The organism is Micromonospora globbae, from assembly GCF_003610785.1.
GTDB classification, from domain to species: Bacteria; Actinomycetota; Actinomycetes; order Mycobacteriales; family Micromonosporaceae; genus Micromonospora; species Micromonospora globbae.
The window spans coordinates 55,956-112,974 of record NZ_RAQQ01000013.1 but is presented as its reverse complement, the minus strand read 5'-3'; the positions used below and the strand labels follow the sequence as shown (position 1 = coordinate 112,974).

50 protein-coding genes and 1 tRNA gene (2 of these 51 only partly in view) are annotated in these 57,019 nt (G+C 74.6%); 23 read left to right on the top strand and 28 right to left on the bottom strand.

Annotated features, from left to right (window positions below; translation table 11 throughout):
- The 4 genes from folE to D7I43_RS33075 form a co-directional block, all read right to left on the bottom strand.
- Window positions 1-101, bottom strand: partial view of a GTP cyclohydrolase I FolE gene (gene folE / locus D7I43_RS18845; protein WP_120329936.1) — the 5' end (the start) only. It extends 565 nt beyond the left edge of the window; only the first 101 of its 666 coding nucleotides appear in the window; its start codon is at window positions 99-101; its stop codon lies off the left edge, out of view.
- Between the two features lie 35 nt (window positions 102-136).
- The gene (gene ftsH, locus D7I43_RS18840) at window positions 137-2,152 is read right to left on the bottom strand and encodes an ATP-dependent zinc metalloprotease FtsH (protein WP_120329847.1); all 2,016 of its coding nucleotides are present in this window, start codon (window positions 2,150-2,152) and stop codon (window positions 137-139) included.
- 439 nt (window positions 2,153-2,591) lie between these two features.
- Window positions 2,592-3,167 (bottom strand): hypoxanthine phosphoribosyltransferase, encoded by a 576-nt coding sequence (hpt, locus tag D7I43_RS18835; RefSeq protein ID WP_120329846.1) that lies wholly within the window; start codon window positions 3,165-3,167, stop codon window positions 2,592-2,594.
- Between the two features lie 100 nt (window positions 3,168-3,267).
- Window positions 3,268-3,405, bottom strand: coding sequence for a hypothetical protein (locus D7I43_RS33075; protein ID WP_192902196.1), 138 nt, complete (start codon window positions 3,403-3,405; stop codon window positions 3,268-3,270).
- Window positions 3,406-3,558: 153 nt separating this feature from the next.
- Between D7I43_RS33075 and D7I43_RS18830 the strand changes: the two genes are divergently transcribed.
- Window positions 3,559-4,521, top strand: a complete 963-nt coding sequence (locus D7I43_RS18830; RefSeq protein WP_120329845.1) for a GlxA family transcriptional regulator — start codon at window positions 3,559-3,561, stop codon at window positions 4,519-4,521.
- A gap of 106 nt (window positions 4,522-4,627) precedes the next feature.
- On the opposite strand, the gene tilS is transcribed toward D7I43_RS18830, so the two are convergent.
- The 3 genes from tilS to dacB form a co-directional block, all read right to left on the bottom strand.
- Entirely contained in the window at window positions 4,628-5,623 is a 996-nt protein-coding gene (tilS, locus tag D7I43_RS18825) for a tRNA lysidine(34) synthetase TilS (RefSeq protein WP_120329844.1), read from the bottom strand.
- A gap of 10 nt (window positions 5,624-5,633) precedes the next feature.
- A complete protein-coding gene (locus D7I43_RS18820) occupies window positions 5,634-6,701 on the bottom strand; it encodes a zinc-dependent metalloprotease (protein WP_120329843.1) in 1,068 nt (355 codons plus the stop codon).
- A 65-nt stretch (window positions 6,702-6,766) separates the two neighbouring features.
- The gene (dacB, locus tag D7I43_RS18815) at window positions 6,767-8,446 is read right to left on the bottom strand and encodes a D-alanyl-D-alanine carboxypeptidase/D-alanyl-D-alanine endopeptidase (protein WP_192902195.1); all 1,680 of its coding nucleotides are present in this window, start codon (window positions 8,444-8,446) and stop codon (window positions 6,767-6,769) included.
- A 357-nt stretch (window positions 8,447-8,803) separates the two neighbouring features.
- Here dacB and D7I43_RS18810 point away from each other — a divergent pair, with 357 nt between their 5' ends.
- Window positions 8,804-9,310, top strand: coding sequence for an inorganic diphosphatase (locus D7I43_RS18810; RefSeq protein ID WP_120329841.1), 507 nt, complete (start codon window positions 8,804-8,806; stop codon window positions 9,308-9,310).
- Between the two features lie 28 nt (window positions 9,311-9,338).
- Here D7I43_RS18810 and eccD read toward each other — a convergent pair whose 3' ends face one another.
- Window positions 9,339-10,736 carry a type VII secretion integral membrane protein EccD gene (gene eccD, locus D7I43_RS18805; RefSeq protein WP_120329840.1) on the bottom strand — a complete coding sequence of 466 codons (1,398 nt, stop codon included), beginning with the start codon at window positions 10,734-10,736 and terminating at the stop codon, window positions 9,339-9,341.
- A gap of 101 nt (window positions 10,737-10,837) precedes the next feature.
- On the opposite strand from eccD, the gene eccCa reads away from it, so the two are divergent.
- The 3 genes from eccCa to D7I43_RS18790 all read left to right on the top strand — a co-directional run bounded on the left by eccCa (window position 10,838) and on the right by D7I43_RS18790 (window position 17,011).
- The gene (eccCa, locus tag D7I43_RS18800; protein WP_120329839.1) at window positions 10,838-14,821 is read left to right on the top strand and encodes a type VII secretion protein EccCa; all 3,984 of its coding nucleotides are present in this window, start codon (window positions 10,838-10,840) and stop codon (window positions 14,819-14,821) included.
- A 68-nt stretch (window positions 14,822-14,889) separates the two neighbouring features.
- Entirely contained in the window at window positions 14,890-16,221 is a 1,332-nt protein-coding gene (gene mycP / locus D7I43_RS18795; protein ID WP_120329838.1) for a type VII secretion-associated serine protease mycosin, read from the top strand.
- A 40-nt stretch (window positions 16,222-16,261) separates the two neighbouring features.
- The gene (locus D7I43_RS18790) at window positions 16,262-17,011 is read left to right on the top strand and encodes a phosphatase PAP2 family protein (protein WP_120329837.1); all 750 of its coding nucleotides are present in this window, start codon (window positions 16,262-16,264) and stop codon (window positions 17,009-17,011) included.
- 104 nt (window positions 17,012-17,115) lie between these two features.
- Here the strand turns inward: D7I43_RS18790 and D7I43_RS18785 are convergent, their stop codons facing one another.
- The 6 genes from D7I43_RS18785 to D7I43_RS18760 all read right to left on the bottom strand — a co-directional run bounded on the left by D7I43_RS18785 (window position 17,116) and on the right by D7I43_RS18760 (window position 22,535).
- Window positions 17,116-18,294 (bottom strand): MarP family serine protease, encoded by a 1,179-nt coding sequence (locus D7I43_RS18785; RefSeq protein ID WP_120329836.1) that lies wholly within the window; start codon window positions 18,292-18,294, stop codon window positions 17,116-17,118.
- Window positions 18,295-18,440: 146 nt separating this feature from the next.
- Window positions 18,441-19,109, bottom strand: coding sequence for an NUDIX hydrolase (locus D7I43_RS18780; RefSeq protein ID WP_120329835.1), 669 nt, complete (start codon window positions 19,107-19,109; stop codon window positions 18,441-18,443).
- A 20-nt stretch (window positions 19,110-19,129) separates the two neighbouring features.
- Window positions 19,130-19,780 carry a TlpA family protein disulfide reductase gene (locus D7I43_RS18775; RefSeq protein ID WP_120329834.1) on the bottom strand — a complete coding sequence of 217 codons (651 nt, stop codon included), beginning with the start codon at window positions 19,778-19,780 and terminating at the stop codon, window positions 19,130-19,132.
- Complete coding sequence (nth, locus tag D7I43_RS18770; RefSeq protein WP_120329833.1) at window positions 19,777-20,565, bottom strand: endonuclease III; 789 nt, start codon at window positions 20,563-20,565, stop codon at window positions 19,777-19,779. The genes D7I43_RS18775 and nth overlap by 4 nt, the downstream gene beginning before the upstream one ends.
- 96 nt (window positions 20,566-20,661) lie before the next feature.
- A complete protein-coding gene (locus tag D7I43_RS18765; protein WP_120329832.1) occupies window positions 20,662-21,816 on the bottom strand; it encodes a CapA family protein in 1,155 nt (384 codons plus the stop codon).
- Between the two features lie 56 nt (window positions 21,817-21,872).
- Window positions 21,873-22,535, bottom strand: coding sequence for an adenosylcobinamide amidohydrolase (locus D7I43_RS18760; RefSeq protein WP_120329831.1), 663 nt, complete (start codon window positions 22,533-22,535; stop codon window positions 21,873-21,875).
- Window positions 22,536-22,755: 220 nt separating this feature from the next.
- Between D7I43_RS18760 and D7I43_RS18755 the strand changes: the two genes are divergently transcribed.
- The 9 genes from D7I43_RS18755 (at window position 22,756) to D7I43_RS18715 (ending at window position 34,591) form a co-directional block, all read left to right on the top strand.
- Window positions 22,756-23,433, top strand: a complete 678-nt coding sequence (locus D7I43_RS18755; RefSeq protein ID WP_088981720.1) for a Crp/Fnr family transcriptional regulator — start codon at window positions 22,756-22,758, stop codon at window positions 23,431-23,433.
- 200 nt (window positions 23,434-23,633) lie between these two features.
- On the top strand, window positions 23,634-24,377 hold the full coding sequence (locus D7I43_RS18750; protein ID WP_120329830.1) for a metallophosphoesterase family protein: 744 nt from the start codon (window positions 23,634-23,636) through the stop codon (window positions 24,375-24,377).
- Window positions 24,378-25,458: 1,081 nt separating this feature from the next.
- Window positions 25,459-26,064, top strand: a complete 606-nt coding sequence (locus D7I43_RS18745) for a TetR/AcrR family transcriptional regulator (RefSeq protein ID WP_120329829.1) — start codon at window positions 25,459-25,461, stop codon at window positions 26,062-26,064.
- Between the two features lie 35 nt (window positions 26,065-26,099).
- A complete protein-coding gene (locus tag D7I43_RS18740; RefSeq protein WP_120329828.1) occupies window positions 26,100-26,921 on the top strand; it encodes a TIGR03084 family metal-binding protein in 822 nt (273 codons plus the stop codon).
- A 56-nt stretch (window positions 26,922-26,977) separates the two neighbouring features.
- Window positions 26,978-28,597: an acyclic terpene utilization AtuA family protein gene (locus D7I43_RS18735; protein WP_240033042.1), complete on the top strand. Its 1,620-nt coding sequence runs from the start codon at window positions 26,978-26,980 to the stop codon at window positions 28,595-28,597.
- Window positions 28,594-29,733, top strand: a complete 1,140-nt coding sequence (locus D7I43_RS18730) for an acyl-CoA dehydrogenase family protein (RefSeq protein ID WP_120329826.1) — start codon at window positions 28,594-28,596, stop codon at window positions 29,731-29,733. Before D7I43_RS18735 ends, D7I43_RS18730 begins: the two co-directional genes overlap by 4 nt.
- A gap of 55 nt (window positions 29,734-29,788) precedes the next feature.
- The gene (locus D7I43_RS18725) at window positions 29,789-31,390 is read left to right on the top strand and encodes an acyl-CoA carboxylase subunit beta (protein ID WP_120329825.1); all 1,602 of its coding nucleotides are present in this window, start codon (window positions 29,789-29,791) and stop codon (window positions 31,388-31,390) included.
- Window positions 31,391-31,457: 67 nt separating this feature from the next.
- Window positions 31,458-33,431 carry an ATP-binding protein gene (locus D7I43_RS18720; RefSeq protein ID WP_120329935.1) on the top strand — a complete coding sequence of 658 codons (1,974 nt, stop codon included), beginning with the start codon at window positions 31,458-31,460 and terminating at the stop codon, window positions 33,429-33,431.
- Complete coding sequence (locus tag D7I43_RS18715) at window positions 33,428-34,591, top strand: acyl-CoA dehydrogenase family protein (RefSeq protein WP_120329824.1); 1,164 nt, start codon at window positions 33,428-33,430, stop codon at window positions 34,589-34,591. Before D7I43_RS18720 ends, D7I43_RS18715 begins: the two co-directional genes overlap by 4 nt.
- A 71-nt stretch (window positions 34,592-34,662) precedes the next feature.
- Here the strand turns inward: D7I43_RS18715 and D7I43_RS18710 are convergent, their stop codons facing one another.
- Window positions 34,663-36,462: an alpha/beta hydrolase gene (locus D7I43_RS18710; protein ID WP_120329823.1), complete on the bottom strand. Its 1,800-nt coding sequence runs from the start codon at window positions 36,460-36,462 to the stop codon at window positions 34,663-34,665.
- A 214-nt stretch (window positions 36,463-36,676) separates the two neighbouring features.
- On the opposite strand from D7I43_RS18710, the gene D7I43_RS18705 reads away from it, so the two are divergent.
- Entirely contained in the window at window positions 36,677-36,988 is a 312-nt protein-coding gene (locus tag D7I43_RS18705; RefSeq protein ID WP_147427261.1) for a hypothetical protein, read from the top strand.
- On the opposite strand, the gene D7I43_RS18700 is transcribed toward D7I43_RS18705, so the two are convergent.
- From D7I43_RS18700 to D7I43_RS18675, 7 genes are all read right to left on the bottom strand, one after another.
- On the bottom strand, window positions 36,975-38,516 hold the full coding sequence (locus D7I43_RS18700) for a serine/threonine-protein kinase (RefSeq protein WP_120329821.1): 1,542 nt from the start codon (window positions 38,514-38,516) through the stop codon (window positions 36,975-36,977). The two genes, D7I43_RS18705 and D7I43_RS18700, sit on opposite strands and share 14 nt — an antisense overlap.
- 30 nt (window positions 38,517-38,546) lie before the next feature.
- Complete coding sequence (locus D7I43_RS18695; protein WP_120329820.1) at window positions 38,547-39,041, bottom strand: hypothetical protein; 495 nt, start codon at window positions 39,039-39,041, stop codon at window positions 38,547-38,549.
- A 135-nt stretch (window positions 39,042-39,176) separates the two neighbouring features.
- Window positions 39,177-42,782, bottom strand: coding sequence for an adenylate/guanylate cyclase domain-containing protein (locus tag D7I43_RS18690; protein WP_120329819.1), 3,606 nt, complete (start codon window positions 42,780-42,782; stop codon window positions 39,177-39,179).
- On the bottom strand, window positions 42,779-43,612 hold the full coding sequence (locus D7I43_RS18685) for an MBL fold metallo-hydrolase (protein WP_120329818.1): 834 nt from the start codon (window positions 43,610-43,612) through the stop codon (window positions 42,779-42,781). Before D7I43_RS18685 ends, D7I43_RS18690 begins: the two co-directional genes overlap by 4 nt.
- 127 nt (window positions 43,613-43,739) lie before the next feature.
- Window positions 43,740-44,201, bottom strand: coding sequence for a RidA family protein (locus D7I43_RS18680; RefSeq protein ID WP_120329817.1), 462 nt, complete (start codon window positions 44,199-44,201; stop codon window positions 43,740-43,742).
- A gap of 40 nt (window positions 44,202-44,241) precedes the next feature.
- On the bottom strand, window positions 44,242-44,397 hold the full coding sequence (locus D7I43_RS33070; protein ID WP_174242689.1) for a Sp36 family protein: 156 nt from the start codon (window positions 44,395-44,397) through the stop codon (window positions 44,242-44,244).
- A 43-nt stretch (window positions 44,398-44,440) separates the two neighbouring features.
- Complete coding sequence (locus tag D7I43_RS18675; protein WP_120329816.1) at window positions 44,441-44,929, bottom strand: hypothetical protein; 489 nt, start codon at window positions 44,927-44,929, stop codon at window positions 44,441-44,443.
- Window positions 44,930-45,603: 674 nt separating this feature from the next.
- Between D7I43_RS18675 and D7I43_RS18670 the strand changes: the two genes are divergently transcribed.
- From D7I43_RS18670 to bagB, 3 genes are read left to right on the top strand one after another with little or no spacing between them, the layout of a single operon-like run.
- Window positions 45,604-46,119, top strand: a complete 516-nt coding sequence (locus tag D7I43_RS18670) for an Rv0361 family membrane protein (protein WP_420870221.1) — start codon at window positions 45,604-45,606, stop codon at window positions 46,117-46,119.
- A 26-nt stretch (window positions 46,120-46,145) separates the two neighbouring features.
- Window positions 46,146-47,123, top strand: coding sequence for an ATPase BagA (gene bagA / locus D7I43_RS18665; RefSeq protein WP_120329815.1), 978 nt, complete (start codon window positions 46,146-46,148; stop codon window positions 47,121-47,123).
- Between the two features lie 54 nt (window positions 47,124-47,177).
- Entirely contained in the window at window positions 47,178-48,329 is a 1,152-nt protein-coding gene (bagB, locus tag D7I43_RS18660) for an ArsA family ATPase (RefSeq protein ID WP_192902194.1), read from the top strand.
- Here the strand turns inward: bagB and D7I43_RS18655 are convergent.
- Window positions 48,316-48,633, bottom strand: a complete 318-nt coding sequence (locus D7I43_RS18655; protein WP_120329813.1) for a WhiB family transcriptional regulator — start codon at window positions 48,631-48,633, stop codon at window positions 48,316-48,318. The two genes, bagB and D7I43_RS18655, sit on opposite strands and share 14 nt — an antisense overlap.
- 405 nt (window positions 48,634-49,038) lie before the next feature.
- Between D7I43_RS18655 and D7I43_RS18650 the strand changes: the two genes are divergently transcribed.
- A complete protein-coding gene (locus D7I43_RS18650; protein WP_120329812.1) occupies window positions 49,039-51,492 on the top strand; it encodes a penicillin-binding protein in 2,454 nt (817 codons plus the stop codon).
- A gap of 115 nt (window positions 51,493-51,607) precedes the next feature.
- Here the strand turns inward: D7I43_RS18650 and D7I43_RS18645 are convergent, their stop codons facing one another.
- Window positions 51,608-52,063, bottom strand: coding sequence for a GatB/YqeY domain-containing protein (locus D7I43_RS18645; RefSeq protein ID WP_120329811.1), 456 nt, complete (start codon window positions 52,061-52,063; stop codon window positions 51,608-51,610).
- Between the two features lie 25 nt (window positions 52,064-52,088).
- Between D7I43_RS18645 and D7I43_RS18640 the strand changes: the two genes are divergently transcribed.
- Together D7I43_RS18640 and D7I43_RS18635 are read left to right on the top strand one after the other, a co-directional pair.
- A complete protein-coding gene (locus D7I43_RS18640; protein WP_120329810.1) occupies window positions 52,089-52,982 on the top strand; it encodes a metallophosphoesterase in 894 nt (297 codons plus the stop codon).
- Between the two features lie 184 nt (window positions 52,983-53,166).
- A tRNA-Pro gene (locus tag D7I43_RS18635) sits at window positions 53,167-53,243 on the top strand.
- A 257-nt stretch (window positions 53,244-53,500) separates the two neighbouring features.
- Here D7I43_RS18635 and D7I43_RS18630 read toward each other — a convergent pair.
- Together D7I43_RS18630 and D7I43_RS18625 are read right to left on the bottom strand one after the other, a co-directional pair.
- Window positions 53,501-53,995 (bottom strand): pyridoxamine 5'-phosphate oxidase family protein, encoded by a 495-nt coding sequence (locus D7I43_RS18630; protein WP_120329809.1) that lies wholly within the window; start codon window positions 53,993-53,995, stop codon window positions 53,501-53,503.
- Between the two features lie 102 nt (window positions 53,996-54,097).
- Window positions 54,098-54,508 (bottom strand): VOC family protein, encoded by a 411-nt coding sequence (locus D7I43_RS18625; protein ID WP_120329808.1) that lies wholly within the window; start codon window positions 54,506-54,508, stop codon window positions 54,098-54,100.
- Between the two features lie 89 nt (window positions 54,509-54,597).
- Between D7I43_RS18625 and D7I43_RS18620 the strand changes: the two genes are divergently transcribed.
- Entirely contained in the window at window positions 54,598-55,020 is a 423-nt protein-coding gene (locus tag D7I43_RS18620; protein ID WP_120329807.1) for a glutaredoxin domain-containing protein, read from the top strand.
- A 52-nt stretch (window positions 55,021-55,072) separates the two neighbouring features.
- Here the strand turns inward: D7I43_RS18620 and D7I43_RS18615 are convergent, their stop codons facing one another.
- Both D7I43_RS18615 and D7I43_RS18610 read right to left on the bottom strand, forming a co-directional pair.
- Entirely contained in the window at window positions 55,073-56,275 is a 1,203-nt protein-coding gene (locus D7I43_RS18615; RefSeq protein WP_158610113.1) for a low temperature requirement protein A, read from the bottom strand.
- 59 nt (window positions 56,276-56,334) lie between these two features.
- Entirely contained in the window at window positions 56,335-56,808 is a 474-nt protein-coding gene (locus D7I43_RS18610) for a hypothetical protein (protein WP_120329805.1), read from the bottom strand.
- A 128-nt stretch (window positions 56,809-56,936) separates the two neighbouring features.
- Between D7I43_RS18610 and D7I43_RS18605 the strand changes: the two genes are divergently transcribed.
- A protein-coding gene (locus D7I43_RS18605) for an MFS transporter (protein WP_120329804.1) crosses the window boundary here: on the top strand, window positions 56,937-57,019 show its 5' portion. It continues 1,198 nt past the right edge of the window; only the first 83 of its 1,281 coding nucleotides appear in the window; it begins with the start codon at window positions 56,937-56,939; the stop codon falls past the right edge of the window.

The following is a 57,019-nucleotide window of genomic DNA, read 5'->3' as shown; positions in this document are numbered from 1 at the left end:
GTCTCCTCGACGGGGCCGCCGGTGAGCTTGCCGTTGATCAGGCGCGCCGCGATGTAGTCCAGCCCGTCGTCGCCGTCGGGCTCGGTCGCGGAGGCGGCCAGCCCCCTGTCGGGGCTGGCCGCCGGATCCATCGTGCTCAGTGGGTACCGTCCGAGTTGTTCGGCGAGCTGCCGCCCACCCCCGCCTGCGCGCCGTCGGCCTGGGCCTGCGCCTTCAGCGCCTCCTTCTCGGCCGGCGTGAGCACCGGCGGCTCGGTGGAGGGCTGGCGCTTGCCGAAGCCGTTGTACGGCGCCATCGGCGGGCGCTTGACGACCCGCGCGCAGATCCGCGCCATGTCGGCCGTGGAGAGGGTCTCCTTCTCCATGAGCTCCAGCACAATGTTGTCCAGGACGTCCCGGTACTCGACCAGGATCTCCCAGGCCTCGTCGTGCGCCAGCTCGATCAGCGCCCGCATCTCGGCGTCGATCTCGGCGGCGACCGCGTCGGAGTAGTCCCGCTCGTGGCCCATGTTGCGGCCGAGGAACGGCTCGTCCCCGCTGGTGCCGTACTTGATCGCGCCGAGCTTGGAGCTCATGCCGTACTGGGTGATCATCGCGCGGGCCAGCTGGGTGGCCTTCTCGATGTCGTTGCCGGCGCCCGTGGTGGGCTCGTGGAAGACGAGCTCCTCCGCGGCCCGGCCGCCCAGCGCGTACGCCAGGGTGTCGATCATCTCGGCCCGCGTCTGGGTGTACTTGTCCTCGGTCGGCAGCACCAGCGTGTGGCCCAGCGACCGACCGCGGGACAGGATCGTCACCTTGTGCACCGGCGCGGCGTGCGGCAGCGCCCAGGCGACCAGCGCGTGCCCACCCTCGTGGTACGCGGTGATCTTCTTCTCCTGGTCGCTCATCACCCGGGTCCGGCGCTGCGGACCGGCGATCACCCGGTCGATCGACTCCTCCAGGGAGTCGTTGGAGATCGCCCGCTGGTCCTTACGGGCGGTGAGCAGCGCGGCCTCGTTGATCACGTTGGCGAGGTCGGCGCCGCTGAAGCCCGGGGTCCGCCGCGCCACCGAGTCGAGGTCGACGTCGGGCGTGAACGGCTTGCCCTTGGCGTGCACCCGCAGGATGGCCTTGCGGCCCTCCATGTCCGGCGCGTCCACCGGGATCTGCCGGTCGAAGCGGCCCGGGCGCAGCAGCGCCGGGTCCAGGATGTCCGGCCGGTTCGTGGCGGCGATCAGGATGACCCCGCCCTTGGTGTCGAAGCCGTCCATCTCGACGAGCAGCTGGTTGAGGGTCTGCTCCCGCTCGTCGTGGCCGCCGCCCATGCCGGCGCCACGGTGCCGGCCGACGGCGTCGATCTCGTCGACGAAGACGATCGCCGGGGCGTTCGCCTTGGCCTGCTCGAACAGGTCACGGACCCGGCTCGCGCCGACACCGACGAACATCTCCACGAAGTCCGAGCCGGAGATGGAGTAGAAGGGGACCCCGGCCTCGCCGGCGACCGCGCGGGCCAGCAGCGTCTTACCGGTTCCGGGCGGGCCGAAGAGCAGGACGCCCTTCGGGATCTTGGCGCCCAGCGCCTGGTACTTGGCCGGGTTCTGAAGGAAGTCCTTGATCTCGTGGAGCTCCTCCACCGCCTCGTCGGCGCCCGCGACGTCCGCGAACGTCGTCTTCGGCGTGTCCTTGGTGATCATCTTCGCCTTGGACTTGCCGAAGTTGAGCACCCGCGAGCCGCCGCCCTGCATCTGCGACATGAAGAACAGCAGCAGCAGCACGAGCAGCACGATGGGGAGCAGGTTGACCAGCAGGCTCACCCAGATGCTGTCCGACGACACCTTCGTGTCGGCGGGGCCGGTGATCCGGTTGGCCGCCTTCGCCTCCAGGACCTCGTTCCAGACCTGGCCGCCCACCTCGTAGGGGAACTGGGCCTCGATCCGGTCGGTGGTGGTGTCGCCGAACTTGGTCTTCTCCGCCAGTTCCAGCTGGAGCGTCTGCTCCTTGTCCTGGAAGACCGCCTTATCGATCTTGGCGGTGTGGAGCTGGTCGAGCGCAACGGAAGTGTCCACCCGGTGGAAACTGGGACCCGAGGTGAACAACTGACTGAGCACAACGGCGCCGAGGATGACCAGGATGATCCAGACCACCGGTCGGCGGAAGAAACGCGTACGTTCCATGCTGTTGTCGAGCGCCGAGGCGCCCGCATCCTCCTGATCGACGTCCTGACCGTCTGATGGTGTCGCCGCCGGTGGCGGCGGCCGGAGCCGCCGTGCGGGCCGGCCTCGACCCCCGAGGTGCGGCAAACTGCCGCGCCGCGGTCATTCGACGGTACACCGTGTGCGCGCGGAGTGAGCTTGCGAGCCCCGCACTCGGCGCACGCCGCGCATCGACGGCGCGTGTCGTGCCCCGGGGCCCGCCAGCCCGCGCCGCCACGTACGACGGGACCGGGCGGAGACCGGCGTGGCGGGGAGTCCGAACCCGGCCGCCCGCGAACACCCGGTCACGTGATCGAGGGGCCGGGCGCGGAAGTGCCTCCGCGCCACCGACGTCCACGGTAGTCCGAACAACTGAGAGTCCGCTGAACGTCCGCTCGACGAATGCCGATACGAGGAGGGCTCAGGAACGGGCGTAGACCTCGGGCTTGAGCACGCCGACGTACGGCAGCTCCCGGTACCGCTCGCCGAAGTCGAGCCCGTAGCCGACCACGAACTCCGTGGGGATGTCGAAACCGACGTACTTCACCGGGACCGGGACCTTGACGGCGTCGGGCTTGCGGAACAGCGCGACCACCTCGACGCTCGCCGCCGAGCGGGACGCCAGGTAGCGCAGCAGCCAGGAGAGGGTGAGGCCGGAGTCGACGATGTCCTCGACGACCACCACGTGCCGGCCGGCGATGTCCCGGTCGAGGTCCTTGAGGATGCGGACCACGCCGGAGGAGGTGGTGCCCTGGCCGTACGAGGAGACGGCCATGAACTCCAACTCGGCGGGGGGACCGTGGCGGCCGAGCGCGCGGGCGAAGTCGGCCATGAACATCACCGCGCCCTTGAGCACGCAGACCAGCAGGAGGCCGTCCTCGACGTGGGCGTAGTCGGCCGCGACCTGCTTGGCCAGCTCCGCGGTCTTCTCGCGGATCTGCGCCTCGGAGATGATCACGTGGTCGATGTCGGCGTCGTACCAGGAGCCGTCTGCCATGGCTCCTAGCCTGCCGTACGCCGCCCGGCCGCCGTCGGCGGGGCCGCCCCATTCGGCGCGGCCCCGCTCGGATTTTCTCGGCGTAATCGGATCAACGGCATCACCGGGCGCCGTACGGGCGTCGGCAGCCGCCGTCGGTCGGCTGCCAGTCGGCCGAGTCCCGGCTGTCGGCGGTCAGGCCGGCCGCGGAGGCGGCGGCGAGGAGGACGACGAACAGGAGGATGAGCAGGAATTCCATGGCGGCGCTCGCTTTCGCGTGTGTGTCGTGGGTTTTCGCCGCCGGTGCGCACCGGGTCTGACTCCAAGTCTGCGCCGTGCCACCCGGACCGGACAGTGGCAGGAATGCCACTGGCCGTCGATTTCCTGCCACCGACTGCGTTACCCTCGTCACATGCTCCGATCGGTCGCCGTCATCGCCCTGGACAACGTCGCCCCGTTCGAGCTGGGCGTGCTCGCCGAGGTGTTCGGCACCGACCGGACGGCCGACGGGTTCCCCGGCTACCGCTTCCACGTGTGCAGCCCGGACGGGCGCCCCGTACGCACCTCATCCGGGTTCGACCTCGTGCCCCACGCCGACCTCGGCCCGGTCGAGGACGCCGACCTCGTGGCCGTCCCCGCCCACGACCGGCGTGTCACCCCTCCCGAGCCGGTGCTCGCCGCCCTGCGCCGGGCCGGCGCGCGCGGCGCCCGCCTCCTGAGCGTCTGCTCGGGCGCCTTCCTGCTCGGCGCGGCCGGGCTGCTCGACGACCGCGAGTGCACCACCCACTGGCGCTTCGTCGACGAGCTCCAACGGCTGCACCCCCGCGCCCGGGTCCGCTGCAACTCGCTCTACGTGGCCGACGGTCCCCTGCTCACCAGCGCGGGCACCGCCGCCGGCATCGACGCCTGCCTGCACCTCGTACGCCAGGAGCACGGCTCGGCCACCGCCACCCGCCTGGCCCGCCGGATGGTCGTGCCACCGCACCGGGACGGCGGCCAGGCGCAGTTCGTGGAGGCACCCATACCGAAGGCGCCCGAGGCGCCCACGCTCGAACCGGTGCTGGAGTGGCTGATGGGGCACCTGAGCCGGACGGTCACCGTGGACGAGCTGGCCGCGCGCGCCGGGATGGCGCCCCGCACGTTCGCCCGCCGGTTCCGCGCCGAGACCGGCACCACGCCGCACGACTGGATGACCAACCAGCGGGTGCTGCTGGCCCGCCGGCTCCTGGAGGAGACCCACCTCAGCGTCGAGGAGGTGGCCCAGCGGGCGGGGTTCGGCGACGCGGCGGCCCTCCGGCACCACTTCACCCGCCGGGTCGGCACGACCCCGCAGGGCTACCGCACGACGTTCCGGGACCGGGTCCAGGTCGCCTGACCGACCCGCCGTGGCCAGCGCGCGGACCACACCGAACGCGCGGACCACACCGGGCACGCGGCGCAAGCCGAGCGCGCCGCGCACACCGAGCGGCGCCGTGCCCCGGTCACGAGGGCTCGGGCGGCGGCAGGAGGCGGTCGGCCCGGCGGCGCACCCGGAGCCCGCCGGGCAGGTACGCGGCGCCCTGGCCGCGCCAGTCGGTCACGAGCGCGTCGAGGGCGGCCACGTGCCGGTGGGACAGGGCGCTCGGCGGCGCACCCAGCTCCCGCGCCCAGGCGTGCAGCACCCGGCCACGTACGGCGGGGGCGAGGGCGGCCAGCTCGGGCACGGCGAGCCCGCCGTCGGGATGCCGGGCCGCGGCCAGCGCCGCGCCGGCAAGCTCGTCGAGAGCCGCGTTGTCCGCGGCCACCAGCCGGGCCGTACGCGCCAGCCCGTCGAGCACCCCGGGGCCGAGCGCGCGGACCAGCGCCGGCAGCGCCTCGGCGCGCACCCGGGCGCGGGCGTACGCGGGGTCGCTGTTGTGCGGGTCGACCCACGGGGTGAGGTCGAGGGCCGCGCAGGCGGCCCGGGTCTGCTCCCGGCTCACGTCCAGCAGCGGCCGCAGCAACGGCACCCCGCCCAGGTCCCGGCGGGCGGGCATCCCGGCCAGCCCGCGTGGGCCGGCGCCCCGGGCCAGCGCGAGCAGCACCGTCTCGGCCTGGTCGTCGCGGGTGTGCCCGGTGAGCAGCGCCGCCGCCCCGTGCCGCCGGGCGGTGGCCACCAGCGCCTCGTAGCGGGCCTCCCGGGCGGCCGCCTCCGGACCGCCGGGCCGGCCGGCCACGTCGACGCGGACCGCCTCCACCGGCGCGAGCCCCCGCGCGACGGCCCACGCCGCCACCGCGGCGGCACGCTCGGCGGAGCCCTCCTGAAGGCCGTGATCGACCGTCACGAGACCGGCCCGCCGACCGAGCCGGGGCACCACGAACGCGGCGGCGTCGGCCAGGGCGAGCGAGTCGGCGCCACCGGAGCAGGCGACCAGCACCGGACCGTCAGCAGTCAGCCCGGCCAGCGCACGGCGAACCGCCACCCGGATCGCGGCCACCGGCGGGGCGAGGACGGCCACCGGCGTACGGTCAGCCGGCCGCCGGCAGCGGGCCGGCCGGCCCGTGCACCCGGGCCACCCACGCGTCCGGGTCGCCGATCTCCTCCAGCCTGGGCAGGGTCAGCGGCGAGCCGAAGATCTTGTTGAAGCCCTCCATGCCGACCCGCTCGACCACACCGTGCACGAACTTGCGGCCCTCGGCGTACTGGCGCATCTTGACGTCGATGCCGAGCAGCCGGCGGATCGCCTTCTCCAGCGGGTTGCCGGCCTCCCGGCGCCGGTTGAACGCCGCCCGGATCCGGTCGACGCTCGGGATCACCTGGGGGCCGACCCCGTCCATCACGAACTCGGCGTGCCCTTCGAGCAGCGTCATGAGCGCGGTGAGCCGGTCCAGCACGGCCCGTTGGGCCGGCGTCTGCACGAGATCCAGCACGCTCGTGCGGCTCTCCGGGTCGCGGATCGCGTCGGCGAGGGTGGCCACGCCGCGTCGCAGCCGCTCGGCCAGGTGCTCGCTGCCCGAGGAGGCGTCGACGAACGCCTGCACCTCGCCGAGGAAGTGTGCCCGCATCCACGGCACGGCCGTGAACTGGGTGCGGTGGGTCACCTCGTGCAGGCAGACCCAGAGCCGGAAGTCGCGGGGGTCCGCACCGAGCTTCCGTTCCACCTCGACGATGTTCGGCGCCACCAGCAGCAACTGGCCGGGGTCGCCGGAGAAGACCTCGTACTGGCCGAGCACCCGCCCGGACAGGTACGCGAGCACGGTGCCCGCCTGCACCCCGGTGAGCCGGGAGCCGATCGCCTCGGTGACCACGCCGGGCTGTTTGTCGCCGGCCAGCCGGCCGACCAGCGGCCCGATGACCTCGCGCAGGCCGTCGATGTTGGCGCCGGCCCAGTCCCGCCGGTCGACCACCCGCACCGGCGGAGGGGTCACCTGCGGGCGCAGCCCCGTGTAGTCGGCCACGTGCCCGGCCGCCTCCTCGGTCAGCCGTCGCAGGTCGCCGACCACGTCGGTGGCCTCGGCGTACGACACCCGGGGGCCCGACTTGCCCAGCGCCCCCGCGGTGGCGGCGGCCAGATCCCAGTCCACGAACTGCGCCATGCACCCACCGTACCCGCGCCGGGACACCCCGGCCCGGGCTCGCACCGGCGCCGCGGTGGCCGGGGTCAGCGGCAGCCGCAGCCGGCGAGCGTGGCCGCGATGCGGTCGAGCGCCACCCGGGCGGAGTCCAGGCCGTCGGCCGGCACCCGGTCGGTGAGCACGGCGAAGGTGAGCAGACGCCCGTCCGCGGTGGTCACCAGGCCGGCGATGGCGTGCACCCCGGTCAGCGTGCCGGTCTTGGCCCGCACCATCCCGGCGCCGGCCTTCGTGCCCTCCGACCCGTACCGCTCGCCCAGCGTGCCGGACCAGCCGCCGACGGGCAGGCCGCCGAAGATCGCGGCCAGCTCGGGGTGGCTGCCGTCGCCGGCCAGCGCGATGAGGTCGGTGAGCAGGGACGGGCTGATCCGGTCGGTGCGGGACAGCCCGCTGCCGTCGGCCAGCGCGAACTCGTCGGCCGGCAGGCCCAGCTCGCCCGCCACCTCGTCCATGGCGGCGGCCGCGCCGCTGAACGAGGCCGGCTTGCCGCGGGCCAGCGCGACCTGGCGGGCCAACGCCTCGGCGATCACGTTGTCACTGTCGGTGATCATGATGTCGACCATCCGGACGAGCGGGAGGGACTCGACCTTGCCCAGCTCGCTGCCGGGGGCGCCGGCCGTGGCGTCGGCCGCCGTGGGCGCCGTACCCCGGCTGACCGCGCTGGCCGGCAGGCCGAGCAGGCGGGCGAAGGCACGGCCCGCCGCGAGGTCGGGCTGGGCGACGCGCTCGGCGCCGTGGTCGCCGTTCTCGTGGTCCTTCTTCGCCTGCGGGACGTCCCGGCGCGCGCCGTCGGTCATCAGTGCGGTGATCGCGGCCCCGTACCCGCCGGTCGGGATGTCGTCGTCCCAGCCCGGCTCGTAGACCGGGCCGGAGTAGAGCGAGGAGTCGACGATCACCTTGGTCGGCGCGGTGCCGCCGAGGGCCTCCTTCACCTGCCGGGCCAGGTCGTCGAGGCGGGCGGCCCCCGGGTAGAAGCCCTTGCCGTCGACCGCGAGGGTGGGGTCGCCACCACCGACGACGACCACCTCGCCGGGGTTGGGGCCGGCGACCGCCCGGGTGGGGATGCGGTACGCGGGCCCCCGCGCGGCCAGCACGGTGACCCCGGTGACCAGCTTGGTGACCGAGGCGGGCACCGTCGGATCGTCCGCGCCGCGGGCGAAGAGCGACTGCCCGGTGGCCACGTCCGCCACGGAGACGTTCACCCGGTCGCCGAGGGCGGCCGCCCGCACCAGCGGGTCGAGCGCGGCGCGCACCCCGTCGGGGGTGGGCACGGGCGCGTTCGGATCCGGTTCGCCGAGCACGGCCGACGGCGAGGGCTCCGGCGTGCCGGCGGCCGTTCCCGCCGGCTCGGCCTTCTCGCCGAGCCAGCCGGCGACCGGGCCCGGGCGCACCACGGCCACCCCGGCCCCGGTCAGCACGAGCAGCAACACGAGGGCGAGCACGAGCGGCAGCCTCCGGCGGCGCGGCGCCGGTGCGGCCGGGGCGGCGGCGCCGGGCGGGCCGCCCACCGGCCCACCGGGCTGCCCGGACGGAGGGGGCCCGGGCGGACCGACGGGCGCGGACCCGGTCGCCGGGGCGCCGGCGCCCGCCGGGGCGTACCCGCGGGCGGCGGGCTCCCGCCGGGGACCGGCCGGGGCGGGGCTCGTGGGGATGCCGGACGTCGGGGCCGGCCCGTCGGGATGCGCCGGCGGGAAGCTCGGCGGGGTCATCGGCCGGTCGGGCCCCAGCGCGGGGAAGCGACGCGGGTCGGAGGGGGGCTGCCAGGCCGGCGGAGCAGGGTCGGGAGCCGGACCGGGGCTGCGGGGCGTCTGCGCTCCGGGTACGGGAACGCGACCCGTGGCACCACCCGAACCAGATCGTCCGGTACCACGTCCAGACCCTTCCTCCGGGCGGTAATGTGAATCTTCCCTCCCCACGGCCCCCTCCTCCCCGTGCGGAAATTGGCTTGGGTGACACTACTTCGGTCCGAACACTATGCGGCGGCCGAGGCCGGCGGGTGGGTTTCACCTGTCCGGGGGGTGCCGGCGATTCCGTTGGCCAGCGTGGGCAAACGAGGGAGCGTGCACATGGATTTCGACGTCACGGTTGAGATCCCGAAGGGTCACCGCAACAAGTACGAGGTCGACCACAAGACCGGCCGCATCCGGCTGGACCGCACCCTCTTCACGTCCACCCAGTATCCGGCGGACTACGGCTTCATCGAGGGCACCCTGGGCGAGGACGGCGACCCACTGGACGCGCTCGTGCTCGTGCCCGAGCCGACGTTCCCCGGCTGCCTCATCCGGTGCCGCACGATCGGCATGTTCCGGATGACGGACGAGAAGGGCGGGGACGACAAGGTGCTCTGCGTCCCCTACGAGGACCCGCGCCAGGAGCACCTGCGCGACATCCACCACCTCGGCGAGTTCGACCGGCTGGAGATACAGCACTTCTTCGAGGTGTACAAGGACCTGGAGCCCGGCAAGTCGGTCGAGGGCGCCACCTGGGTGGGGCGGACCGAGGCCGAGGCGGAGATCCGCGCCTCCTTCCAACGCGCCCGGGAGGCCGAGGAGCGCGGCGAGGACATTCACTGACCGTACGACCCGGGGGGCCCGGGGGCGCTCAGGCGAGCAGCCCCCGGGCCCTTTCGTACAGGTCGAGCACCGCGCAGGCGACCGGCACCACGGCCACCACGAGCGCCGTGTCGGCCAGGTCGGCCACGCGGCCGACGTACGGGGAGACCGGCCGACGGGCGTACGCGGTGCCGGCGGTGACGGCCAGCAGGGCGGACGCCACCGCGGCGGCGGCGAGCACGAGCCGGCCGGCGGTCCCCGCGGCGCCGGCGAGCACGACGCCGAGCACCCCGAGCCCGGTGAGACCGGCGGCCACCGGCGGCACCCGGTGCCGGACCGCGACGAAGAGCCGGGAGCGCAGCAGCAGCACGCCCGCGGTGACCCCGACCAGCGCCGCACCCGCGACCCCGCCGGTCGCGCCCAGCACCACGGCCGCGGCGGCGGCCAGCACGGCGTGCCCGAGCAACATGCCGGTGAGCATCTCCTCGGTCCGCGCCACCGCCGCGTGGACGCGGCCCCGGTCCGGCAGGTCACGGGCCGGCGCGCCGCCGTCGGCCGGCGCCGGCAGGCTGATCGGCGGCAGCGGCAGCTTGCCGAGCCGGATCGCCAGCAGCGGGATCACCCCGATGGCGAAGACCAGCACGCAGAGCAGCACGGCCGCCGCACCGGCCGGCCCGAGCGCCAGCCCGCCCAGCGCGGCCGGCGCACCCACCAGCCCCACCGTGGCGCCGGCCACGAAGACGCGCAGCCGACTCGCCACCCCGAGCACGCCGAGCACCGACGCGAGGAGCAGGGCCACGGCGCCGGCGAGCGCCTCGGGCGCACCCACCCAGCGCAGCGGCCCGAACGGCCCGACGGGGTCGCCGGAGCCGACCGCGAGCGCGCCGGCCGCCGCCGCGTACGGCAGGGCGTAGCCGCCGAGCGTCGCGGCCGTCACGCCGTCGCCGTGGGCGCGGGAGGCGACGGTGCCCGCGAGGACGAGCAGCAGCGCCACCACGGCCGCGACCCACCAGGCCCCCCGCTGCTGCGGCCCACCTCCGAGCAGGGCGAGCAGCCCCACGGCCAGCGGCACGGCCGCGCCGGCCAGGACGGCGCCCCGGGTGGCGGCCGGCGACCAGGCGCCGCCCCGGCGCCGCGCGCCGTCGGCGATCGCCTCGACGACGTCGTCGTACTCCGGCTCGGGCCAGTGGGCGTCTCCCGGCACCAGGTGCAGCACCTCGCCGTCGCGGACGCCCTGCGGCAGCAGCGCCTGGGCCGTCGACAGGACCGCCCCGTCGGTACGCCGCAGCACCCACCCGCCGTGGCGTTCGCCGTCGTCGGCGAGGCCCTCGCCGGCGTGGCGCAGCACGTCGGGCAGGAGGTCGGCGAGCGGCACCTGCTCCGGCAGGGCGACGTCGAGGCGGCGCTGCGGCGTGCTGATCGTGACGCGGGCCAGCCCGGTCGGCATCGGTTCGTCTCCATATCGAGCGGGATCGGTGGCTGCGCGGACGACAGGACTTTACCTACGATGAGCCAGCTTCGGGTTACCGAGCGTTCTGGGGAGGGTCCGTGGGCACCGTCGTCATCACGCGCCCGCCGCGGCGGCCGGCGCCGGAGATCCCCGTGGGCGAGCTGACCGTGGAGGCTCCGCCGGAGATCCCCACGGTCACCGGCGGCCGGTGGCAGCAGCTGCTCATGGTGCTGCCCATGCTGGGCGGCACCGTCGCGATGGCGATGATGTTCGGCCGCGGGGGCGGCGCCTACGCGTACGTGGTGGGCGGGATGTTCGGGCTCTCCTCGCTGGCGATGCTCGTGACATCGTGGGGCAGCGCCGCCGGCAGCCCGCGGAAGTCGGAGATGATGGCCGCCCGGCGGGAGTACCTGCGCCACCTGACGGCCCTGCGGCGCCGGGTCCGGCAGACCGCCGGGCGGCAGCGCGCCGGGCTGTACTACCGGCACCCCGACCCGGGCCGGCTCTGGTCGACGGCCGTGAGCCACCGGGTGTGGGAGCGCCGTCCCGGTGACCCCGACTTCGCGGTCGTCCGGGTCGGTGTGGGACCGCAGACCCTCGCCACGCCGCTGGTCCCACCGGTGACCCGGCCGCTGGAGGAGTTGGAGCCGATGACGGCCGGCGCGCTCCGCCGGTTCCTGGACGCCTGGTCCGTGGTGCCCGACCTGCCGGTGGCGCTCTCGCTGCGCAGCTTCGCGCGCGTCTACGTCCGGGACGCCACCGGCGCGTCCCCGGCCGGCGGGACCGCCCCGGCCGAGGACGGCGGCCCGGCGCGCGGCGCGTCGGCACGGGCGATGGTCCGGGCGGTCCTCACCCAGCTGGCGGTCTTCCACGCCCCGGACGAACTGCTGCTCGCGGTCTGCGCCGGTCCGGAGCGGCGCGCGGCCTGGGAGTGGGTCAAGTGGCTGCCGCACGCCCACCACCCGACCCGCACCGACGCGCTCGGCCCGGTCCGGCTCGTCACCAGCTCCGCTGCCGAGCTGGAACGGCTGCTCGACGACGTGCTGGGCAACCGGTCCCGGTTCAGCCCGGCCGGCCCGGCGACCGACGGGCCGCACGTCGTGGTGGTGCTCGACGGAGGCGACCTCACGGGGGCCACCGAGCTGACCGCCGACGGGGGCATCGACGCGGTGGCGGTGCTCGACCTGGACACCCCGCCGCCCCGGCTGCTCGACCGGCACGCGCTCCTGCTCGACCTGCGAGCCGGGCGGCTGCACTCGTACTCGGCCGACGGGCACGCCGAGGTCGGCACGCCGGACCGGCTCGACCCGGCCGACGCGGAGGCGGTCGCCCGGCGGCTCGCGCCGTTGCGCCTCGCCGGCGCCGCCCGCGGTGCGGACGCACCCCCGCACGCCGAGCCCGGCCTGCCCGAGCTGCTCGGCCTCGGCGACGACCCGCGGGCCTTCACGGTCGAGCAGGGGTGGACGCCCCGCTCGCCGCGGGACCGGCTGCGGGTGCCGATCGGGGTCGGCGCGGACGGCGGCGCCGTCGAGCTGGACCTGAAGGAGTCCGCACAGGACGGCATGGGCCCGCACGGACTGCTGATCGGCGCGACCGGCTCCGGCAAGTCCGAGCTGCTGCGCACCCTGGTCCTGGGGCTGGCCGCCACGCACAGCTCGGAGCAGCTCAACTTCGTCCTGATCGACTTCAAGGGCGGCGCGACCTTCGCCTCGTTCGACCGCCTGCCGCACACGGCGGCGGTCATCACCAACCTGGCGGACGCGCTGCCGCTGGTCGACCGGATGGTCGACGCGATCAACGGGGAGCTGGTGCGCCGGCAGGAACTGCTGCGCCGCGCCGGCAACTTCGCGAGCGTACGGGACTACGAACGCGCCCGCGCCGCCGGCAACCCGCTCGCCCCGCTGCCGTCACTGCTGCTGATCTGCGACGAGTTCTCCGAACTCCTCTCCGCCAAGCCCGACTTCATCGACCTGTTCGTGCAGATCGGCCGGCTGGGCCGGTCGCTCGGCGTGCACCTGCTGCTCGCCTCGCAGCGGCTGGAGGAGGGGCGGCTGCGCGGCCTCGACACGCACCTGTCGTACCGGATCGGGTTGCGCACGTTCTCGGCGCTGGAGTCGCGGACGGTGCTCGGTGTTCCCGACGCGCACGAGCTGCCCCGCACCCCCGGGCACGGGTACCTGCGCTCCGGCACCGAGCCGCTGGTCCGCTTCAAGGCGGCGTACGTCTCGGGGCCGCTGCCCCGGCGCGGCCCGGCGGCGGGCCCCGACGCGGGCGGCCCACCACGCCTGCTGACGTTCACCACCCACCTGGTGCCGGCGCCCGAACCGGCCGCCGCACCGGAGCCGGCGCCCGCCGAGGAGGGCCGGGAGAGCCTGCTCGACCTGCTGGTGGACCGGCTGGCCGGGCAGGGGCCGCCGGCGCACCAGGTCTGGCTGCCCCCGCTCGACCAGCCACCGGCGCTGGACGACCTGCTCGGCCCCGTCGAGGTCGACCCGGCGCGCGGCCTCACGGCCGGCAACCCGGAGTTGCACGGCGCGCTCGGCGTCCCGGTCGCGATCGTCGACAAGCCGTTCGAGCAGCGCCGTGACCTGCTCTGGCTCACGCTGGACGGCGCGGCCGGGCACGTCGCGGTGGTCGGCGGCCCGCAGAGCGGCAAGTCCACCCTGCTGCGCGCGCTGATCTGCGCGCTGGCGCTCACCCACACCCCCGCCGAGGTGCAGGTGTACTGCCTCGACTTCGGCGGCGGCGGGCTCGCCGCGCTGCGCGACCTCCCGCACGTGGGCGGCGTGACCGGCCGGTCCGATCCCACGGCGGTCCGGCGCACGATCGGCGAGGTCGCCACCCTGCTCGCCGATCGGGAACGGCGTTTCGCGGAGCTGGGCGTCGAGTCGATGGCGGCGTACCGGCGGCGGCGCGCGGCCCGCACCGGCCAGCCCGCCGCCGACCCGTTCGGCGACGTGTTCCTCGTGGTGGACGGGTGGAGCACGCTGCGCGCCGAGTACGACGACCTGGAGCCCCTCGTCACCGACCTGGCGACCCGTGGGCTCTCCTACGGCGTGCACGTGGTGTCCACCGCGCTGCGCTGGCTGGACTTCCGCCCCGCCGTCCGGGATCTCTTCGGCTCCCGCCTCGAACTGCGCCTCGGCGACCCTAATGACTCACTGGTGGCCCGCCGCGCCGCCGTGAACGTGCCGGAGAAGGTCCCCGGCCGGGGCGTCACCGCCGAGAGCCTGCACTTCCTCACCGCCCTGCCCCGGCTCGCCGGCACGGACACGGTCGACCTCGTGAAACGGATCGCCGGGGCGTGGAGCGGCCCGCCGGCGCCCCGCGTACGGCTGCTCCCGCCGGTGCTCCCCTACGCGGACCTGGACCTCACGGCGAGCACCGGGCTGCGGCTGCCCGTCGGGATCGCGGAGGCCGACCTGCGGCCGGTGGTGCTCGACTTCGCCACCGAACCGCACTTCGTCGTCTTCGGCGACGCCGAGTGCGGCAAGTCCTCGTTCCTGCGCGCGCTGGCGGCCACCATCACCGCGCGGTTCACCCCGGAACAGGCCCGGGTGATCCTCGTGGACTACCGGCGGAGCCTGCTCGGCGCCATCGCCACGCCGCACCTCATCGGCTACGGCACCGCCGCCGCGCACACGACGGACCTGATCGAGTCGGCGGCCGGCTACCTCGCCCGCCGGATCGCGGGCCCGGAGGTCACACCGCAGCAGTTGCGCGACCGTTCCTGGTGGTCGGGGCCGGAGCTGTTCGTGCTGGTCGACGACTACGACCTGGTGGCGACCGGGCCGGCCAACCCGCTGCGCGCCCTCGAGGAGTACCTGCCCCAGGCCCGCGACGTCGGCCTGCACCTGGTGCTCGCCCGCCGGTCCGGTGGTGCCGGGCGGGCCCAGTACGAGCCGATCGCGCAGCGACTGCGGGAACTGTCCACGTCGGGCCTCGTGATGGCCGGCAACCCGGAGGAGGGCGCGCTCGTGGGGCCGGTCCGTCCCGGACCGCTGCCACCGGGCCGCGGCCGGCTCGTGACCCGCCGGGAGGGCGTACGCCTCGTGCAGCTCGCCCATCTGCCGGCACCGTGAGTCCCCGGAACGTCCCTGGATCGGGGCGGGAACCGGTAATCTCCGATCGTCGTGGTCTGGTGGGATGAATGGCTGAGGATGTGACTGGGGTTCGGCACAGCGGCCCGGCCGCGGCCCGACGGATCGCCGGCCGGGCGCTGCTCGGCGTCACGGCGGCCGTCGTCGCGGTCGCCGGCTCCGCGGTGCCCGCCGACGCCGCGCCCGTCCCCGACCGCCCGATCGCCGGCACGCCGGTCGCGTTCGCACCGGCCGACGACGCCGACCGGCCCGACCAGGCCCGCGACGAGCAGTGGCAGCTCGAGGAGCTCAACGCCGAGGCGGCGTGGCGGCTCTCGACGGGCCGCGGCGTCACCGTGGCCGTCATCGACTCCGGAGTGGACGGCACCCACCCGGACCTGGTCGGGCAGGTGCTGCCCGGCTACGACCTGGTCACCCCCGGCGGCGGCCCGGAGGCCGATCCGGTCGGCCACGGCACCACGGTGGCCGGGCTGATCGCGGGGCGCAACGACGACAAGCAGGGGGTGGTCGGCCTCGCGCCGGACGCCCGGATCCTGCCGGTCCGCGTCCTCGACGACGAGAACCGCTACGACGACGCGCTCATCGTGGCCCGCGGCGTGCGGTGGGCGGTGGACAACGGGGCGCGGGTGATCAACCTGTCGCTCGGCGGCAGCGGCGACAGCCCGGCGCTCGCCGCCGCCCTCGACTACGCCTTCGCCCGGGACGTCGTCGTCGTCGCGTGCACCGGCAACGTCGCCAGTTCGACCACCTCGGCGGTGTGGTACCCGGCGAGGGAGCCCGGCGTCATCGCGGTGGCCGGGCTGGAACGCAACAGCGAGAACCTCTGGTCCGGGTCGATCACCGGTCGGGCCACGGTGCTCACCGCGCCCGCCACCGGTCTCGTGGGCGCCCGACCGGACGGCTACTGGCGGGTCCAGGGCACGAGCTTCGCCGCGCCCCTGGTGGCCGCCACGGCCGCGCTGGTCCGCTCCCGTTACCCGAAGATGTCGGCCGGCGAGGTGGTGAACCGGCTGATCTCCACGGCCCGCGACATCGGGCCGACCGGCCGGGACGACCGCTTCGGCTACGGGCTGGTGGACCCGGTGGCCGCGCTCACGGCCGACGTGCCGCCGGTGACCAGCAACCCGCTCGACGACAACACCTCCCCCGGGGTCGTCGGCTTCGGGCCGGCGCCGGGCCTCGACCAGGACAACCCGGTGACCGGCGTCGGCGACCCGCTCGGCTTCACCGCGCCCCAGCACCAGACCCGGTGGAACGCCCGGCCGGCCGGCGCACAGGACGACACAGCACCCGAACGGCTCTGGACGGGCGCCGCGCTCTTCGTGGCGCTGGTCACCGGGGCGGCGCTCATGGTCCGCCGGCTCCGCCAGCAGAGCCGCTGACCGCGGCTGACGACGCGGCCCGCCGGGTAGAACGGATCCCATGAGTACGCGCGGTCCGCACATGACGGCCCGCCGGCCCCCACCGTCCTGGGGTCGCCGGCGACTCGACCCGGAGCACTCGCTCGGTCTGCGCCTGACCCTCGCCACGGTGGCCGCGTTCGTCGTGCTGGTGCCGTTCGCCGCGCTGGCCGCGCTCGTACTCGGCGACTGGCCACCGCTGCACCGGCTGGACACGGCGGTGACCGACGCGCTGCACACCTACGCCCTGGCCCACCCCGGATGGGTCCGGCTGATGAGCATCTGGACCGACGTCTTCGCGCCGATGCCGCTGCGCGCCGCCGCGCTGCTGCTGGCGGTCTGGCTGGTCCGCCGGGGCGCCCGCCGCCTGGCGCTCTGGGTGGCGGTGACCATGCTGGTCGGCGGGGTGCTCGGTCCGCTGCTGAAGCTGCTCGTGGGCCGGGACCGGCCGGACCTGCTCGACCCGGTGGCGCGGGCCACCGGGTACGCCTTCCCGTCCGGGCACGCGCTCAACGCCGCGCTGGCCGCCGGGGTGCTGCTCGTGGTGTTCCTCCCGTACGCCCGACGCCCGGCGCAGCGGGTGACGCTCTGGCTGGTGGCCCTGCTGGTCGCCGTGCTCACCGGCGTGAGCCGGATCGCCCTGGGGGTCCACTGGACCAGCGACGTGGTGGGTGGCTGGCTGCTCGGCGCGGCCGTCGTGGCGGCGACCTCGGCCGCCTTCACCGTCTGGCGACACACGCCCGGTGCCGCCGCGCGCTCGACACGGCCGTGAGCCGGCGTACGGCGGGAGGACCGACTCGACGCCGGCGGGCCGCGGCGCCCGGGGACCGCTCGACGCCGGTGGGCGGCGGCGTCGGTCACCCGAGCCGGGCGCGGTCAGGTGCACTCGCCGGTGCCGACCCCCTGGGTACGCTCGGCGCCGGCCAGGGCCACCGGCCGCGCCTCCGCGGAGGTCACGGCGAACCCCGTGTTCGGGTCGTCCGCCGCCGCCGCGAAGATCACCCCGAGCACGAGCCCGTTGGCCGAGACCAGCGGACCACCCGAGTTGCCGCTGCGGACCAACGCCCGGATCGTGTAGATCTCCCGGGTCACGTCGCCGGAGGAGTAGATGTCCGGCCCGGTGATCCGGTCGACGTCACGGATCCGGGCGGACTGTGCGTCGTACGGCCCGTCGAGCGGGAAGCCCAGCACGATGGCGTCCGCGCCGGTGCCCGCGTTGCCCGCGGCGAACCGCATGGACGGCCCGGGCAGCCCGGGCACGTAGAGCACGGCCAGGTCGCGGTCCGGGTCGTAGACGACGACGTCACCGTCGTACCGGTCGCCGTTCAGCTCGACGGCCACCGAGCGGGTGCCGGCGACCACGTGGGCGTTGGTCATCACCCGGTCGTCGGCGTACACGAAGCCGGAGCCCTCGATCCTGCGGGAGCAGCTCGGGGCGGAGCCGAGGACCTTCACCACCGACCGCTGCCCGTTGGCCACCACCTGTGAACCGGCGAGCGCCGGGTCGGGCGGGGACACCTGCCGGGCCCGGGTGGGCGCGAGGTCGCCGAAGACGTCCGGGAAGCCGTTGGTGTCGACGGTGTCCCGCAGCGCGGTGGAGAGCCGCTGTGCCTGGTCGGGCAGCACCCGGTCGACCACGGTGAGCAGGGCGCTGTTGCGCACCGACGCGGCCAGCCAGGGCAGCGACGACGAGCCCAGCGGCACGGCGACCAGCCAGGCGACGAGGAGCACGGCGAACAGCGAGACGAACGCCCCGCCCACGTCGTCGATCTTGCGGAAGACCTGGCCGGTGATGGCGGCGCGCAGGTTCGACCCGAGCCAGCCGGCGAGCGCCTGCCCGGCCACGGCCAGGCCGAAGACGGCCACCAGCGAGATGAGGACCCGGGTGCCGCTGTCCACGAACTGGCGGGCCAGCATCGGCCCGGCCTGGAGACCGATCAGCGCGCCGAGGAAGAACCCGGTGAACGACAGGGCCCCGATGACGAAGCCCTGCCGGTATCCGCTGATCGCGAACACGAGCATGAGCAGCAGCAGGACGAGATCCACGGCGGACACGGGTCAAGCCTACGGGCCCCGCGCCCGTCGGATGACCATCGCTTGCGGAAGGTGACCGAGCGGGCGCACGGCTCGGATGACCTCCGGGCGCCGACGGCGGTGACGCGGGCCGGACGATCACGCCGGGACGCGCCGGCGCGGCGGCGCTAGTGCACCCGCGTCTCGTCCACCTCGTCGGTGCCCGCCGAGGGCGCCGGCGTCGCGCCGACCGGCGGCAGGTCGACCAGGCGACCGGGTGACCAGGGGCGGGCCCAGCCCCCCATCTCGAGGAGGGCGTCCAGCACCCCGGCCGTGAAGCCCCAGACCAGCATGCCGCGTACGGAGAAGGCCGGGCCGACCCAGCCGCTCGGGTGGCGTACGCGCACCCGGTTGGCCGGGTCGACCAGCTCGGCGATGGGCAGCCGCGCCACGTGGGCCACCTCGGCCGGCTCACAGGGGTGTACCGGGTGGGGCGCGTGCCACCACGCGAGCACCGGCGTCACCACGAAGTCACTGACCGGGATCCACAGCTTCGGCAGCTCGGCGAGGACGGTGACGCTGGACGGGTCGAGGCCGACCTCCTCGTTCGCCTCGCGCAGGGCCGTCGCCGGGGCGTCCGCGTCCTCCGGGTCGGCCGCGCCGCCGGGGAAGGCCGGCTGGCCGGCGTGCTGCCGCAGGGTGGCCGCCCGTTGCAGGATCAGCACGTCGGGGCCGGTGCCGGGCTGCTCGCCGAGGAGCACCAGGACGGCGCTCTCCCGGCCGCCGCTCTCCGGCGTGGCCAGCCGGGTGAAGTCCTCGGCCCGGGCGGTGCCGAGCCGGGCGAGCAGCGGGCCCATCCACTCGGGAGGCGTTGCGGTCACGCCGGCACCGCCACCCCGAGGTGCTCGCGGACCAACTCGTGCAGCCGAGCGTCGTCCAGCGCGCCGGAGGCGTCGATGTGCCGGACCCGTCCCTGCCCGTCGACGAAGAGGGTGAGCGGGAAGGCGTTGCGGTTCAGCGCCCGTTGCAGCGCCTGGCCCTGGTCGAACAGGACCGGGAAGCGGACGCCGAGGTCCTCACCGATGGACTGGGCCGCACCGCGGCTGTCCTGGCTGTTCACCCCGATCACGTGGAGCCGGTCGCCGGCCCGCTGGCTGAGCCGCTGGAAGGCGGGCAGCTCCTTGCGGCAGGGCGGGCACCAGGACGCCCAGACGTTGACGACGGCCGGGCCGCGTACGTCCCGCAACGCGACCGGCGCGCCGCCGGTGAAGCAGGTGAGGGAGAGCTCGGGCAGCCGGTCCCCCGGCGTGGCGCCCTGGTCGCCGCTCGGGGTCGCCGCGGACCCGCCCGGCGTGGCGGCGGCCGAGGGCGCGGTGGTCAGCGTCGCGCAGTCGGCGAACGGTGACGGCCGCTCGGCCCGGGTCGGGGCGGGGACACCCGCGGCGGTCTCGTCGGCACCCGTGGTCGTGCAGCCGGCCGCGGCGGCGAGCAGCAGCGGCAGGAACAGGAGGGCGGCGCGACGGTTCACGGCACCTCCGCGGCGACCGCCTGGGCGGGCACCAGCGCGGGGTCGATCCCGGCGGCCACCGCCAGGTCGCGGGCCCGAGGCCCCTTGAGCAGCTTGGCGGCGAGCGCCGGGTCGGTCGGGCCCGTGCCGTAGGACGGGCAGAGCCTGGCCAGCGTGCACGCGCCGCAGGCCGGCTTGCGGGCGTGGCAGACCCGCCGGCCGTGGAAGATCACCCGGTGCGAGAGCATCGTCCAGTCGCGCTTCTCGTACAGCGCGCCGATCGCGTGCTCGATCTTGACGGGGTCGGTCTCGGTGGTCAGCCGCCAGCGGTGCACGAGGCGCTGGAAGTGGGTGTCGACGGTGATGCCGGGCACGTCGAACGCGTTGCCGAGGATGACGTTGGCGGTCTTGCGGCCGATCCCGGGAAGTGTCACCAGGTCGGCCAGCTTGCCGGGCACCTGCCCGTCGTACCGCTCGACGAGTGCCTGCCCCAGCTTGATCAGCGAGTCGGTCTTGTTCCGGTAGAAGCCGGTCGGCCGGATCATCTCCTCCAGCTCGCCGCGGTCGACCCCCGCGTAGTCGGCCGCGGTCGGATACCGCGCGAACAGCTTCGGCGTGACCTCGTTGACCTTCTTGTCGGTGCACTGGGCCGACAGGATCGTGGCGACGGCCAACTCCAGGGCGTTGGAGTGGTTCAGCTCACAGTGCGCGTCGGGGTGGGTCTCGGTCAACACCCGGCCGATGCGCCGGGCGCGACGCTTGCGCCCGAGGTCGGTCTCGGTGGCGCCGGGGGGAGAACTGGTCACGCCGGCCAGCCTACGTCGCGGCGCCGACTCTTCCGGCGGCCCACGCCTGCCCGCACCGGGCGACCGCGACGCCGGCACCCGATCGGGTCCGCCGTGTCAGGCGGGCGGGCGGATCCGGCCGTCCTCGTCGAACCGGGCCCCGGTCTTCGGGAAGTCGCTGCGGGTGAGCTGCCGCACCAGGCCCAGGCCCCGGTCGCCCCGGTCCAGGGTCGGCTTGCCGGCCCCGTTCATGTACGTGGAGGTGAACGAGCCGCCCACGAAGGTGCCGTCGGGGCGCAGCGACACCTTCAGCACCCCGCCCCAGCCGAGCCGGCCGGTGTTGCTCAGCGAGTTGCCGCCGCCGGCGAAGTTCCCCAGGCTGTACGCGATGAGCCGGCCCTTGTAGAACTCCATCCCGCGCAGCACGTGCGGGCCGTGCCCGACGATGAGGTCGGCCCCGGCGTCGATCATGGCCTTCGAGAACCGGACCGGATCGCCCCGGTTCTCGCCCAGGAACATCTCGGTGCCCGGCCGGACCCGCGTCTTGTCGGCGCCCTCGGCGCCCATGTGCACCTGCACCACGACCAGGTCGGCCATGGTGGCCGCCTTGGCGACGACCTCCTTCGCGGCCGCGATGTCGACGAGGCTGTTGGACCAGACGTACGACGAGAAGCCCGCCACCGCCACCTTGACGCCCTTGACCTCCACCACGGTGATCTGGTCCGGCGCGCCGGTGTGCGCCAGGTCGTACTTCTCCAGGGCCCGCTGGGTGTTCTGGTAGCCCTTGGGGCCATAGTCGTATCCGTGGTTGTTCGCCTGGTTGAGCAGGTCGAACCCGGCGTCCCGCAGGTGCGCCGCGTACTCGGGCGGGGCCCGGAACTGGAAGCAGCGGGTGGAGTTGGCCCCGCACTTGCCCGTGCCGGTGTCCACGGTCAGGGGCTCCTCCAGGTTGCCCATCACCAGGTCGGCCGCGAGCGCCTTCTTCACCGAGTCGAAGAAGCCCTTGCCCCCGTTGGCGGGCAGCCGGTTCGGTGCGTTGCCCATGATGATGTCGCCGGTCGCGGAGAGCGAGATGGCCTCGTCGTCCGCCTCCGGGGAACCGCTCGCCGACGGCCCGCCGGTGACCGGCGCGCCCGTGGCGCCCCCACCCGCTCCGGCCTGCCAGACCGGCCCGGCGCCGGGCTCGGCGCAACCGGCCACGAGCACGGCGAGCAGCGCGCCGAGCACGAGGGCGAGGCGGCGACGGGACGAGGTGGGTGCGGCAGCGTACATCGCTGGCGACCCTACCGGGCCAGTTTCCCGCACAGCAGGGCCGATCGGCCGGAAGTTCAGCCGTTCAGCCGGTCCGACCAGGGCACCACGGGCCGGGCCCCGCCGGCCAGCACGGCGGCGTGCACGGCCCGGGCCAGGGGCGCGCCCCAGGTCGAGCGCGGGCCCCCGTAGGCGGACTCCGGGCCGTCGACCGGGCAGCAGACGGTCACCGCGTCGGTCGGGGTGCCCGTGGCCGCCAGCCCCAGGTCGGTGATCGCCTGCGCCTTCGCCTCGGTGGCGGTGGCCACCGCGTTGACCAGCGCCGCGTCGCTGAGCCGCGCCGGCACGTACACCACGATGTTCACCGTGCCGACCCGCTCGGCGAGCGTCGCGGGAGCCGGTTCGGCGGCTCGTACCGGGTTGCCGAGCCCGACGGTCGCGTAGGCCCGCACCCCCGCGTCCGCGCGGGCGACCACCTCGGCGACGTCGACCCCGGTCAGCAGGCCGACGCCGGGCCCGTCGAGGTCGAGGCCGCGGGCGAGCGCGGCCAGGTGGTCGGCGGGGTCGTCCCGGTCGTACGACATGGGCACTGTCGCGTTGACGACCCAGTGGCGTACGCCGATGCCGCCGCCGAACGGCGCGGAGCTCACGGCCCGCAGCGGGGCGGTGGCCCGCCACACCAGGACGGGGACGTCGAGACCGTCCTCCCGGCGGGTGGTCAGCAGCGGGTCGCTCAGCACGCGGGTGACCCTACGGTGCGGCCGGCCGGGGTGCCGTCACCGGCCCGCGGAGGCGCGATTTTACTGGTCACACCGAACCTGGGCGGTACGCCCAACGATCAAGTTTCCAGGGGTGCACCTCTGATTCCCGCTCACGTGCGCCTAGACTTGGCGGCGCGCGAGGGGACCAGCGGACGGCGGACCCGGCCGAGGGACGGCAACGCGCAACCGGAGGTGCGCGATGGACGAGGTACTGGCCCGCAGCGGGATCTTCCAGGGTGTCGACCCGGAGGCTGCCGAGGCGCTCGCCAAGGAGATGGAGACGCTCGAGGTCCGGAAGGGCGAGGTCGTCTTCAACGAGGGCGAGCCCGGCGACAGTCTTTACATCCTGCTGTCCGGCAAGATCAAGGTCGGCCGCCGGGCGGCGGACGGCCGGCAGAACCTGATCGCGGTGATGGGCCCGTCGGACATGGTCGGCGAGCTGTCACTCTTCGACCCCGGCCCCCGGACGGCGACGGCCACGGCGGTGACCGACACCCGTCTGGTCCGGCTGCGCAAGCAGGCGCTGCGGCCGTGGCTGAACAACCGGCCGGAGATCGCCGAGCAGTTGCTGCGGGTGCTGGCCCGCCGGCTGCGCCGGACCAACGACTCGCTGGCCGACCTGATCTTCACGGACGTCCCGGGCCGCGTGGCGAAGAACCTGCTCCAGATGGCCGGGCGCTTCGGCACCCGCGACGGCGGCGTCCTGCGGGTCACCCACGACCTCACCCAGGAGGAGATCGCCCAGCTCGTCGGCGCCTCCCGGGAGACGGTCAACAAGGCGCTGGCGGACTTCGCCTCGCGTGGCTGGCTGCGGCTGGACGGCAAGAGCATCATCATCCTCGACCCGGAGCGCCTCGCCCGCCGCGCCCGCGTCTGACGCGTAGGGGCCCCGCCCCCCGCCTCGCCGAGCAACCCGGCCCGGACCGCACCGTCGGCCCGGGCCGGTTTCGGGTGCCGGTCGGGGCGGTTGTCGGGTGCCGGCCCGGGGCCGGTGCGGGCTGGTCGCCGTCCTCCGGGTCGTCTGCCCGGGGCAGAATTCCTGGACCGCCGGCGCGGCCGGCCGGCAGGCTGGGGCCCGTGCTGAACCGTGTCGCCGTACTCTCCGACATCCACGGGGTGCTGCCCGCGCTGGAGGCCGTGCTGGCCGAGCCGGACGTGGCCACCGCGGACCTGATCGTGCTCACCGGCGACATCGCGGCCGGGCCGCAGCCGGTCGAGGTGCTCGACCGGCTCGCCGGGCTCGGCGACCGGGTCTGCTGGGTGGGCGGCAACGCGGACCGGGAGCTGGTCGAGGCACGGGCGGGGCGCAGCCTTCCCATCGAGGTCTCGACCTGGGCCGCCGGCCAGCTCCGCGCCGACCAGGTCGAACGGCTGGCGGCGCTGCCGCTCACGGTGACGCTGGAGATCCGCGGGCTCGGCCCGGTGCTCTTCTGTCACGCCACGCCCCGGGACGACGAGGAGGTCGTGCTGGTCGACACCCGGATGGCCCGGTGGGCGGAGGTCCTCGCCGGCGTCCCGGCAGAGGTACGCACGGTGGTCTGCGGCCACACCCACATGCCGTTCACGCGGCTGGTCGACCGGCGCCTGATGGTCAACGCCGGCAGCGTGGGCATGCCGTACGGCGGGCCGGGGGCGTACTGGGCACTGCTGGGGCCGGGCGTGCAGCTGCGGCGCACCGACTTCGATGTGGACGCCGCGTGCGCCCAGGTCGCCGCCGAGTCGACCTTCCCCGGCGCCGCCGAGTTCGCCGACGAGTACCTGCGGTCCCGACACAGCGACGCGGACGCGCTGGCCGTGTTCGCGCCCCGCGACGGTCGCTGAACCGGCCCCCGGCTCCCGGCTCCCGGCTCCCGGCTCCCGGCTCCCGGCTCCGCAAACGCGCCGAGTGCCAGCCCAGTTCCATGAGCACCAGGCCCCACCAGGCCAGGCCCCAGCCGAGGGCGCCGGCCCGCCCTGCTATGCCGGGTCCCGCTAGGGCGGCCTTCCGACGATGCTGAGTCGCTCACGACATCAGCTTTGAAGCGGTCGAGCAGATGGGCCGGAGCGCCATCGCCTCCAACCGGGCGCGCCGGCCTGGGCATATGCGTGTCCTGTCGAGCTGCCCCAGATATGGGGCAGGCGTTCGGTCGACCTACCCGCGGCTGCCCCGTCGGCCAGCCGGCGGTCACCCCCACTCGGCGGTCGGTCACCAGGCGGTCGGCCAGCCGGCAGTCGCCACCCGGCGGTCGGCGAGCCGGCAGTCGCCACCCGGCGGTCGGCCAGCCGGCAGTCGCCACCCGGCGGTCGGCCAGCCGGCGTCGCCACCCGGCGGTCATCCCCCACCCGGCAGTCGCCACCCGGCAGTCGCTACCCGGCGGTCGGCCAGCCGGCGACCGGCGGTCGGCATTGACGGCTGGGGATCGACGGTCTGCATGGCGGTCGGGAATCGACAGTCTGCATGGCGGTCGGGGATCGACAGTCTGCATGGCGGTCGGGGATCGACGGTCTGCATGGCGGTCGGGGATCGACAGTCCGTGCGGTTGTAGGGGCGCGACTGCCGCACGCCGCCATCGGGTGTCTCAGATATGGGGCAGCTCGACAGCGATCCGGCAGGCACTGCTGCCGAGGCAAGCACTACAGCCGAGGCAGGCACCACGCCCGAGGCTCGCGCTGCAGCCGACTCAGGCACCAAGGCTGAGGTAGGCACTACGGCCCCGGCGGGCACCACAGCCGAGGCTCCCGCTGGCAGCGAGGCAGGCACCACGGCCCAGGCTCGCACCACGGCCCAGGCTCGCACCACGGCCCAGGCGGGCACCGAGGTCCCAGCGGGCAGCACGGCCCGGCCTGGTGGCGGAGGACCGGGCGGGCACCACCAGAAAAAGTCAGGCTTGACTGTTTGTTTTGGGGCCGGCACGCTGTCCCCGTGGCCGCCGCATCGACCCGCGTCCCTCGACAAAAGCGCAGCCGGGCGACCCAGGCACGGCTGTTGGAGGCGACCGTCGAGTGCCTGGTCGAGCACGGCTGGGCCGGCACCACGACCACCCTCGTCGCTGCCCGGGCCGGGGTGTCGCGTGGTGCTCAGCTGCACCACTACCCGACCAAGGCGGCCCTGGTCACCGCGGCCGTCGACCACCTCGCCGAACGCCGGGCGGCCGAGCTGCGCACGGAGGCGGAGGCCCTGCCGGCGGGCCCGCAGCGGCTCGACCGGGTGGTCGACCTGCTGGCCGCGGCGTTCACCGGCCCGCTCTTCGTCGCGGCGCTCGAACTCTGGGTCGCCGCCCGGACCGACCCGGAGCTGCGCCGGGCCCTCGTGCCGCTGGAGGCCCGGGTGGGCCGGGAGATGCACCGGCTCACCGTGGCGCTGCTCGGCGTGGACGAGCGGCGCCCCGGCGTCCGGGAGGCGGTCCAGGCCACGCTCGACCTGCTCCGCGGCCTGGGGGTGGCGAACCTGCTCACCGACGACTCGGCCCGCCGTACCGCCCTGCTGAACACCTGGAAGCGCCAGCTCTCCACGCTCCTCACGCCCTGACCGGCCCCACCGGGCACGACCAGACCGGAGGCACCATGGTCGACCTGACGGACCTGCTCGCCGACCTGGCCGACGAATCCGAAGCGCTGGAGGCGCTGGTCCGCCCCCTGCCGCCGGCCGACTGGGACCGACCCACCCCGGCGCCGGGCTGGACGATCGCCCACCAGATCGCGCACCTCGCCTGGACCGACCACGTGGCCCTGCTGGCCGCCACCGACGCCGACGCCTTCTTCGCCACGGTCACCTCCGCCCCCGACCCGGCCCGCATGGTCGACCACGGCGCCGAGGAGTTCCTCGCCCCGCCGGCCGCGCTCCTCGACCGCTGGCGCGCCGGGCGCGCCTCGCTCGCCGCGGCCCTCGCCGCCGTACCGCCCGGCGAGAAGCTGCCCTGGTACGGCACCCGGATGTCGCCCGCCTCGATGGCCACCGCCCGGATCATGGAGACCTGGGCGCACGGCGAGGACGTGGCCGACGCGCTCGGCGTACGCCGGCCCGACACCGAGCGGCTCCGGCACGTCGCCCACCTCGGTGTGCGTACCCTCGGCCACAGCTTCGCCGCCCACGGCCGTGCCGTGCCGACGGCGCCGGTGCGGGTGGACCTGACCGGGCCCGGCGGGGACACCTGGAGCTGGGGCCCGGCGGACGCCGTCGACCGGGTCACCGGACCGGCGCGGGACTTCTGCCTGCTGGTCACCCAGCGCCGGCACCGCGCCGACCTGGCGCTGGCGGCCACCGGGCCGGTGGCCGACGAGTGGATGGACGTGGCACAGGCCTTCGCCGGCCCACCCGGCGCCGGCCGCCCGCCGCGAACGGGCGGCCCCGCCGACGCGCCGGACAGCTCGGGAGTTCCCGCGTGATCCGCGTCGGCAACGCCTCCGGCTTCTACGGCGACCGGTTCACCGCCTGGCGGGAGATGCTCGACGGCGGCGAGCTGGACGTGCTCACCGGCGACTACCTGGCCGAACTGACCATGCTGATCCTCGGCCGGGACCGGATGCGTGATCCCGCGCTCGGCTACGCGAAGACGTTCCTGCGCCAGCTCGAGGACTGCCTCGGCACCGCGCTCGACCGCGGAGTCAGGCTGGTCACCAACGCCGGTGGGCTGAACCCCGTTGGACTCGCGGCCGCGATCCGCGCCCTGGCCGACCGGCTCGGCCTCGCCGTGCGCGTCGGTCACGTCGAAGGCGACGCGCTGCCCCGGCCCGACGCGCTCACGGCGAACGCCTACCTCGGCGCGTTCGGGATCGCCGCCTGCCTGGACGGCGGGGCGGACGTGGTGGTCACCGGACGGGTCACCGACGCCTCGCTCGTCGTCGGGCCCGCCATCGCGCGGTACGGGTGGGGCCGCGACGACCTCGACGCGCTCGCCGGCGCCACCGTGGCCGGGCACCTCGTCGAGTGCGGCGCCCAGGTCACCGGCGGCAACTTCAGCTTCTTCACCGAGCTGCCCGACGGCGGCCGCCGCCCCGGCTTCCCCATCGCGGAGGTGTACGCGGACGGCTCCTGTGTGATCACCAAGCACCTCGGGACGGGAGGCGCGGTGACCGTGGAGACCGTCACCGCGCAACTGCTGTACGAGGTGGGCGGACCGGCGTACCTGGGGCCGGACGTGGTGACCCGGCTCGACACGGTGACGCTGCACGCCGACGGGCCGGACCGGGTACGCGTGACCGGCGTACGCGGGACGCCCCCGCCCGAGACCCTCAAGGTCGGTGTCGCCAACCTCGGCGGCTTCCGCAACTCGATGACGTTCGTCCTGTGCGGGCTGGACATCCCGGCCAAGGCGGCGCTGGTCCGGCGCCAGGTGGAGGACGCCGTCGGTACGGCGGGGCTGGAGTTCGTGCTCGCGCGTACCGACCATCCGGACTCGTCGGACACCGAGACGGCGAGCGCGCTGCTGCACGTGCACCTGCGCGACGGCGACCGGGCGCGGGCCGGCCGGGTCTTCTCGGCGGCCGCCGTCGAGCTGGCGCTCGCCTCCTACCCCGGCTGCACGCTCACCACGCCGCCGGGGGACGCGACGCCGTACGGGGTGTTCACCGTGGACGCCGTGCCGCAGGACGCCGTGGCGCACGTCGCGGTGCTGCCCGACGGCGTCCGCGTGCCCGTGCCGCCCCCGCACGTCACACAGGTCCAGGAGCCGCCGGCCCACCAGGACGGGCCGCCCGCCGTACTCCCCGCGGCGGCCACCCGGCGCGCTCCCCTCGGCACGGTCGCCGGTGCCCGGTCCGGCGACAAGGGCGGCGACGCGAACCTCGGCGTCTGGGCCCGCGACGACGCCGGCTACGACTGGCTGCGCGGCTGGCTGACCGTGGCACGGCTGGCCGACCTGCTGCCGGAGACCGCCCCGCTGACCGTCGAGCGGTACGAGCTGCCGAACCTGCGCGCCCTCAACTTCGTGATCCGCGGGCTGCTCGGTCCCGGGGTGGCCGCGTCCACCCGGTTCGACCCCCAGGCCAAGGCGCTCGGGGAGCTGCTCCGCTCCCGGGTCGTCGACCTGCCCGTCCATCTCATCCCGGAGGTGCCGTCGTGACCATCGTGGACACCCCGGAGCGGCGGCAGCTCCGCGAGCTGACCCGGGCGTTCGTGACGAAGGAGGTCCTGCCCTACCTGGACGGGTGGGAGCGCGCCGGCGAGGTGCCCCGGTCGCTGCACGAGACCGCCGCGAAGGTCGGCCTGCTCGGCGTCGGCTTTTCGGAGGCGGTCGGCGGCAGCGGCGGTGACCTGCTCGACTCGATCGTGGTCACCGAGGAGATCATCCGTTCCGGCGGCTCGTCCGGCCTGGTCGCCGCGCTGTTCACGCACGGGATCGCCCTGCCGCACATGGTCGCTGCCGGCAACGCCGACCTCGTCGACCGGTACGTCCGGCCGACACTCGCCGGCACGATGATCGGCGCGCTGGCGATCACCGAGCCGGACGGTGGCTCCGACGTGGCCGGCATCCGCACCTGTGCGGTCCGCGACGGCGACCACTACGTGGTGAACGGGTCGAAGACGTACATCACCAGCGGGATCCGGGCGGACTTCGTGACCACCGCCGCCTGCACCGACTTCCCCGGCTCCGGCTCGCTGATCCTGCTGGTCATCGAGAAGGGCACGCCCGGCTTCACGGTGGGCCGGCGGCTGGAGAAGCTGGGCTGGCACTGCTCGGACACCGCCGAGCTGTCCTTCTCGGACGTACGGGTGCCGGTGGCGAACCGGATCGGCCCCGAGGACACCGGCTTCCTGACGATCATGCAGCAGTTCTCCGCGGAACGGCTCTCGCTGGCCACGCAGGCGTACGCGACCGCGCAGCGCTGCGTCGACCTGGCCGTGCGCTGGTGCCGGGACCGCAGCACGTTCGGGCGGCCCCTGGCCGGTCGGCAGCTCATCCGGCACCGCCTCGCGGAGATGCACACCCGCGCCGAGGCGGCCCGCGCGTACGTGCACGAGGTGGCCGAGCGGGTCGCCGCGGGCCAGCCGGTGGTCACCGAGGTGGCGATGGCCAAGAACGTCGCGGTGGCCGCCTGCGCCGACGTCGTGGACCGGGCGCTCCAGTTGCACGGCGGGTTCGGCTACCTGCGCGACGCCGAGGTGGAGCGGCACTACCGGGACGCGCGCATCCTCGGCATCGGCGGCGGCACCACGGAGATCATGAACGACATCATCGCGAAGGGCATGGGGCTGTGAGCGCGAGGAGCGAACCGGGCCCGCGAGCCGGGCGGTCACGAACGGAGGGACCGCTGTGACGGTGCTGCGGAGCGGGATCGACCCGTCCTCGCCGGGGTTCGCCGAGAACCGGGCGTCGCTGCTGGAGCGGCTCGCGGAGCTGGACGCCGCGCTGGACCGGGCGCGGGCCGGGGGCGGCGAGAAGTACGTGGCCCGGCACCACGCGCGCGGCAAGCTCCTTCCCCGCGAGCGGATCGAACTGCTGCTCGACCCGGACAGCCCGTTCCTGGAGCTGTCGCCGGTGGCGGCGTACGGCACCGACTTCCCGGTCGGGGCGAGCGTGGTGACCGGCATCGGTGTGGTCGAGGGCGTCGAGTGCCTGATCGTCGCGAACGACCCGACGGTGCGCGGCGGCGCCGTGAACCCGTGGTCGCTCGCGAAGACGCGGCGGGCCGGTGAGATCGCGTTGGCGAACCGCCTGCCCATGGTCAACCTGGTCGAGTCGGCCGGGGCGGACCTGCCCACCCAGGCGGAGATCTTCATCCCGGGCGGGCGGGTGTTCCGCGACCTGACCCGGCTCTCCGCGGCGAGGATCCCCACGGTCAGCGTGGTGTTCGGCAACGCCACGGCGGGCGGCGCGTACGTGCCGGGAATGTCCGACCACGTGATCATGATCCGGGACCGGTCGCAGGTGTACCTCGCCGGGCCGCCGCTGGTGCGGATGGCCACCGGCGAGGTCACCGACGACGAGTCGCTGGGCGGGGCCGCCATGCACGCCACGAGGTCCGGGCTGGCCGACCATCTCGCCGAGGACGAACGGGACGGGATCCGGCTGGCGCGGCAGTGCGTACGCCGGTTGAACTGGCGCAAGCAGGGCCCGCCCCCGCGCACCGCCGTCCCGGCGCCACCGCGCTACGACCCGGAGGAGCTGCTCGGCATCGCGAGCGCCGACCTGAAGGTGCCGTTCGATCCGCGCGAGGTGCTGGCCCGGATCCTGGACGGCAGCGAGTTCGACGAGTTCAAGCCCGCCTATGGTGGCGCGCTGGTCACCGGGTGGGGCGAGCTGCACGGATACCCGGTCGGGGTGCTCGCGAACGCGCGGGGCGTCCTGTTCAGCGAGGAGGCGCAGAAGGCGGCCCAGTTCATCCAGCTCGCCAACGCCACCGACACCCCGCTGCTGTTCCTCCAGAACACCACCGGCTACATGGTCGGCACCGAGTACGAGCAGCGCGGCATCATCAAGCACGGCGCCCTGATGATCAACGCGGTGTCGAACTCGACGGTGCCGCACCTGACGGTCAACCTCGGCGCCTCGTACGGCGCGGGCAACTACGGCATGTGCGGGCGGGCGTACGAGCCGAGGTTCCTGTTCACCTGGCCGAACGCCAGGTCGGCGGTGATGGGCCCGGCGCAGCTCGCCGGGGTGCTCTCGATCGTGGCCCGGCAGGCCGCCGCCGCGAAGGGCCGGGAGTACGACGAGGAGTCCGACGCCGCGATGCGCGCCATGGTGGAGCAGCAGATCGAGTCCCAGTCCGGGGCGCTCTTCCTCTCGGGCCGGCTCTACGACGACGGGGTCATCGACCCCCGGGACACGCGTACCGTCCTCGGCCTCTGCCTGTCGGCGGTCCACAGTGCACCCGTCAAGGGCGCCGACGGCTTCGGCGTCTTCCGGATGTAGCCGTGAGCGCGAGGAACGCAGCGCAGCGGAGTCCCGCGGTCGCGAACGAAGGGCAGGCGCAGTGGCGATGATCGGGAAACTGCTGGTGGCCAACCGGGGCGAGATCGCCCGCCGGATCTTCGCCACCTGCCGGTCGCTGGGGATCTCGACGGTGGCCGTGCACTCCGACGCGGACGCCGACGCACCGTTCGTCGCCGAGGCCGACCTGGCCGTCCGCCTGCCGGGGAACGCGCCGGCCGAGACGTACCTGCGGATCGGGGCGATCCTGGACGCGGCCCGACGGTCCGGCGCGGACGCCGTCCACCCGGGCTACGGTTTCCTGGCGGAGAACGCCGAGTTCGCCGCGGCGGTCACCGACGCCGGGCTGACGTGGGTCGGCCCGTCGGCCAAGACGATCGCCGTCATGGGCGACAAGATGGCGGCGAAGGCGCTGCTCGCCGACGCCGGCGTGCCGATGCTGCCGTCCTGGACCGACCCCGGTGAGATCACGGACTTTCCGGTGCTCGTGAAGGCGGCCGCGGGTGGCGGCGGGCGCGGCATGCGCGTCGTCCGCGACGCGGCCGGGCTGGCCGAGGCCGTCGCCGGCGCGCGCCGCGAGGCGGCCGCCGCGTTCGGCGACGGCACGGTCTTCGTCGAGCGGTACGTCGAGGGTGGCCGCCACGTCGAGGTGCAGATCTTCGGTGACTCGCACGGCACGACGGTTGCCCTCGGCGAGCGGGACTGCTCGATCCAGCGCCGGCACCAGAAGATCGTCGAGGAGGCTCCCGCGGTCGTCGACCCGGAGGTGCGGGAGCGGCTGCACCGGGCAGCGGTGGCCGCGGGCCGGGCGGTCGACTACGTGGGCGCCGGGACCGTCGAGTTCCTGCTCGCACCCACCGGCGAGTTCTTCTTCCTGGAGATGAACACCCGCCTCCAGGTGGAGCACCCGGTCACCGAGGCGGTCACCGGGCTGGACCTGGTCCGGCTGCAACTGCTGGTCGCCGAGGGCGAGCCGCTGCCGTTCACGACCACCCCGCCGGCCGCCGGCCACGCCATCGAGGTACGCCTCTGCGCCGAGGACGCCGCGCAGGGCTTCCGCCCGGCCACCGGCACCCTCCACCGCTTCGCCGTCCCCGGTGTGTCGGCCGAGTTCGTGCCGCTTCGGGGGCTCCGGCTGGACTCCGGGGTCGCGGACGGTTCGACGGTGGGCGTGCACTACGACTCGATGCTCGCCAAGGTGGTCGCCTGGGCGCCGACCCGTGCCGAGGCGGCCCGTACGCTCGCCGGCGCGCTGGCCCGGGCGGAACTGCACGGGGTGACCACGAACCGGGACCTGCTGGTGCGCGTGCTCCGCAGCCCCGCGTTCACGGCCGGTGCGGTCGACACCGGATTCCTCGACCGGCACCCGGAGGTCTTCGCGCCCCTGCTCCCGCCGGAGCAGCGCTCCCTCGCCGCGCTGGCCGCCGCTCTCGCCTCGGCCGCCGCCCGCCGCGCCGACGCGCCCGTGCTGGCCGGACTCCCGGCCGGCTGGCGGAACGTGCCCGCGTTCCCGCAGGTCACCCGCTACACGGGCCCCGACGGCGGGGAGATCGAGGTCCGCTACCGGCGGGACCGGACGGGGGCGCTCGCCGAGTGGTCCACCGAGCCGGCGTGCTCGGGCGAGGTCGTCCTCGTGGCGGCGGCGCCCGACCGGGTCACCCTCGACGTGGACGGTGTGCGGCGGGCGTTCCGCGTACACCGGGTGGGTGCCGACGTCTTCGTGGACGGCCCGGACGGCGCCGTGACCCTGCACGAGCTGCCGCGCTTCCCGGAGCCGACCGCCGAGCTGGCCGCCGGGTCGCTGCTCGCGCCGCTGCCCGGCACCGTGTCCCGGGTGCACGTCGAGGTCGGCCAGCGGGTCGCGGCCGGCGACCTGCTGCTCACCCTCGAGGCGATGAAGCTGGAGCACCCGGTGCTCGCCCCGGTCGACGGCGTGGTGGCCGGACTGCCGGTGCCCGCCGGCGGTCAGGTCGACACGGGCGCCGTGCTGGCCGTGGTCAACCCCGAGGAGGACGCCCGATGAACGTCGACCTGACCGACGAGCAGGAACAGCTGCGCGACGCCGTACGGGCCCTGGGCCGGCGGTACGGGCACGACTACTTCGTGACGAAGGCGAAGTCCGGCGAGCACACCACCGAGCTGTGGGCGGAGGCCGGGCGCCTCGGCTACCTCGGGGTGAACGTGCCCACCGAGTACGGCGGCGGTGGCGGCGGCATCACCGAGCTGGCGATCGTCTGCGAGGAGCTGGCCGCCGCGGGCTGCCCGCTGCTGCTGCTCGTCGTGTCCCCCGCCATCGCCGCGACCGTCATCCACCGGCACGGCACGGAGGCGCAACGCAAACGGTTCCTCCCCGGCTTCGCCGACGGTTCGCTGAAGGTGGCCTTCGCGATCACGGAGCCGGAGGCCGGGTCGAACTTCCACCGCCTCGGCACGGTGGCCCGCCGCGACGGCGACGACTGGCTGCTCTCCGGCCGCAAGTGCTTCATCTCGGGCGTGGACGAGGCACGGTACGTGCTCGTCGTGGCGCGTACCGAGGAGGCGGCGACCGGCAGGCTCAAGCCGGCGCTGTTCGTCGTGCCGACCGACGCGCCGGGGCTCACCCGGTCGAAGCTGGACATGGAGATTGTCTCTCCGGAGAACCAGTTCCTGCTCTACCTCGACGACGTCCGGCTTCCCGCCGACGCGCTGGTCGGCGAGTCGGTGGACGCCGGCCTGCCGGCGCTGTTCGCCGGGCTCAACCCCGAGCGGATCACCGTGGCGGCCATGGGCGCCGGCACCGGCCGGTACGCGATCGAGCGGGCGTCGACGTACACCGCGAGCCGGAAGGTGTGGGGTGGCCGGAGCATCGGCTCCCACCAGGGTGTCGCGCACCCGCTGGCCCACGCCGCCGTGCAGGTGGAGCTGGCCCGGCTGATGATCTACCGGGCGGCCACCCTCTACGACGCGGGCCGCGACCTGGAGGCCGGCGTGGCCGCCAACATGGCCAAGTACGCGGCCGGCGAGGCCGCGGCGCTCGCCGTGGACACCGCGGTGCAGGTGCACGGCGGGGCCGGCATGACCACCGAGTACGGGGTGGCCACCCTGCTCGGGGCCGTCCGGGCGGGGCGGATCGCGCCGGTCAGCCGGGAGATGATCCTGAACTTCGTGGCCCAGCACGTCCTGCACCAGGAGAAGTCGTACTGACGACCGGCCGATGTCCGGCCGCCGGGCCGGGGTACGGCAGGCGCCCGATCGCCCGCCGTACCCCGGGGTCCTCACCGGACGGTCAGCGTGCCGACGGCCGGCAGCGGCGCCACGACCGGCGGGAGCCGCTTGGGCTCGCCCCGGCGCGGAGCGCCCTGCTCGGCGAGGGTCCGCTTGGCCGCCTCCGCCCGGTCGACCGCCGGCGCGTCCGTCGGCTCGGCGAACGGCTGGGCGTCGCCGGTGCAGACGGTGCCCTTCGCCGGCAGCGTGCCGCGGAGCAGGTAGGCGTCGACCGCGCCGGTCGCGCAGGCCGACGTGCCGTACGCGGTGTGCCCCCAGCTGTCGCTGCTCAGCAGCCGGCTGTTGGGCAGCAGCGCGGCGGTGCTCACCGCACCCCGGTAGTTGGTCGCCGGATCCCAGTAGTTGCCCACCACCAGTACGGGAGCGCTGGTGCGCCGGTCGAACGGACCGGTGTAGGCGTCCTCGTCGCGGACCGTCCACGTGTCACGGGCGCAGGGCGACGTCGCCCAGGCCCAGGCCCGGCCGAAGTACGGGTCCCGCGCGTCGGCGCGGGCGGCGCGGGCCGGCCACGAGGCGGCGTCCCTCGGGTGGTTGGCGTCGGTGCAGTCCACCCCGAGGAACGTCTCCAGGCCGTTGTCGTACGGGAAGTCGTAGCGACGGGCCTGTTGGCGCGCCTCGGCGGCGAGGCGGGTGACCGCGGCGCGGGCCCGTTCCCGGGCCGGTGCGGCCGCCGCCGGGTCGGTGAGCACCAGCAGCTCGGCCGTGATGGCGACGACCTGCTGGTAGCCGTACGGGTCGTAGAGCGCGTTGAGCGTGGCGGCCACGAAGTCGGAGTAGCGGATCGTCACCTCGCCCAGGTCCGGGTCCTCGATCACGACGGGCTTCGCGCGCAGCCGCTTCGCCACCAGGTCGTACGTCCCGGCCGCGTCACCGGCGACGGGGCAGGCGGCGGGGCCGGCCGCGTCGCAGCGGGTCAGGATCTCCGACAGGGCCCGGTACGCGCCCTGCGCGCTGCGCATCCGGTCCTCCTGGAGCAGGTTACGGCCCTTGCCCCGGCCGACCCACGTGGTCGCGTCGAGCACCCCGTCGATCACGAGGGCGCGCACCCGGTCGGGGAACATGTTGGCGTAGTACTGCCCGAGGATGCTGCCGTAGCTGAAGCCCAGGTAGGTCAGCTTCCGGTCACCGACCGCCCGGCGCAGCACGTCCATGTCACGGGCCACCTCGGCGGTCGACATCGCGCCGGAGAGCGGGCGGCCGGTGGTCGAGCAGCCCCGACCGACGGCCTTCGACGAGGCCACGTACGCCTTCTCCTCGGCCTTCGTCCAGGGGAAGGCGACGTTCAGCCCGGCGTACGCCCGGGTCTGGTCCTTCACCGAGGCGAAGCAGCGCACCTGCTCGCTGCTGGCGACACCGCGCGGATCGACCCCGACGATGTCGAACCGGTCCAGCAGCTCGTCACCGAGGAAGTAGGGCGCCGCGAGCGCCATGCTCGTGCCGGAGCCGCCCGGGCCACCGGGGTTGACGAAGAGGCTGCCGATCCGGTGCTGCTGGTCGCGGGCCTTGACCCGGAGCAGGGCGACCTCGGTCGTGGCGCCGTGCGGCCGGTCGTAGTCCAGTGGGAGCCGGACCGTGGCGCACTCGGCGTAGTCGTAGCAGGCGTACCAGTCGAGGTCGGGTGTGGGGACGCGGTCGACGCGGCGTGCCTCCTGCGGGCTCGTCCGGTCGGTGACGACCGGCCGTCCCCACCCGCTGAGGGTGGGCGCGGCGGCGGCGGGCGCTACCGCCGATCCGGCGAGGAGGGTGCCGACGACTCCTGCTGCGGCCAGGGACCGGGTTCGTCGAAGCATGTGGACGCCTTCCGGTGGACGACAGGGACGGCCGAGACGATGCTCGGCCCCCGTCACTCTAGGGATCGCAGGCAATGAATGTGGCCCGCAAAACGCGTGGGAAGCCGACAATCCGCGCGACGACGTAACATTTTCGCGCCCGTCGGCGCTACGCGCGACACGCGTCGGCGGTTGACAGCCGCCCCGGCCCGGACATGCTGGACGGGTGAACCGGTTGACCAGGCCCGATGCGCGTACGGTGGCGGTCGTCGCCGGGGTCGCCGCGCTCGGTCTGCTGGTGACTCTCGTGGTCTGGCGCCGGCAGGATCTCGTCGGCGTGGTGCTGGCCCTGCTGTGCGTCCTGCTCGCGGTCGTCGCCGGGGTCTCGGTGGCCGCGGCCCGCGAGGCCGACGAGCCACCCGCGGCCGACGCGCAGTCGGTCGACGCGCCACCGCAGTCCGTGGATGCGGACACGCTGGAGGCGCTGGACAGCCGGGACGCGCTGCGCGCGGTGCGCGAGCGGCGTCAGCGGCTCAGTGACCCGTGAGCGTCGGGCCGGCCAGCGCGTCGACGCCCCGCCCGGCCAGGCAGCGGAACGTCCGGTCGACGCTGCCCTCCACCGGGGGCAGCACCTCCAGGTGCCAGCCCTCGGCGGACTCGATGCGGCTGGTCGCCCGGAACGTGGTCGGGCTGCACACCGCCTGCACGGTCGGGTCGGCGGTCACCGTCGGGTAGCCGGCGCCGACGAGCGCCACCGGCAGCAGACCCTCCGCGTACGTCTCCCAGGTGTGCGGGCCGTCGCAGGAGATCCGTGTCGCCTCGGCGCGGACGCCGCGCACCCGCACCGGGCCGAAACACTCCAGTTCGGAGGCGCACCGGGCGCCCTCGGGCAGTGCCGCCTCGGAGGCCGCGTCGGTGCAGCCCGGCAACCTCCCGGTGGCCGGCCCGGCGACCCGGCTCACCGACGGGGACGGGTCGGGTGTCCCCCCGCCGTCGGCCATCCAGGCACCGGCGAGGGCCGAGCCGGCCAGGGCGAGCGCCGCGGCGCCCCCGAGGAACCAGCGACGGCGCCAGCGGCGGCCAGCCGAGGCCGAGGGGGCGGTGACGGTGGGGTGGGCCTCCTCCGCCGATGGACGGGGCAGCGGCTGGGTCGAGCGGCCGGGCGCGTACGCGCCGGACGTGGCGATCCCTGCGGCGGACGCGCCGCCGGTCGATGCCCCGCCGACGCCACCGGCCGGCGGCGGCGCGGGTTCGATCGGCAGGGCGGCCAGCATGCCGAGCAGTTCGGCGGCGGAGGGCCGCTCGCCGGGATCGTTGGCCATCCCGGCGCGCAGCACGTCGATCAGTTCCTCGGGGATGCCGGGCAGCCCGGGGATCGGCTGGTTGAACATCTCCAGCACGGTGACGAGGCTCGGGTTGCGCTCGGACTGCCAGCGCGGCGGCCGGCCGTGCATCACCGCGTAGAGGGTCGCGCAGAGGGCGTACACGTCCACGGCCGGTGACGGAGGGCTGTGGTTGAACATCTCCGGCGGGGCGTACGCGGGGGTCAGCACCTCCAGGGTGACCGTCGGGTCGCGGACCTCGGCGAGCACGGCCAGCCCGAAGTCGGCCAGCACGGCCGGGTTGAAGTGCGAGTAGAGGATGTTGGCGGGTTTCACGTCCCGGTGGAGCACCCCGGCCGCGTGCGAGTGGGCGAGCGCGTCGGCGATCCGGATGCCCAGGTCGCGGGCCTCGGCGGCGGCCAGCGGGGACGTGCGCATCCGCTCGGCGTACGACCCGTCGCAGAGTTCCATGATCAGGTAGGGGTGCTGGTCGACGGTGACACCGACGTCGAACAGGTCGACGACGTGCGGGTGCGAGGACATGCGGCCGGCGGCACGCGCCTCGCGCAGGAACCGCGCCTGGTCGCGTTCGCTGTCCAGCGTGCGGTTCTCCACCTTCACCGCGACCTCGCGACCCACGGAGATCTGCGTGGCCCGGTAGACGGTGGCGTAACCGCCCCGGGCAAAGACCTTCAAATCGGTCAGACCGGGCACGATGGGTACCGGCAGGCTGCCGGACTGGGTGTCGGTCACAGCTCGAAAATACCCAACGGGGCGGACGACTCAGTGCACCGCGTCGGCCGGGGCCGCCTCGCCGCCGGCCGTCGACCCGGCCCCGGCGCCCCGGTTTCCCCCGGCGGCGCCCCCGACCGGAGCGGCGGCCCGGCGGGCGTCCCACCACAGCCCGACGGCGGTCGCCAGCGCGCCCACGCCCTCCCACGCGGCCACTCCGAAGAACCGCCCGGGCGCGATGTCGGCCAGCACCGCGATGCTGAACACCGTGAACGTGACCAGCCGGAACACCACCGTGAAGCGGTAGAAGGCGCGCCACTCGGTGGCGGTCGCGAGCAGGTAGTAGACCCCCATGTTGAACGACGCCATCGAGGAGGCCATCAGGAAGGTGCCGGTGTGGTCGCCCGGGGCGCGCGTGTCCGGCACCTCGAAGCCCAGCGACCGCAGCATCGCCTCCGGCCAGAGCAGCCCGACCGCGCCCATGACCAGCGCCAGCACGCCGAACACGGCGATCGTCCAGCCGGCCACGCTCCGTGGCAGCTTCATGACGGCCCTCCCCAGGTACCGGTACGGCCGCCACAGTGGACCGCCGCGTCGTCGCCGACACGCTAGCCCGCCGCCGGACGGGGACACCATCGGCGAAACCGGCAGACCGTGCGCCGGGCCGCTCGCAACCCGGCCTCAGCCGACCCGGTCCCGGTCGCCCGCGAGGCGGGCGCGCAGGGCGTCGGCGGCGCGGCGTTCGCTGCGCTGCTCCGTGGCGTACGCGAGGCGGACCGCCTCCTCGGCGCTGGCCAGCGCCTCGGCTCCCCGACCGCAGGCCTCCAGCGCCTCGGCCAGCACCATCGCCCCGATCACCTGGCTGCGGACGTCCTCCGCGGGCGCCGCCACCGCCCGCCGCGCCCAGTCCAGCGCCTGCTCCCGCTGCCCGTGGGCGAGCAGGGCGGAGGCGTACCGGGCCATCGACTGGCGGCGCGAGAAGAGCAGGGCCGGGGTGGTGCCCGCGGCGGTCGCCACCGGGGCGAGCAGCCCCACGGCGGTCGCCGAGTCACCGGCCGCGAGCCGGGCGGTGGCCAGCAGCACCCGGGGGGCCACCTGCGCCGGCGCCTGCGGGTTGTGCGGCTCGACCCTCGTGAGCACCTCCCGGGCGTCCCGCTCGGCGGCGGCGACGTCGCCCATCTCCAGCGCCACGAAGCCGCGCAACGTGCCGGCCATCCCGGTCAGCAGCGGGTGGGTGGTGCTGTCCGCGTACGACAGCGCGTCGGTGAGCAGGTCGGCGGCGTGTTCCGGCTCGCCGAGGCCACGGGCCACCACACCGCGTACGACCAGCGCGAAGCCGCAGCCCCACGCGTCGGAGGCGGCGGCGAACTCCCGGTACGCCCGCCGGGCCTCCCGGTCCGCCTCGGCCAGCTCGCCCAGCTCGGCGGTGGCGTACGCCTCGACGGCCCGCAGCGTGCCCACCGCCCACGCCTCACCGACCCGTTCGCCGAAGGGCAGGAAGACCCGCGCGAGCCGGCACGCCTCGCCCAGCCGCCCGGCCAGCAGCCGCGCGAACGCCGTGGTGCCGCGCAGCCACGCCCGCCCGTACGGGTCCTTCAGCTCGGCGAACAACCGGGCGGCCCGGCCCAGCACCGCGTCCGTGCCGGCGAAGTCGCCCCGCGTGGTCGTCACCCAGGCCAGGTTCTGCAACGACCAGGCCTGGCCGCGCCGGTCCCGGGCCGCGAGGCTCACCTGGTAGGAGGCGGCCAGCCGGCTGCTCGCCTGGCTCAGCCGCCCGGCCACGAAGTCGGCCATGCCGAGCCGCCGCATGGCCGAGGCCCGCAACGTCGGCAGGCCGCCGGCGGTGGCCACCTGGAGGGCCTCCTGCCACGCGGCCACCGCCCGGGTCTGGTCGCCGAGCGTCTGGTGAGCCTGCCCCGCCAGCAGCAGGGCGCTGGCCCGGATGCCCTCCTCGCCCGCGTTGGCGGCGATCTTCTCGGCGGAGGCGAGCGCGTCGGCCACCCGGCCCACCTGGAGCAGCGCCCGGGCGTGCACCACCCGGTCGGCGGCCGGTACGCCGTCGCGGGCCAGCTCGGCGGCGCGTTCGGCGTACTCGACGGCCAGCGCCGGCTCGCCCGCGGAGAGCGCGCGGCGGGCGGCGCGGCCCAGCGCGGCGACCCCCAGCGGGACCACCGCGCGGGCCGGCGCGTCCGGGCGCAGCTTCACCGCGTCGGCGAGCGCCGCGGCCCGCTCGACGTGGGTGGCCACGAACTCGTCCCGGTCGACGTCGGTGAACGCGCCGGCCGGTGTCGGTACGGGGTCGTCACCCGGTGTCCCGGGCGCCGCCCAGCGGGCCAGCGCGGCGTGCCGCTCGGCCAGCTCCGCCTTGCTCACCCCGGCGTACGCGGCCTCCCGCATGAGCGGGGTGGCGAACGCGAACCCGGTGCGGGTCCGGTGCAGCATGCGCCGTTGCAGCAGCTCGTCCACGGCCCGCTCGAACTCCACCGCCACCACGGCGGCGGGTCGCCCGTCGCGGCCCGCGTGCTCCTCGCGCAGCGCCTCCAGCGCGCCCGCCGGCACCGTGTCGCCGACCACCGCGGCGTCGCGCAGCACCAACCGGGCGTCCGGCGGCAGCGCGTCGATGCGGGCCGCCAGCACGGCGGCGAGGTCCCGGGACAGCAGCCGGCTGCCCAGCGAGCCCGGCACGAGCCGCCACGTCGCACCCGAGCCGCGGTCCCCGACCGCGGTGAGCGCGCCCCGCTCCATGAGCAGGGTGACCAGTTCGGCCAGGTAGAACGGGTTGCCCTGGGCGGTGGCCAGCAGCCGGTCGGTGTCGGCCTGCGGCAGCTTCCCGCCGCCGAGATAGCTGGTCAGCAACCGGGCGGCGTCGGCGCCGCGCAGCGGCGGCAGCGCGTGCACCTCCGCGTCGGCGACCCGGGTCAGCGCGCCGGCCGTACGAACCAGCTCCGGACGGCCGAGCAACAGCACGAGCACCGGGCCGGTGAGCCGGGACAGCGTCACCCCGAGCGCCTGGATGGTCTCCGCGGTGGCGTCGTGCAGGTCGTCCACGATCATGACGAGCGGGGCCTCGGCGGCCAGGGCGCTCAGCAGGTCGGCCACGGCGTTCGGCACCGCCTCGGCGTCGGCGGCCGGCTGGGCGGCGCTCCACTCGCCCTGGTCGGTGGCGCCGCCGGCGGGCAGCTCCGCGTAGCCGAGCAGGGCGAGGATCTGCTCCGTGGCGATCGGCGCGGGTTCCGCACCGCCGCGGGCCAGTCGCTGACCCAGCCGGCGCAACCGCTCCTCGACGGCCGGGCGGGTGAGCGCCGTCGACGCGTCGTTGGGCAGGCCCACCGCGGCCCGGACCAGGTCGGCCAGGGGCGCGAGCCGGCGGCGCTCACCGAACGCGGCGCAGCGCACCGAGAGCACCCGGGCGCCGGTGTGCGCGGCGAACCGTCCGGCGCCCACGTCGTACCCGGCGGCGAGGCGTTCCACCTCGGCGGCGAACCGGGACTTGCCGATGCCCGCCTCGGCAGTCATCAGCAGCACGCGCGGCTCGCCCCGGTCGACGACCTCGGCGAGGCGGCCGGCGACCCGCCCGATCTCGGTCTCCCGGCCCACGAACGGTGCCTCGTCGCCCAGGCCTGAGCGGGTGCCGGGCGCGTCCAGGAGGCCGAGCAGCTCGTACGCCTCCACGGGCTCGCGCTTGCCCTTGAGGCGCAGCGGTCGCAGCGCCCGCCAGGACGCGACGTGCCGGGTGGCCGCGGCGGTACGGGCGCCCGCGTAGACGGCGCCGACGGCGGCCGCGTCGGCCAGCCGGGCGGCGGTGTTCACCGTGTCGCCGATGACGGTGTACTCGATCGAGGCCTGGATCCCGGCGATCACGTCGCCGGTGTTCAGCCCGACGCGCAGGCCCAGCGGCGCGCCGCCGCCGCGCTCGTCGTCGAGCACCCGGCGCACCGCCCGCTGCATGGACAACGCGGCGCGCACCGCGCGCTCGGCGTCGTCCTCGTGCGCGACCGGCGCGCCGAAGACCGCCATGATCCCGTCGCCGGTCAGCTTGTCGACGTGCCCGCCGAAGGTCTTCACGGCGCCGGCGAGGGCCGCGAGCACCCGGTCGGTGACGGCACCGACCCGCTCCGGGTCGAGGTCCTCCGACCAGGAGGTGAAGTCGGAGAGGTCGCCGAAGAGCACCGTCACCACCCGGCGCTCGGCGGCGGGCAGCGTCGCGGCGGCCGGCAGCGCGGCGCCGCAGTTGTGGCAGAACCGCGCGCCGGGCACGGCGACGGTTCCGCACACGGGGCAGGTCACGGCTGCTCCAACCCCGCACCCCCGGGCCCGGATTCCCGGATCTCGACCCCGAGGTGTTCCAGCTGGGCGCGGACCGACCACTCGGCGGCCCACCAGAGCGACCGGTCGACGTCGGCGTAGACGGCGGCCACCACCTCGGCCGGCGTGCGGGCGCCGGCGGCCACGGCCGCCCGGACCTGGTCGAGCCGGGCGCGCCGGTGGGCCAGGTAGAAGTCGGCCGCCGCGCCGCAGTCGGCCAGCGCCGGGCCGTGGCCGGGCAGCGCCGGGACGCCCCGGTACGTCGAGAGCAGCTCCAGGCTGGCCAGGTAGTCCCCGAGGTGCCCGTCGGGGTGGGCGACCACGGTCGTGCCCCGCCCGAGGATGGTGTCGCCGGTCAGCACCACCCGCTCGCCCGCGTGCTCCACCAGGAGGCAGACCGAGTCGGCGGTGTGCCCGGGCGTCGGGACGACCCGTACGTCCAGCCCGGCGACGGCGGGCAGCGCGCCGGCGGCCAGCGGCGGGCCGCCGGCCGTGTGCGCCGCGTCGGCCGCGAGCACCGGCACCCCGCCGAGCAGGTCGGCGAGGCGTGGCGCGCCCTCGGTGTGGTCCGGGTGCCCGTGGGTGATCAGCACGAGCCCGACCGGCCCGTACGCGGTGACCGCGGCGAGGTGCGCCTCGTCGGCCGGGCCGGGGTCGACCACGACGGCCTGCCGCGCGCCCGGCGCCCGCAGCACCCACGTGTTGGTGCCGTCGAGGGTCATCGGCCCGGGGTTGGGCGCACGCAGCAGCGTCACCCAACCCGGCAGCTGGTCCGCGAGCGCCGCCGCCGGCGCCGTCACGTGCCCGGTCATGGCTGCGATCGTACGGCCCCGCCCGCACCTCCCCGCGATCTTGCAGGCAGGTCCCGGGGGTTTGTGCCCGTTCACGAACTTCCGTCCGCGAGGGGCCCGCGGGATCGCGGGACGGGGCCGCTCGGGGTCAGGCGACCTCGACGATCACCTCGACCTCGACCGGGGCGTCGAGGGGCAGTTCGGCCACGCCGACGGCGCTGCGCGCGTGCCGGCCCGCCTCGCCGAAGACGGCGCCGAACAGGTCGGAGGCTCCGTTGATGACGGCCGGCTGGCCGGTGAACCCGGGTGCCGACGCCACGAAGCCGGTCAGCTTCACGACCTTCACGACGTTCTCCAGGCCGACGAGCGAGTCGATGGCGGCCAGCGCGTTGAGCGCGCAGCGCTGCGCGAGGTCCTTGGCCTGGTCGGCGGAGACACCGGCGCCGACCTTGCCGGTGGCGAGCAGCTTCCCCTCGGCCATCGGCAGCTGCCCGGAGACGTAGACGTGCCGGCCCGACTGCACGGCCGGGACGTAGCTGGCCACCGGCGGCACCACCTCGGGCAGCTGGAGGCCGAGTTCGGCGAGTTTCGCGTGGGGACCGTTGCTCATGCCGCCACCCCGTCCCACCCGGCGGTACGCACGCGCCCGCTCATGCCTTCGGCCGCTTCAGGTAGGCGACGAGCTGGTCCGGGTTCGGACCGGGCACCACGGCGACGAGCTCCCAGCCGTCCTCGCCCCAGTTGTCAAGGATCTGCTTGGTCGCGTGGACCAGCAGCGGGACCGTGGCGTACTCCCACTTCTGCATCGGTGCAGGGCTCCCTCGATACGCGGATCGTTCGAGGCACAGCCTACGGGCCCGCCGACGGGCCGGGTGCGGGACGCTGCTCCGGCGCGGCCGGCAGCTCCCCGCAGGGCCCGCTGTGCTCGTACCGCTGCGGGCAGCGGGACCGGTCCGGCAGCAGGAGGTCGCAGAAGACGCGGTGCCGGTTGTTCTGGTCGTCGGCCTTGGAGACGGTGGTCTCGCCCGCGTCCAGTTCGGGCAGGAAGCCGAGGGAGACCGCCACCCGGCTCGCGAGCGTGGTGGCCGAGGCCAGGTCGGGCACCCGGATCGGCAGGTGGATGACGTAGCCGGGCTCCTCGTCGTCCCGGCCCTGCTCGACCGGGCGGCGCAGCGTCCGCACCACCTCGACGGGCTCGGCGATGCGCCGGTACGGTCGCTCGTTCACCGGCAGGCCGCCGACCGGCCCCTCGGCCTCACCGGCGGGACCGGCGCCGATCCGGCGCGACCGGTCGTTCGCCGGGAACTGGGCTCGGGGGGTGTTCTCCGCGTCGCGCATGCACTGCCTCCGGACGTCGTACCTGGTCAACTCCCTGCTGTGCCGGTCCGGACGCCCGCCCCGACCGGGTTCCCCCGCGCCGGCACGACGGTAGGTCCGGTGCCGGAGTCCCGCCAACAGGACGCGCACGCACAACGGCCTGGTAGTCACATATGCGACACATCCGGCGGGATCGTCCCGCTTCCCGGCGGCCTGGCCCGGACGAGCGGGCGAGCGCGTCCGGCGTTCCGCGGACGGCGGCAGGCGCGGCCGGACCGCCCCACGGGGGCGACACCGGCGACGGGATCGACCGCTACCCTTCCGGTCGGACGGCCGCGAGCGGCCGGCCGCTCGACTTCACGCTCGACGCCGGTGGCGCCGAGCGCCGCACCCCCGGGGGAGAGATGACCCAGCCACCCAGCGGCGACCCGACCGGTCCGGCGGTGCCGCCGGCCCATCCCGACGCCGGGCGGCCCCCCGCTCCGGCCGGTCCCGGGCACCCGGGGTACCCCGCCGCCCCGGGCGGCCCGGTCGCCTCCGGTCCGCCGGCCGGTCAACCGCCCCTGCCCGGCCCGTCCCCGCTGCCCGGCCCGCCGCCGGCCGGTCACCCCCAGCCCGGTCCGCCGTCCGCGACGCCGCCGTACCCGCCGCCGGGCGCGACGGCCCACCCGCCCTACCCGCCGTCGGGCGGACCGGTGCCCGGCTCTCCGCCGTACCCGCCGTCGGGCGGACCGGTCCCTCCGCCGTACCCGCCGCCGGCCCCGCCCGGGAAGAAGCGTGGCGCGCTCATCGCGACGATCGCGCTGGCGGTGGTGCTCGTGCTCTGCCTCGGTGGCGGCCTCACGGCGTTCCTGACCCTGCGCAACGTCGAGACCGGCGAGGGCGCCAAGGAGCCGGCCGTGGCGGTGGACCAGTTCCTCACGGCCGTCTACAAGGAGCGGGACGCGACGAAGGCGGCGAGCCTCGTCTGCGCCTCGGCCCGCGACGACGACAAGATCGCCGCGAAGGTGGCCGAGGTGGAGAAGTACGCGTCGACCTACCAGAACCCCCGCTTCCGGTGGACCACCCCGAAGGTGGACAACCGCACCGGCGACCGGGCCACGGTCTCGACCACGGTGACCATGACCACCGCCGACGAGAAGGTGGCCGACCAGGACCTGCGCTTCACCGTGGTGCAGAAGACGGGTTGGTGGGTCTGCGAGGTCGCCTGACGGCCCCGGCTGGATAGGCTCGACGGGTGCGAGCAGAGCAGCGACCGGCCGAGCCGGCTGGTACCGGATGGCCGGCCCGCCTGCACGTGGTGACCGGCAAGGGCGGCACCGGCAAGACGAGCGTGGCCGCGGCGCTGGCCCTGGCGCTGGCCGCCGGCGGCCGGCGCACCCTGCTCGTCGAGGTCGAGGGCCGGCAGGGCATCGCCCAGCTCTTCGGCACCGACCCGCTGCCGTACGAGGAGCGGCACCTCACCGACGCGCCCGGCGGCGGACAGGTCCGGGCCCTCGCCGTGGACGCCGAACTGGCGCTGCTCGAGTACCTGGACATGTTCTACAAGCTCGGCGCGGCCGGCCGGGCGCTGCGCAAGTTCGGGGCCATCGACTTCGCCACCACCATCGCGCCGGGGCTGCGGGACGTGCTGCTCACCGGCAAGGTGAAGGAGGCGACCACCCGGACGGTCGACCAGCGCCGGGTCTACGACGCGGTGGTCCTGGACGCTCCGCCCACCGGCCGGATCGGCCGGTTCCTCAACGTGACGGCGGAGACGGCGCGGCTGGCCAAGGTCGGCCCCATCAAGACGCAGAGCGAGGGGGTGGCGGCGCTGCTGCGCTCCCCGATGACCGCCGTGCACGTGGTCACCCTGCTGGAGGAGATGCCGGTCCAGGAGACGGTGGACGCCATCGCCGAGCTGACGTCGTACGGCTTCCCGGTGGGTCGGATCATCGTGAACGGCACCCGGCCACCGCTGCCGGCCGGCCGGGCGGTCACCGCCGCCGAGCTGAAGCGCGGGCTGGTCGCCGCCGGGCTGCCGGCGGACCGGGACACCGTGGCGGGCCTGCACGACGAGGCGCGCGACCAGGTCATCCGCCGGGAGCTGGAGGACTCCCTCCGCGCCGACCTGGTCGAGTTGGGGCTGCCGTTGACCGAGTTGCCGCTGCTGCCGGACGGGGTCGACCGGGACGGGCTGGACGTCCTGGCCGACGCCCTGCGGCGGGCCGATTGACTCACACCTGCCGTCGGCACGGGCGCACGGACCGGGTCGGCCCGATACGCTCGATTGGTGCCTTCCGAAGACGCGGCGCCACCGTTGGACGTCGACGAGATCCTCGCTGATCCGGGCGTGCGGATCGTGGTGTGCTGCGGCGCCGGTGGGGTCGGGAAGACCACCACGGCCGCCGCGCTGGCGCTGCGCGCCGCGGAGCGGCACGGGCGTCGCACGGTGGTGCTCACGATCGACCCGGCCCGCCGCCTGGCCCAGTCGCTCGGCCTCACCGAGCTGGACAACACGCCCCGCCAGGTGAAGGGGATCGACGTCGAGGACAGCGGCGGCGAGCTGCACGCCATGATGCTGGACATGAAGCGGACCTTCGACGACGTGGTGCTGCAGCACACCGACCCGGCGAAGGCGGCGGAGATCTTCGCCAACCCCTTCTACCAGGCGATGAGTTCGACCTTCGCCGGTACGCAGGAGTACATGGCGATGGAGAAGCTGGGTCAGCTGCACGCCCGGGGCGAGTGGGACCTCATCGTGGTGGACACCCCGCCGTCCCGTTCGGCGCTGGACTTCCTGGACGCGCCGGCCCGCCTCTCCCGGTTCCTCGACGGGCGGATGCTGCGGATGCTGCTCGCCCCGGCCCGCACCGGCGGCCGGAGCATGTTCAGCCTGGTCACCGCGTCGTTCGGCATGTTCTCGAAGGTCGTGCAGAAGGTGCTCGGCGCCCAACTGCTCACGGACCTCTCCGGGTTCGTGGCCGCTCTCGACTCGATGTTCGGCGGCTTCCGGCAGCGCGCCGAGCAGACGTACCGCATCCTCCAGGCACGGGAGACGGCGTTCCTGCTGGTCGCGGCGCCGGAGCCGGACGCGGTCCGGGAGGCCGCCTACTTCGCGGGGCGGCTGCGCGACGAGCGGATGCCGCTGGCCGGGCTGGTGCTCAACCGGGTGCACCGGCCGGCGGTGCCGGAGCTGGACGCCGCTACCAGCCGGGCCGCCGCGGACCGCCTGGCCGAGATCGGTGGGCACGAGGGCACCGTCGACGTGCTGCGGGCGCACGCCGCGCTCGCGCGGCAGGCGGTACGCGAGCGCGAGGTCGCCGCGCGGTTCACGGAGGCGTTCCCCGAGGTGCCGACCGTGTCGGTGACGGCGCAGCCCGCCGACGTCCACGACGTCGACGGGCTGCGGACGATCGGCGCGGCGATCAGCCGGTCGTGACCAGGATCCGGTCCTTGCCGGCCTTCTCCTTGGCGTTCTTCTTCATGGCCGCCTCGAACATCTTGCGCCAGCTCGTCACCTGGGGGTGACGGCGCAGCAGCGCCCGCCGCTCGCGTTCGGTCATGCCACCCCACACGCCGAACTCGATGCGGTTGTCGAGCGCGTCGGCCAGGCACTCGTACCGAACTGGGCAGCTCCGGCAGATCCGCTTCGCCACGTTCTGTTCGGCGCCCTGAACGAACAGCGCGTCCGGGTCCCCGTTCTGACACGCCGCCAGCGACGGCCAGTCAGCGATCATGCCCATGTGTACACGTCCCCCCTTGCAGTACCTACCGACCTCGTCACGCGTCAGCCGGCAATCCCCCCGATCGCCCGCCCGGCCTTCCCCAAGGCGGTACGGACGACATGTGGCGCTGTCGCCGTCCCCCATCATGCTCTGTAGTCACCCGATTACGCAACGTTGTCGGCCAAATCCATCATTCCGGACACTCCCGGCTTCTCGAGCCGTTGACCGCCGCATACCCGGCCGCAGTACGTGAAAACGCAGCGGTGCCCCCTCCGTACGAGGGAGACTCGGCGCCAGGTCCCACGCAACCACGCACCAGGGGTCGTGCGTTTAGCACAACGAGGGCAGCGCGCGCAGGAAATGGGGAAAAGACGCCCCAGCGCCCCTCGTTCTCTGTTCGCGTACCCTGTCGAGGTGACCTGGATGCGGAAACGTGACCACAATGTGCTGACCAACGCCGCATCGCTACTCATCTGTGGCCTGCTGGCCGGTGTGGTGGTCGCAGCGGCGGCCTTCCCCGCAGTGGCGATGTCCGGGCTGGCCGCGAAGGCCGGAGCCGAAACCTTCGGCGCGTTGCCGAAGGAACTGACGGTGTCGCGGGCACCGCAGATCACCACGTTGTACGCGTCGGACGGCAAGACGGTGGTCGCCACGCTGTACGACGAGTTCCGCAAGGACGTGAAGCTGGCCGACATCTCGCCGCACATGCAGAAGGCCATCATCGCGGCGGAGGACCACGACTTCTACAAGCACAACGGCGTCGACATCAACGGTGTCGCCCGCGCCTTCATCAACAACCAGTCCGGCGCGAGCTCCCAGCAGGGCGCCTCCACGCTTACCATGCAGTACGTCCGGCTGGCCATCGCGTACACGGCCACCCATCCGGCCGACGTGGTCGCCGCGACCGAGGACACCAGCGCCCGCAAGCTGCGCGAGATGCGCTACGCCATCCAGATCGACAAGGAGCTCTCGAAGGACGAGATCCTCGAGCGCTACCTGAACATCGCCTCCTTCGGCAACGGCGCGTACGGCATCTACGCCGCCAGCCGGGTCTACTTCCAGAAGAGTCCGAAGAACCTCACGATCCCGGAGGCCGCGCTGCTCGCCGGCCTCGTGAAGGCGCCCACGACCAACGACCCGACCACCGAGAGCGGCAAGAAGCTCGCGCTGGACCGGCGCAACTACGTCATCGACAACATGGTCAAGATCGGCGCCATCACCAAGGAGGAGGGGGAGGCCGCCAAGGCCACCCCGCTGAACGTCGCGGGCAAGCGCCAGCCGAACGGCTGCGTCGCCACCAACGAGAAGGGCTGGGGCTTCTTCTGCGACTACTTCTACCGCTGGTGGTTGCAGCAGGAGACGTTCGGCTCCACGTCGTACGACCGGGAGCGGCGCCTCAAGAGCGGTGGCTACTCCATCATCACCACCCTCGACGCGCAGGCGCAGCGGGGCGCGGACAAGGCCGTCCGCAGGGCGAAGAGCGTGAACAGCAAGGAAGCGGCCATGGTGGCGGTCGTCGAGCCCGGCTCCGGCCGGGTGCGGGCGCTCGCCGTGAACCGGAACTTCAAGCTGGACGACCCGAAGAACCCGGCCAACAAGCCGCACAGCGATCCCAAGCAGCGGAAGAAGGGCAAGCGCGGCAACTACCCGAACACGGTGAACCCGCTGCTCACCGGCGGTGACGGGATCGTCGGCTACCAGGCGGGCTCGACGTTCAAGATCTTCACGATCGTGGCCGCCCTGGAGAAGGGCATCCCGCTCAGCTACACGATGAACGCTCCGCAGACCTTCCGGTCGGAGTACATCGTCGAGCAGGGCAGCCCCGCCGCGTGCCCGGGCACCCACTTCTACTGCCCCACCAACTCCGGTAAGAAGGCCGGCGGCGTCCAGAACATGTGGAGCGCGTTCAGCGCCTCCATCAACACCTACTTCGTGCCGCTGCAGCAGCAGATCGGCGCGGAGAACGTGGTCGACGTGGCCAAGCGGCTCGGCATCCAGTTCCGGGTCAGCAAGGAGAACCAGTGGGCCAACAACAAGGAATACGCCCACGACTGGGGTTCCTTCACCCTCGGCGTCTCGGCGACCACGCCGCTGGAGCTGGCCAACGCGTACGCCACCCTGGCCGCCGACGGCAAGTACTGCGAGCCGATCCCGGTGCAGGAGATCCGCGACCTGGACGGCAAGAAGCTGGACATCGCCAACCCGCGCTGCGAGAAGCGGGTCAGCACCGAGGTCGCCCGGGCCGCCGTCGACGCCGCCCGGTGCCCCGTCGGCGACAACTCGGCGACCACGAAGTGCGGCGGCAGCCGGACGGCGCCGCGGGTCAAGTCGGAGGTCAAGGCGCCGGTGGCCGGCAAGTCCGGCACCACCGACTCCGAGAAGACCGCCGCGCTGGTCGCCATGACCAAGCAGTACGCGGTCGCCGGCATCATGGCCGACCCGGACTGGGCGCAGACGAACGTCAAGATGAAGCACAACGAGCCCGACGGCATCAACCCGCCGGTCTGGGAGACGCTGCGCGACGCCATGAAGGGCAAACCCCGGATCGACTTCGAGCCACCCGGCAAGAAGATCTCCGAGGGTGACCAGCGCTCCATCCCGGACGTGAAGTGCCAGTCGGTCGACACCGCCCGCTCCCGCATCCGGGGCGCCGGCTTCCAGGCGGTCGTCTCCGACGTGCGGGTCGCCTCCAGCTGCCCGCCCGGCACCGCCGCCGGCACCAGCCCCAGCGGCCGCACCATCAAGGGCGGCGTGGTGACCATCCAGATCAGCAGCGGCAACGGCGGCGGCGACCAGCCGGACAACGGCACCTCCGGGCAGCCGCCGACTCCCGACCGACCCGGACGACCCGGCGGCGGCCGTCCCGGCGGCGGCTGATCCCACGGGGCCCGGCCCGCACCACGGCCGGGCCCGCACCCCGCACGACACAGGACGGGCGGGCACCCCGCGAGGGTGCCCGCCCGTCGTCGCGTACGGCCGAAGGAGCGGCGCCTCAGACGCCGAGCTGCCGGCGTACCTCCGCGGCCACCCGGCCGCCCTCGGCCCGGCCGGCCACCGCGGCCTGGACCGCCTTCATGGCCGGGCCCATCTGCGCCTTGCCGGTGAAGCCGCCCGCGGCGAGCGCCTCGGAGACCACCTGGCCGAGCTCCTCGTCGGAGAGCTGCTTCGGCAGGTAGCGCTCCAGCACCTCGCCCTCCGCGGTCTCCTTGGCGGCCTGCTCGCCGCGACCCGCGTCGGCGAACGCGGCCGCCGCCTCCCGGCGCTTCTTCGCCTCCTTGGTCAGCACCGCGAGCACCTCGTCGTCGGTGAGCTCCCGCTTGGCCTTGCCGGCCACCTCGGCGTTACCCACCGCCGCCAGCGCCATCCGCAGGGTGGACGTGGTCAGCTCGTCGCGCGCCTTCAGCGCGGCCCGCATGTCCGCGGTGAGGCGGTCCTTCAGCGTGCTCATGGACGGTCAAACTACCCTGAACGCCATGCGAAAGCGCACAGTATTCCGGCTCGCGGCCACCACCGCCGCGGTGGGCGCGGCCACCCTGGCGTACGCGTCGCTCGTCGAGCGCAACATGTTCACCCTGCGCCGGTACGACGTGCCGGTGCTGCCGACCGATGCGGAGCCCCTGCGGATCCTGCACCTGTCGGACCTGCACATGATGCCCGACCAGGCGCGCAAGCAGCGCTGGGTGGCGTCGCTGGCCGCGCTCGACCCCGACCTGGTCGTCGTGACCGGCGACAACATGGCGCACCCCGAGGCCGTGCCCGGCGTGCTGCGCGCCCTCCAGCCGCTGCTCGACTACCCGGGAGCCTTCGTCTTCGGCTCCAACGACTACACCGGCCCGGTCTGGAAGAACCCGTTCACCTACTTCCTGCCCGACCGCGAGTACGTCGAGGGCGTCGAGCTGCCGTACGAGGAACTGCGCGACGTCCTCACCGGTGCGGGCTGGATCGACCTCAACAACGCCCGGGCCACCGTCAAGGCCGGCGGACGGGTCATCGACCTGGTCGGCGTGGACGATCCACACATCGAGCGGGACGACTACGCGGCCGTCGCCGGGCGGGTCGCCGCGTCGGCCGAGGTGTCGATCGCGCTCACACACTCCCCCGAGCCGCGGGTGCTCGACCAGATGTCCGCCGACGGCTTCGGCCTGCTGCTGGCCGGCCACACCCACGGCGGGCAGGTCTGCGTACCGGGGGTCGGCGCGCTGGTCACCAACTGCGGGCTGCCCCGGTCGATGGCCCGGGGGCTGCACCGCTGGCCGGGGTCCGACTCCTGGCTGCACGTCTCCGCCGGCCTCGGCACCCACCCGACCGCGCCGGTCCGGTTCGCCTGCCCACCGGAGGCGAGCATCCTGACCCTGATCGCGCGCTGATCCCGGGCCCGAGCGCTGCGGCCTGGCCGGTGAGGCCACAACTTCCTGGATGTTGTGGCCTCCCCCGACCCGGGATGCCCCCACATCCTGGATGTTGTCTCGATCTTGAGCGCGCCGGCGCCGAGGGGCGGGGGTACCCAGTTTGACCGCCGGAGCGGGTGGGCTACTATTTGTCGGCACGCCTCGGGGTGTGGCGCAGTTTGGTAGCGCGCTTCGTTCGGGACGAAGAGGTCGTCGGTTCAAATCCGGCCACCCCGACCAGAGGTAACAGCAGGTCAAAGGCCCCTCCACGGAGGGGCCTTGATCTATTTCCGGGTCAGGTCGCGACCGGCTTGAACGAGCCGGCCCCCGCGAGCGCGGCATCCTCCCCGACGAGCGGCCGGAACGCCGGAGGGGGTGGCGCACGTCATGCCATCCCGGGCAGGGGATCGGCCGTCGTGCGGTCTCGGCGGACGCTTCCGCTCGCGTCGCCGCCCAACCCCTCGGGCGCTTCCGGGTACGGCTGCCGTCCTACGCGGTCAGCCGAGCCAGCGGCCGTCCCGCATGAGGACCCGTCCCCGGAGTTCGTTGGCCTCCCGCCAGGCCTGGATGCGCCGGGGGCGGATCAGGAAGTACTGGTAGGGCTCGTCGAGCGTACGCGGGTCGAAACCCGTCTTGGTCGCGAACGCGTCGCCGGTGTCCGGGCCCAGGTCGGCGACGTCCACCGGTTCGGCCGTGCCGTCGACGATGACGACGTCGCGGGTCGGCCCGAGGCTGAGCCGCACCCGATCGTCCGCCAGCAGGTTGCGGCTGGTGCGCGAGGCGCGCGGGGTCGAGATGAGGAAGGCGGCCCCGTCCCAGAGGAACGAGAGCGGGACGAGGTGAACGCCGCCCAGGGAGCCCGACGTCGCGACCCAGAGGTCGACGTCGTTCTCCAGCTTCGCGCGGGTGTCCCGCAGCCGTTCGTCGAGCGTACGCGGGGGCGCGGGCGTGGGGTCGGCCGTCTCGGGGGTGGCGGGTTCGGTGGATGCCATGATCGTCAGGCTAGCGGCGCCCCGCCGGGCGGCCTTCTCGAATCCTGACGAATGCCCACCGGTCCCGCCGCGTGCGGCGACGTGTCCGTCGGACCGTACGTCTCAACGGACCTCCTGGATCCGGACCAGGTTGCCGGCCGGGTCGCGGAAGGCGCAGTCGCGGATGCCGTACGGCTGCTCGGTCGGCTCCTGGACGACCTCCGCCCCGCGCGACCGCACCGTCTCGAAGGTGTCGTCGAGGTCGCGGGAGGCCAGCAGGACCCAGCCGTACGTGCCCTTGGCCATCATCGCGGTGATGGTGCGGCGCTCCTCGTCGGTGATCCCCGGGTCCGCGGCCGGCGGCGCCAGGAGGATGGAGGTGTCGGGCTGGTTCGTGGGGCCCACGGTGATCCACCGCATGGTGCCCTGGCCGACGTCGCTGCGTACCTCGAAGCCGAGGGCGTCCCGGTAGAAGGCCAGGGAGGCGTCCGGGTCGAGGTGCGGCAGGTAGGTCGTGTGGATGGTGACGTCCATGACGACGATGCTAGGTGCGGGCGCCTGACCTGCGGGCGCGACAGCCCGAGCCGGGATCTCGTCGGCCGGCGGGGCTAGCATCCGACGTCATGCTGCGTAGTTGGGGACCGCCGGTGCTGCTGCTGGCGTGCGGCGTGCTCGTGGCGGTCCGCGACCGGCCGTCGTGGGTCGGCGTCGGCTGGCTGGTGCTCCTGGCGGCGCTGGCCGTCCTGCTGTCGCCGCTGGTCTTCCCGCGATCCGTGACGGCGGACGAGGCGCAGCGGCGCAGCGCGGCGGACGGCCGGCCGGTCATCTACTGGCGGCCGGGCTGCCGCTACTGCCTCCGTCTGCGGTTCCGGCTCGGCCGTGCCGCGCGGCGCGCGTACTGGGTCGACATCTGGCGCGACCCGGCCGGGGCGGCGGCCGTGCGAGCCGTCACGGGCGGGGACGAGACGGTGCCGACGATGGTGGCGGGCGGCGAGCCCGTCGTGAACCCGGACCCGGATCTCGTACGGCGGCGGCTGGCCGCATAGCACCGCCACGAGAGCCGGGCGAAACCCCCGGTCTCACCCCCGCCGGCCGGCGTCAACCCGCTGGCTGGTTGGCGGGCAGCGGGGCCGCCGGTCGGGGCCAGCGCCACTCCACGGCGAGCTGCGCCACGAGCGCCAGCACCAGCAGCGCCAGGGCGACGACCGCGGGCAGCAGCCGGGCCGGCGCGATCAACAGCAGGAGTACGGCGGCGCCCGCGAGCGGCGCCAACGTGGCGTGCATGGTGGCCAGCCGCAGGCAGAGCGCCCGGCCGACGAGGTACAGCGCGCCGCCGGCGTAGAGCGCGACCGTCCCGGGGAGCCCCAGCGGCCGCTGGTGTGCGTCGGGCTCGTGGATCAGCGTGGCGAGCACCTGCTCGATGCCGAACGCCACGTACATGATCCCGGCCACCATCGGGAAGTGCGCGAGGCTGTACGCGTCGCTCGCGATGGTGGCCCGCCGCGCCGCGGACGCCCCCTCCAGGCTCCGCTCGATGACCGACGCGAACCGGTCGAAGTACAGCCGCCACAGGCTGGCCGCCGCCGCGAACCCGAGCAGTGCCGCCAACAGCACCAGCCAGCCGCGCAGCTCCGCGCCCGCCCCGATGCCGATCGAGATCAGGGACTCGCCGACGGCGATGATGAGCACCAGCCGGTGCCGCTCGGTGAAGTGGCTGACGCTCCGCAGCGGCCAGGGGCTGAACCCGGAGGCGATGCGCGCACCACCGACGTCGACGGCGAACGCCACCGTCCAGAGCACCGTCTGCGTGGCGCCGCCGACCAGCGCGCCGGTGACGAGCGGGATCCACCCCAGCACCACCGGGATCGCGGTGAGCCGGAGCGTACGCGTGAGCTGCCGGTCCCGGGACACGGCGAGGAAGAGCGCGAGGTGCAGGGTCCGCACCGCCATGTAGGACGCGGCGAGGACGAGCGCCGTCGGCACCGGACCGGACCCCCGCCAGGCGCCGGGGATGGCCAGCGCCGCCACGAACATCGCCGCCATGGCGGCCAGGGTGCCGGTGCGGACCAGGCCGACGTCCGCGCGCACCTGGTTGCCGAGCCAGGCGTACGAGGACCAGGAGAACCAGAGCAGCAGGAAGAGCAGCAGGCCACGGGTCAGGGTGACGGCCGAGGGCTCGTCCTCCATGAACTCGACGATCCGGGTGAGCGCGAAGACGAACACCAGGTCGAAGAAGATCTCGAAGCTGGTCGTCCGGTGCCGTTCCGCGGTCGTCTCGTACCGGCCCCGGAAGATGCGCACCCTGCCATCTTCGTGCGCCCCTGCCGGCACGGCCGGGCGGTTTGCGTGAACTGCGCCGTTCAGTCGTGCCGCTCGGCGCGCTCGATCTCGGCGAGGGCGGCGGCCAGGTAGCCGTCGAGGGGGCGGCCCGTGGCGGTGAGCAGGTCGGCGACGAGGAGGGGCGCGTGCCTCGCGACCGCCGGCGGGTCGGGGGGCGACTCGTCGCCGGCCGGGTCGTACACCCCGAGGGCGCCCGCGAGCAGGACGAGCAGCACGTGCGGGTCGACGTCCGTGAGCCACTGGAGGCCGTCGCGGGCGACGCGTTCCAGCACCCGGCGGACGTCGTCGCCGTCGAGGCCGTCGGGGTGGGTCTCCTCGAGCAGCAGCCGGACCACCCCGCCGAGGACGAGGCCGGACTGGTCGGCCGCCGCGAGCCGGGCCACGGCCTCGTCGTACGCCCGCCCGTCGCGTCGCCGGACGGCGGCGACGGCCTCGGCGGCGCTCACCGCGATCTCGCGGGCGGGGGCGGGCAGGTGGCGCCAGGTGGTGGTCACGGCGCCAGCATTCCAGACGGGTCGGACAGCGGCCGGGAGTGGGCTTCGTCACCACGCGGGACCACGCTGGGCGTGGCGGGCGGGAATCCGGTCGCCGGCCGTCACACCCTCGGCAGAGAATGCCTCGCATGATCCGCCGCGCCCTGCCCCGCCGTCCCGAAGCCCGCCGGATCCTGATCGGCACCCTGCTCTCGGCAATCGGGCGTGGCCT

Bases quoted from the DNA above. Each gene is read 5' to 3' on its own strand.
- ftsH (WP_120329847.1), bottom strand. From the start codon at position 2,152: ATGGAACGTACGCGTTTCTTCCGCCGACCGGTGGTCTGGATCATCCTG.
- hpt (WP_120329846.1), bottom strand. From the start codon at position 3,167: ATGGCAGACGGCTCCTGGTACGACGCCGACATCGACCACGTGATCATC.
- D7I43_RS33075 (WP_192902196.1), bottom strand. From the start codon at position 3,405: ATGGAATTCCTGCTCATCCTCCTGTTCGTCGTCCTCCTCGCCGCCGCC.
- D7I43_RS18830 (WP_120329845.1), top strand. From the start codon at position 3,559: ATGCTCCGATCGGTCGCCGTCATCGCCCTGGACAACGTCGCCCCGTTC.
- D7I43_RS18820 (WP_120329843.1), bottom strand. From the start codon at position 6,701: ATGGCGCAGTTCGTGGACTGGGATCTGGCCGCCGCCACCGCGGGGGCG.
- dacB (WP_192902195.1), bottom strand. From the start codon at position 8,446: ATGACCCCGCCGAGCTTCCCGCCGGCGCATCCCGACGGGCCGGCCCCG.
- D7I43_RS18810 (WP_120329841.1), top strand. From the start codon at position 8,804: ATGGATTTCGACGTCACGGTTGAGATCCCGAAGGGTCACCGCAACAAG.
- eccD (WP_120329840.1), bottom strand. From the start codon at position 10,736: ATGCCGACCGGGCTGGCCCGCGTCACGATCAGCACGCCGCAGCGCCGC.
- mycP (WP_120329838.1), top strand. From the start codon at position 14,890: ATGGCTGAGGATGTGACTGGGGTTCGGCACAGCGGCCCGGCCGCGGCC.
- D7I43_RS18790 (WP_120329837.1), top strand. From the start codon at position 16,262: ATGAGTACGCGCGGTCCGCACATGACGGCCCGCCGGCCCCCACCGTCC.
- D7I43_RS18780 (WP_120329835.1), bottom strand. From the start codon at position 19,109: ATGGGCCCGCTGCTCGCCCGGCTCGGCACCGCCCGGGCCGAGGACTTC.
- D7I43_RS18765 (WP_120329832.1), bottom strand. From the start codon at position 21,816: ATGTACGCTGCCGCACCCACCTCGTCCCGTCGCCGCCTCGCCCTCGTG.
- D7I43_RS18755 (WP_088981720.1), top strand. From the start codon at position 22,756: ATGGACGAGGTACTGGCCCGCAGCGGGATCTTCCAGGGTGTCGACCCG.
- D7I43_RS18740 (WP_120329828.1), top strand. From the start codon at position 26,100: ATGGTCGACCTGACGGACCTGCTCGCCGACCTGGCCGACGAATCCGAA.
- D7I43_RS18735 (WP_240033042.1), top strand. From the start codon at position 26,978: ATGCTCGACGGCGGCGAGCTGGACGTGCTCACCGGCGACTACCTGGCC.
- D7I43_RS18720 (WP_120329935.1), top strand. From the start codon at position 31,458: ATGATCGGGAAACTGCTGGTGGCCAACCGGGGCGAGATCGCCCGCCGG.
- D7I43_RS18715 (WP_120329824.1), top strand. From the start codon at position 33,428: ATGAACGTCGACCTGACCGACGAGCAGGAACAGCTGCGCGACGCCGTA.
- D7I43_RS18710 (WP_120329823.1), bottom strand. From the start codon at position 36,462: ATGCTTCGACGAACCCGGTCCCTGGCCGCAGCAGGAGTCGTCGGCACC.
- D7I43_RS18695 (WP_120329820.1), bottom strand. From the start codon at position 39,041: ATGAAGCTGCCACGGAGCGTGGCCGGCTGGACGATCGCCGTGTTCGGC.
- D7I43_RS18685 (WP_120329818.1), bottom strand. From the start codon at position 43,612: ATGACCGGGCACGTGACGGCGCCGGCGGCGGCGCTCGCGGACCAGCTG.
- D7I43_RS18680 (WP_120329817.1), bottom strand. From the start codon at position 44,201: ATGAGCAACGGTCCCCACGCGAAACTCGCCGAACTCGGCCTCCAGCTG.
- D7I43_RS33070 (WP_174242689.1), bottom strand. From the start codon at position 44,397: ATGCAGAAGTGGGAGTACGCCACGGTCCCGCTGCTGGTCCACGCGACC.
- D7I43_RS18675 (WP_120329816.1), bottom strand. From the start codon at position 44,929: ATGCGCGACGCGGAGAACACCCCCCGAGCCCAGTTCCCGGCGAACGAC.
- D7I43_RS18655 (WP_120329813.1), bottom strand. From the start codon at position 48,633: ATGGGCATGATCGCTGACTGGCCGTCGCTGGCGGCGTGTCAGAACGGG.
- D7I43_RS18650 (WP_120329812.1), top strand. From the start codon at position 49,039: ATGCGGAAACGTGACCACAATGTGCTGACCAACGCCGCATCGCTACTC.
- D7I43_RS18645 (WP_120329811.1), bottom strand. From the start codon at position 52,063: ATGAGCACGCTGAAGGACCGCCTCACCGCGGACATGCGGGCCGCGCTG.
- D7I43_RS18640 (WP_120329810.1), top strand. From the start codon at position 52,089: ATGCGAAAGCGCACAGTATTCCGGCTCGCGGCCACCACCGCCGCGGTG.
- D7I43_RS18630 (WP_120329809.1), bottom strand. From the start codon at position 53,995: ATGGCATCCACCGAACCCGCCACCCCCGAGACGGCCGACCCCACGCCC.
- D7I43_RS18625 (WP_120329808.1), bottom strand. From the start codon at position 54,508: ATGGACGTCACCATCCACACGACCTACCTGCCGCACCTCGACCCGGAC.
- D7I43_RS18620 (WP_120329807.1), top strand. From the start codon at position 54,598: ATGCTGCGTAGTTGGGGACCGCCGGTGCTGCTGCTGGCGTGCGGCGTG.